Source organism: Streptomyces sp. NPDC050564 (assembly GCF_044457265.1).
In the GTDB taxonomy this organism is placed as follows: Bacteria; Actinomycetota; Actinomycetes; order Streptomycetales; family Streptomycetaceae; genus Streptomyces.
In genome coordinates, this window is sequence record NZ_JBITGS010000010.1 from 243997 (window position 1) to 299056 (window position 55060).

At 70.8% G+C, this 55060-nt stretch carries 45 protein-coding genes, 3 tRNA genes and 3 pseudogenes (1 of these 51 cut by a window edge); 27 read left to right on the top strand and 24 right to left on the bottom strand.

Annotated elements, in window-relative coordinates:
* The 4 genes and pseudogenes from ACIBK0_RS18445 to ACIBK0_RS18460 form a co-directional block, all read left to right on the top strand.
* A pseudogene (locus ACIBK0_RS18445) lies at nucleotides 1–36 on the top strand (ATP-binding cassette domain-containing protein) (its annotated part extends 186 nt beyond the left edge of the window); the annotation flags it as partial.
* 246 nt (nucleotides 37–282) lie between these two features.
* Nucleotides 283–1062: an HAD-IIA family hydrolase gene (locus tag ACIBK0_RS18450; protein WP_399080840.1), complete on the top strand. Its 780-nt coding sequence runs from the start codon at nucleotides 283–285 to the stop codon at nucleotides 1060–1062.
* A 151-nt stretch (nucleotides 1063–1213) separates the two neighbouring features.
* A complete protein-coding gene (locus ACIBK0_RS18455; protein ID WP_399080842.1) occupies nucleotides 1214–1753 on the top strand; it encodes a hypothetical protein in 540 nt (179 codons plus the stop codon).
* Nucleotide 1754: 1 nt separating this feature from the next.
* Nucleotides 1755–2420, top strand: a complete 666-nt coding sequence (locus ACIBK0_RS18460) for a class F sortase (RefSeq protein ID WP_399080844.1) — start codon at nucleotides 1755–1757, stop codon at nucleotides 2418–2420.
* Between the two features lie 469 nt (nucleotides 2421–2889).
* Here ACIBK0_RS18460 and ACIBK0_RS18465 read toward each other — a convergent pair whose 3' ends face one another.
* Complete coding sequence (locus tag ACIBK0_RS18465) at nucleotides 2890–3657, bottom strand: GAF and ANTAR domain-containing protein (RefSeq protein ID WP_399080846.1); 768 nt, start codon at nucleotides 3655–3657, stop codon at nucleotides 2890–2892.
* A 165-nt stretch (nucleotides 3658–3822) separates the two neighbouring features.
* On the opposite strand from ACIBK0_RS18465, the gene ACIBK0_RS18470 reads away from it, so the two are divergent.
* Nucleotides 3823–4842, top strand: coding sequence for a glycoside hydrolase family 6 protein (locus tag ACIBK0_RS18470; protein WP_399080955.1), 1020 nt, complete (start codon nucleotides 3823–3825; stop codon nucleotides 4840–4842).
* A gap of 111 nt (nucleotides 4843–4953) precedes the next feature.
* Here ACIBK0_RS18470 and ACIBK0_RS18475 read toward each other — a convergent pair.
* From ACIBK0_RS18475 to ACIBK0_RS18485, 3 genes and pseudogenes are all read right to left on the bottom strand, one after another.
* Nucleotides 4954–6855 (bottom strand): annotated as a pseudogene (locus ACIBK0_RS18475) (galactose oxidase-like domain-containing protein); the annotation flags it as partial.
* Nucleotides 6852–8798, bottom strand: a complete 1947-nt coding sequence (locus tag ACIBK0_RS18480; protein ID WP_399080848.1) for a glycosyltransferase family 2 protein — start codon at nucleotides 8796–8798, stop codon at nucleotides 6852–6854. The gene ACIBK0_RS18480 and the pseudogene ACIBK0_RS18475, both read right to left, overlap by 4 nt.
* A 405-nt stretch (nucleotides 8799–9203) precedes the next feature.
* Nucleotides 9204–9277 (bottom strand) — tRNA-Lys (locus ACIBK0_RS18485).
* A 187-nt stretch (nucleotides 9278–9464) separates the two neighbouring features.
* Between ACIBK0_RS18485 and ACIBK0_RS18490 the strand changes: the two genes are divergently transcribed.
* The 8 genes and pseudogenes from ACIBK0_RS18490 to ACIBK0_RS18525 form a co-directional block, all read left to right on the top strand.
* Nucleotides 9465–10823, top strand: a complete 1359-nt coding sequence (locus ACIBK0_RS18490) for a peptidoglycan-binding protein (RefSeq protein WP_399080850.1) — start codon at nucleotides 9465–9467, stop codon at nucleotides 10821–10823.
* A 143-nt stretch (nucleotides 10824–10966) separates the two neighbouring features.
* The gene (locus tag ACIBK0_RS18495) at nucleotides 10967–12193 is read left to right on the top strand and encodes an SPFH domain-containing protein (RefSeq protein WP_399080852.1); all 1227 of its coding nucleotides are present in this window, start codon (nucleotides 10967–10969) and stop codon (nucleotides 12191–12193) included.
* A gap of 109 nt (nucleotides 12194–12302) precedes the next feature.
* On the top strand, nucleotides 12303–12911 hold the full coding sequence (locus ACIBK0_RS18500; protein ID WP_399080854.1) for a lytic polysaccharide monooxygenase: 609 nt from the start codon (nucleotides 12303–12305) through the stop codon (nucleotides 12909–12911).
* Nucleotides 12912–13046: 135 nt separating this feature from the next.
* Nucleotides 13047–13517: a DUF3592 domain-containing protein gene (locus ACIBK0_RS18505; RefSeq protein WP_399080857.1), complete on the top strand. Its 471-nt coding sequence runs from the start codon at nucleotides 13047–13049 to the stop codon at nucleotides 13515–13517.
* A gap of 70 nt (nucleotides 13518–13587) precedes the next feature.
* A complete protein-coding gene (locus ACIBK0_RS18510; protein WP_399080859.1) occupies nucleotides 13588–15354 on the top strand; it encodes an AMP-binding protein in 1767 nt (588 codons plus the stop codon).
* Between the two features lie 75 nt (nucleotides 15355–15429).
* Nucleotides 15430–16794 carry a sensor domain-containing protein gene (locus ACIBK0_RS18515; RefSeq protein ID WP_399080861.1) on the top strand — a complete coding sequence of 455 codons (1365 nt, stop codon included), beginning with the start codon at nucleotides 15430–15432 and terminating at the stop codon, nucleotides 16792–16794.
* Between the two features lie 5 nt (nucleotides 16795–16799).
* The gene (locus tag ACIBK0_RS18520; RefSeq protein ID WP_399080957.1) at nucleotides 16800–17432 is read left to right on the top strand and encodes a response regulator; all 633 of its coding nucleotides are present in this window, start codon (nucleotides 16800–16802) and stop codon (nucleotides 17430–17432) included.
* Between the two features lie 24 nt (nucleotides 17433–17456).
* Nucleotides 17457–17771, top strand: a pseudogene (locus ACIBK0_RS18525) (MFS transporter); the annotation flags it as partial.
* Between the two features lie 236 nt (nucleotides 17772–18007).
* Here ACIBK0_RS18525 and ACIBK0_RS18530 read toward each other — a convergent pair.
* From ACIBK0_RS18530 to ehuB, 6 genes are all read right to left on the bottom strand, one after another.
* Nucleotides 18008–18081 (bottom strand) — tRNA-Lys (locus ACIBK0_RS18530).
* A 95-nt stretch (nucleotides 18082–18176) separates the two neighbouring features.
* Nucleotides 18177–18935: an IclR family transcriptional regulator gene (locus ACIBK0_RS18535; protein WP_399080863.1), complete on the bottom strand. Its 759-nt coding sequence runs from the start codon at nucleotides 18933–18935 to the stop codon at nucleotides 18177–18179.
* Nucleotides 18936–19176: 241 nt separating this feature from the next.
* Entirely contained in the window at nucleotides 19177–19974 is a 798-nt protein-coding gene (gene ehuA / locus ACIBK0_RS18540; RefSeq protein WP_399080865.1) for an ectoine/hydroxyectoine ABC transporter ATP-binding protein EhuA, read from the bottom strand.
* A complete protein-coding gene (ehuD, locus tag ACIBK0_RS18545) occupies nucleotides 19964–20614 on the bottom strand; it encodes an ectoine/hydroxyectoine ABC transporter permease subunit EhuD (RefSeq protein ID WP_399080867.1) in 651 nt (216 codons plus the stop codon). The genes ehuA and ehuD overlap by 11 nt, the downstream gene beginning before the upstream one ends.
* Before the next feature lie 37 nt (nucleotides 20615–20651).
* Nucleotides 20652–21380: an ectoine/hydroxyectoine ABC transporter permease subunit EhuC gene (gene ehuC, locus ACIBK0_RS18550; protein WP_399080869.1), complete on the bottom strand. Its 729-nt coding sequence runs from the start codon at nucleotides 21378–21380 to the stop codon at nucleotides 20652–20654.
* Nucleotides 21377–22288, bottom strand: coding sequence for an ectoine/hydroxyectoine ABC transporter substrate-binding protein EhuB (ehuB, locus tag ACIBK0_RS18555; RefSeq protein WP_399080871.1), 912 nt, complete (start codon nucleotides 22286–22288; stop codon nucleotides 21377–21379). The genes ehuC and ehuB overlap by 4 nt, the downstream gene beginning before the upstream one ends.
* A gap of 97 nt (nucleotides 22289–22385) precedes the next feature.
* Here ehuB and ACIBK0_RS18560 point away from each other — a divergent pair, with 97 nt between their 5' ends.
* Entirely contained in the window at nucleotides 22386–22880 is a 495-nt protein-coding gene (locus tag ACIBK0_RS18560) for a DUF3830 family protein (RefSeq protein WP_399080874.1), read from the top strand.
* Here the strand turns inward: ACIBK0_RS18560 and ACIBK0_RS18565 are convergent.
* Nucleotides 22861–24282 carry an amidase gene (locus ACIBK0_RS18565; RefSeq protein ID WP_399080877.1) on the bottom strand — a complete coding sequence of 474 codons (1422 nt, stop codon included), beginning with the start codon at nucleotides 24280–24282 and terminating at the stop codon, nucleotides 22861–22863. The two genes, ACIBK0_RS18560 and ACIBK0_RS18565, sit on opposite strands and share 20 nt — an antisense overlap.
* A 19-nt stretch (nucleotides 24283–24301) precedes the next feature.
* Nucleotides 24302–25243: a D-2-hydroxyacid dehydrogenase gene (locus ACIBK0_RS18570; protein WP_399080879.1), complete on the bottom strand. Its 942-nt coding sequence runs from the start codon at nucleotides 25241–25243 to the stop codon at nucleotides 24302–24304.
* Between the two features lie 254 nt (nucleotides 25244–25497).
* On the opposite strand from ACIBK0_RS18570, the gene ACIBK0_RS18575 reads away from it, so the two are divergent.
* The 3 genes from ACIBK0_RS18575 (at nucleotide 25498) to ACIBK0_RS18585 (ending at nucleotide 28365) form a co-directional block, all read left to right on the top strand.
* A complete protein-coding gene (locus ACIBK0_RS18575) occupies nucleotides 25498–26295 on the top strand; it encodes a decarboxylase (RefSeq protein ID WP_399080881.1) in 798 nt (265 codons plus the stop codon).
* Nucleotides 26292–27023, top strand: a complete 732-nt coding sequence (locus ACIBK0_RS18580; protein ID WP_399080883.1) for a decarboxylase — start codon at nucleotides 26292–26294, stop codon at nucleotides 27021–27023. The genes ACIBK0_RS18575 and ACIBK0_RS18580 overlap by 4 nt, the downstream gene beginning before the upstream one ends.
* Before the next feature lie 247 nt (nucleotides 27024–27270).
* Nucleotides 27271–28365 (top strand): LLM class flavin-dependent oxidoreductase, encoded by a 1095-nt coding sequence (locus tag ACIBK0_RS18585; protein WP_399080885.1) that lies wholly within the window; start codon nucleotides 27271–27273, stop codon nucleotides 28363–28365.
* Between the two features lie 71 nt (nucleotides 28366–28436).
* On the opposite strand, the gene ACIBK0_RS18590 is transcribed toward ACIBK0_RS18585, so the two are convergent.
* Nucleotides 28437–30356 (bottom strand): putative bifunctional diguanylate cyclase/phosphodiesterase, encoded by a 1920-nt coding sequence (locus tag ACIBK0_RS18590; RefSeq protein WP_399080887.1) that lies wholly within the window; start codon nucleotides 30354–30356, stop codon nucleotides 28437–28439.
* Nucleotides 30357–30711: 355 nt separating this feature from the next.
* Here ACIBK0_RS18590 and ACIBK0_RS18595 point away from each other — a divergent pair, with 355 nt between their 5' ends.
* Nucleotides 30712–32307 (top strand): M6 family metalloprotease domain-containing protein, encoded by a 1596-nt coding sequence (locus ACIBK0_RS18595; RefSeq protein WP_399080889.1) that lies wholly within the window; start codon nucleotides 30712–30714, stop codon nucleotides 32305–32307.
* A gap of 154 nt (nucleotides 32308–32461) precedes the next feature.
* On the opposite strand, the gene ACIBK0_RS18600 is transcribed toward ACIBK0_RS18595, so the two are convergent.
* The 3 genes from ACIBK0_RS18600 to ACIBK0_RS18610 all read right to left on the bottom strand — a co-directional run bounded on the left by ACIBK0_RS18600 (nucleotide 32462) and on the right by ACIBK0_RS18610 (nucleotide 34987).
* Nucleotides 32462–32535, bottom strand: a tRNA-Lys gene (locus ACIBK0_RS18600).
* Nucleotides 32526–33215 (bottom strand): bifunctional DNA primase/polymerase, encoded by a 690-nt coding sequence (locus ACIBK0_RS18605; protein WP_399080891.1) that lies wholly within the window; start codon nucleotides 33213–33215, stop codon nucleotides 32526–32528. Before ACIBK0_RS18605 ends, ACIBK0_RS18600 begins: the two co-directional genes overlap by 10 nt.
* 629 nt (nucleotides 33216–33844) lie before the next feature.
* Nucleotides 33845–34987: an alkene reductase gene (locus ACIBK0_RS18610; protein WP_399080893.1), complete on the bottom strand. Its 1143-nt coding sequence runs from the start codon at nucleotides 34985–34987 to the stop codon at nucleotides 33845–33847.
* A 66-nt stretch (nucleotides 34988–35053) separates the two neighbouring features.
* Between ACIBK0_RS18610 and ACIBK0_RS18615 the strand changes: the two genes are divergently transcribed.
* Complete coding sequence (locus ACIBK0_RS18615) at nucleotides 35054–35410, top strand: MerR family transcriptional regulator (protein ID WP_399080895.1); 357 nt, start codon at nucleotides 35054–35056, stop codon at nucleotides 35408–35410.
* Between the two features lie 162 nt (nucleotides 35411–35572).
* Here the strand turns inward: ACIBK0_RS18615 and ACIBK0_RS18620 are convergent, their stop codons facing one another.
* From ACIBK0_RS18620 to ACIBK0_RS18640, 5 genes are all read right to left on the bottom strand, one after another.
* The gene (locus ACIBK0_RS18620) at nucleotides 35573–35950 is read right to left on the bottom strand and encodes a hypothetical protein (RefSeq protein ID WP_399080897.1); all 378 of its coding nucleotides are present in this window, start codon (nucleotides 35948–35950) and stop codon (nucleotides 35573–35575) included.
* Nucleotides 35951–36091: 141 nt separating this feature from the next.
* Entirely contained in the window at nucleotides 36092–37462 is a 1371-nt protein-coding gene (locus ACIBK0_RS18625; RefSeq protein ID WP_399080899.1) for an AAA domain-containing protein, read from the bottom strand.
* Nucleotides 37463–37568: 106 nt separating this feature from the next.
* Nucleotides 37569–39173, bottom strand: a complete 1605-nt coding sequence (locus ACIBK0_RS18630; protein WP_399080901.1) for a hypothetical protein — start codon at nucleotides 39171–39173, stop codon at nucleotides 37569–37571.
* Nucleotides 39164–40468, bottom strand: coding sequence for a hypothetical protein (locus ACIBK0_RS18635; RefSeq protein ID WP_399080903.1), 1305 nt, complete (start codon nucleotides 40466–40468; stop codon nucleotides 39164–39166). Before ACIBK0_RS18635 ends, ACIBK0_RS18630 begins: the two co-directional genes overlap by 10 nt.
* Complete coding sequence (locus ACIBK0_RS18640; RefSeq protein ID WP_399080905.1) at nucleotides 40419–41423, bottom strand: phosphatase PAP2 family protein; 1005 nt, start codon at nucleotides 41421–41423, stop codon at nucleotides 40419–40421. The genes ACIBK0_RS18635 and ACIBK0_RS18640 overlap by 50 nt, the downstream gene beginning before the upstream one ends.
* A gap of 239 nt (nucleotides 41424–41662) precedes the next feature.
* On the opposite strand from ACIBK0_RS18640, the gene ACIBK0_RS18645 reads away from it, so the two are divergent.
* The gene (locus tag ACIBK0_RS18645) at nucleotides 41663–42259 is read left to right on the top strand and encodes a histidine phosphatase family protein (RefSeq protein WP_399080907.1); all 597 of its coding nucleotides are present in this window, start codon (nucleotides 41663–41665) and stop codon (nucleotides 42257–42259) included.
* A 149-nt stretch (nucleotides 42260–42408) separates the two neighbouring features.
* On the opposite strand, the gene ACIBK0_RS18650 is transcribed toward ACIBK0_RS18645, so the two are convergent.
* Complete coding sequence (locus ACIBK0_RS18650; RefSeq protein ID WP_399080909.1) at nucleotides 42409–44028, bottom strand: hypothetical protein; 1620 nt, start codon at nucleotides 44026–44028, stop codon at nucleotides 42409–42411.
* Nucleotides 44029–44326: 298 nt separating this feature from the next.
* On the opposite strand from ACIBK0_RS18650, the gene ACIBK0_RS18655 reads away from it, so the two are divergent.
* Both ACIBK0_RS18655 and ACIBK0_RS18660 read left to right on the top strand, forming a co-directional pair.
* Complete coding sequence (locus ACIBK0_RS18655; protein WP_399080911.1) at nucleotides 44327–44764, top strand: hypothetical protein; 438 nt, start codon at nucleotides 44327–44329, stop codon at nucleotides 44762–44764.
* A gap of 53 nt (nucleotides 44765–44817) precedes the next feature.
* A complete protein-coding gene (locus ACIBK0_RS18660; protein WP_399080913.1) occupies nucleotides 44818–45723 on the top strand; it encodes a spermidine synthase in 906 nt (301 codons plus the stop codon).
* A gap of 156 nt (nucleotides 45724–45879) precedes the next feature.
* Here ACIBK0_RS18660 and ACIBK0_RS18665 read toward each other — a convergent pair whose 3' ends face one another.
* Nucleotides 45880–46395: a hypothetical protein gene (locus ACIBK0_RS18665; protein WP_399080915.1), complete on the bottom strand. Its 516-nt coding sequence runs from the start codon at nucleotides 46393–46395 to the stop codon at nucleotides 45880–45882.
* Nucleotides 46396–46527: 132 nt separating this feature from the next.
* Between ACIBK0_RS18665 and ACIBK0_RS18670 the strand changes: the two genes are divergently transcribed.
* From ACIBK0_RS18670 to ACIBK0_RS18685, 4 genes are all read left to right on the top strand, one after another.
* Entirely contained in the window at nucleotides 46528–47217 is a 690-nt protein-coding gene (locus ACIBK0_RS18670; RefSeq protein WP_399080917.1) for a response regulator transcription factor, read from the top strand.
* Between the two features lie 28 nt (nucleotides 47218–47245).
* Nucleotides 47246–48625: an ATP-binding protein gene (locus ACIBK0_RS18675; protein WP_399080919.1), complete on the top strand. Its 1380-nt coding sequence runs from the start codon at nucleotides 47246–47248 to the stop codon at nucleotides 48623–48625.
* 551 nt (nucleotides 48626–49176) lie between these two features.
* Nucleotides 49177–50652 carry a cellulose binding domain-containing protein gene (locus ACIBK0_RS18680; protein ID WP_399080921.1) on the top strand — a complete coding sequence of 492 codons (1476 nt, stop codon included), beginning with the start codon at nucleotides 49177–49179 and terminating at the stop codon, nucleotides 50650–50652.
* A 185-nt stretch (nucleotides 50653–50837) separates the two neighbouring features.
* Nucleotides 50838–51422: a TetR/AcrR family transcriptional regulator gene (locus ACIBK0_RS18685; RefSeq protein WP_399080923.1), complete on the top strand. Its 585-nt coding sequence runs from the start codon at nucleotides 50838–50840 to the stop codon at nucleotides 51420–51422.
* Nucleotides 51423–51552: 130 nt separating this feature from the next.
* Here ACIBK0_RS18685 and ACIBK0_RS18690 read toward each other — a convergent pair whose 3' ends face one another.
* A complete protein-coding gene (locus tag ACIBK0_RS18690) occupies nucleotides 51553–53739 on the bottom strand; it encodes an MMPL family transporter (RefSeq protein ID WP_399080925.1) in 2187 nt (728 codons plus the stop codon).
* Between the two features lie 394 nt (nucleotides 53740–54133).
* On the opposite strand from ACIBK0_RS18690, the gene ACIBK0_RS18695 reads away from it, so the two are divergent.
* A complete protein-coding gene (locus ACIBK0_RS18695; RefSeq protein ID WP_399080927.1) occupies nucleotides 54134–54784 on the top strand; it encodes a TetR/AcrR family transcriptional regulator in 651 nt (216 codons plus the stop codon).
* Nucleotides 54785–55060: the final 276 nt, after the last annotated feature.

Here is a 55060-nt window from a genome sequence, read left to right on the forward strand (position 1 = left end):
CTCGGCGACCGCGACGTGACCGATCTGCCGCCGTACGAGGACTGGAAGCCGGCCACCGGCAGTTGACCTCTCGCGCACAGCGCTTCACCCGGCAACGCCCCTGGAACCACCGGGGGCGTTGCCATGCCCGCCACGGCGGGGTGCTGGACGGAGTCGCGATCGAGCGGGCCTGACCAGGATGGGCCCGTAGGGTCCTGACTAGGCTGGGGGCGTCGGCACAGCGTCGTTCCGGCGCCCCGGATCGTGTGCGTACGTACGCCAGGACGGCAGGAGACTCAGCACATGTCAGAGCGCAAGCCCATTGAATCGTGGCTCACCGACATGGACGGTGTGCTCATCCACGAGGGTGTGCCGATCCCCGGCGCCGACGCCTTCATAAAGAGGCTGCGGGAGTCCGGCAGGCCTTTCCTGGTGCTCACCAACAACTCGATCTACACCGCCCGGGACCTGCACGCCCGGCTCCAGCGGATGGGCCTGGACGTCCCGGTCGAGAACATCTGGACGTCCGCGCTGGCCACCGCCAAGTTCCTGGAGGACCAGCGTCCCGGCGGCACGGCGTACGTCATCGGCGAGGCGGGCCTGACCACGGCGCTGCACGACATCGGGTACGTCCTGACCGACCACGAGCCGGACTATGTGGTGCTCGGCGAGACCCGTACGTACTCCTTCGAGGCCATGACCAAGGCGGTCCGGCTGATCAAGGGCGGCGCCCGGTTCATCGCCACCAACCCCGACGAGACGGGCCCGTCCACGGAGGGCCCGCTGCCCGCCACCGGCGCGGTCGCCGCGCTGATCACCAAGGCGACCGGCAAGCAGCCGTACTTCGCGGGCAAGCCGAACCCGCTGATGATGCGGACCGGCCTGAACGCCATCGGGGCGCACTCCGAGACCAGCGCGATGATCGGCGACCGCATGGACACGGACGTCCTGGCCGGTCTGGAGGCCGGGATGGAGACGTTCCTGGTGCTCACGGGGCTGACCACGCCCGCGGAGATCGAACAGTACCCGTACCGGCCGTCGAAGATCGTGGACTCGATCGCGGACCTGGTCGACCGGGTCTAAGCGCACACCGGGCGGGATCCGGAGCGCGCGGCCGAACCCCTCCGGCTCGGCCGCGGCTAAACCAATCACAACCCGTACGGAGCAGTCGCGCCCCTCTGAAGATGCGCCCCGCCGCCCCGAGGGGGAGTCTCCAGGTATCTGGAGGTTCACGATGTGCTCAATGCGACTCACTCTCTGTGCCGGGGCGGTGGTCGCGGCCGCGTGCACACCCCTCGCGTACGCGGCCGGCGCGGGCGTCTCCGTGGCGCCGTCGTCCCCGGCCCCCGGCAGCGACATCCAGCTGCGCGCGACGGGCTGCACGGGCCAGGCGGGTACCGCGAAGTCGGCTGCCTTCGTGGCGGACGCGCAGCTCACCGGCCAGGGCGGCGGTGCGCTCCTCGGCGAGACACGCGTGCCCACCTCGCTCCCGCCCGGCACGTACGAGATCAAGGTCAGCTGCGACGGTGACGACCGCAAGGTCAGCGGCACGGTCGTCGTCGTACCGCAAGGCGGTTCGAACCCGGCCGCGCCCGCCTCCCCGGTCGCGCCCGTGCACGCGGGCGGCGGCGGCACCGCGCACTTCGCCGCCGAGGACGCCAAGGCGACCGGACCCGGAACCAAGCAGGCGGTGATCGGCCTCGTCCTCGCGAGCGTCGCCGCGGTGGCCGTGGCGGTGCGCAGCGCACGCCGGGGCCACGACAGCCGCGACTGACATGTCCGAACGAGAGCGTTCCGCCGGCACCGCGCGGCTGATCACCGGTGTCGCCTGGGTCGTGCTGCTGCTCGGGCTGTGGCTGTGGGGCCGCGAGGTGACGGACGTGCGCCAAGGGATATCGGCGCCGACCACGGGAGACATCGCGGCCGTCGGACGGCCGCCGGAGGTGCAGCTGCCGCCCGCGGTGAAGCCGCTGGGGAGCGCGCGACCGCAGCGCATCGACATTCCGTCGATGGGGGTGCAGGCACCCGTCGTGGCCCGCGGGCTCGACACCCGCGGCGCGATCGATCCGCCGCCGTTCGACCAGCCGGGCGTGGTCGGCTGGTACGCGGCCGGGGCGACACCGGGGGCCGCCGGGACCGCGCTGTTCGTGGGACACGTGGACACCGAGACCCGGCCCGCGGTCTTCTACAAGCTCAGCACGGTACGGCCGGGCGAGAGCGTCCGGGTGATCCGCGACGACGGTACGGTCGCCGAGTTCACCGTGGACGACGTCCAGGTCCTGCCGCGTGACGACTTCGACGCCCAACAGGCCTACGGCGTACGCACGTCGGGGCGGGCCGAGCTGCGGCTCATCACCTGCGGCGGCACGTTCGACCGGGCGAGCCGAACCTATACGGCGAACGTGATCGTGTCGGCGTACCTCACGGGAACGGGCCTCTGACTCCCACCGGAAGCCGACGGCAGCCGGATGCGACCCGGATGCGAGCCGGATGCCATGGCGATGAGGGTCCTGCGGGAGCCGTACCGGGCCCGGTCGACGGCCCGCTCCCCCGAAGCCGCCGACCGGGCTGGTCCTCGACCGCGCGCGCACGGGCTGCGGGAGTAACCCGGCGACCGGCGCGGGAGGTGCTGGGAGCCGTCTGCGAGGGGTGGGCGGACGGCGCAACTGGCCAGGGGCTGGGGCCGTTTGAGGCAACCGTAGACCGGATGAGCGTTTCGGCCTAGAGGTTGTTCGACGCCAAGTCGACCATCGGTGGCTGTGTGTCATCCGCGCAGGCCGAAGATGCTCCATCCAAGCTTGCACGAACGCCACGGCAGGCTTTCACGCACGCCGCGGAAGGCTGCCGCGAAGACCGCGGAAGGCTGATGCGAGTGCCGCGGAAGGCTGATGCGAGTGCCGCGGCAGGCTCCTATGGCGACCGCGGCGGCCCGCCCTCCAGATCGCCGCGGTCCACCGAGCCGTCGATCACCCCTGTCGCGATCTCGTCCAGCGGCAGCCGATGCCGGCGCGCGTACTGGCGCAGCGTCCTGAAGACCTGATCGGCCCCCGTGCCCCAGCGCTCCGCGAGCATGCCCTTCGCCTGTTCGATGCGTACACGGCTGGAGAGAGCCATCTGTAACTGCTCGGCCAGGGTGCGGTACTGGGCGTACACCCGGTGGTTCTGCAGCCCGACGGCCGCCGCGTCGGCGAGGACCTGGGCCAGCCGTACGCTTCCGTCCTCCTCGGGCGGTGGGTCGTGCTCGGGGAGGGTGGGCACGAAGACGTTCAGCGCGCCGAGCAGCGTCTCGCGGCGGCGCAGCGGGACCGCGAAGGTCGCGGCGATGTCGTGGCGCAGTGCCCGCTCGGTGAAGTCGGGCCAGCGGGACGCGGCATGGGCCACGCTGATCGAGACCGGCGGTACGGGCCGTCCCGTGCCGTAGCTGTCGAGGCAGGGGCCGCCGTGGTGCTGGACGGCCAACAGGTCCAGGGCGACCTCCTGTTGGCGACTGCTCACCGCGAGCGACACCTCCTCGCCGCCCTCGATCAGCATGATCCCGGCGGCTCGTGCGCCGAGGATCTCCACGCAGTGATCGGACAGGCGTTGCAGATAGCGCTCGGCGTCGAACGCGTCGGACAGCGTGTCCGAGGCCTCCAGCAGGGCCGACGCCAGCAGCATTTCCCGGCTGCCGTGGTGCATGTCCCGTACCCCGATTCTTTTGTCCCCCGTCCGCCTCGCTCAGCTGCGCCTACCCGGAGGGTCAGGGCTGTAACAGCTCTCCGACAAGGGTCGGGCGACCTCGTGGGCGGCGCGGGACGTATGTCAGGATTGAGACTTAGGACGGTGCACCCAAGGGGGAGTTGGATGTACGGCACGAGGAGGGCCGGGGCACGGGCGTCCGTTGCGGTGGCGGGGGCGGCACTGCTGCTCGCGGGGTGTTTCTCCTCCGGGGGCGACAGCGACAAGGGCGACGGTTCCGGTTCCAAGGTCACACAACAGCCCAAGAATTCGGACCCGTTCTGGGTCAATCCGGATGGGAACGCGGCCGAGCAGGTCGCCACGTATGTGAAGGCGGGCAAGAAGGACGCCGCCGAGCAGATCCGCAAGATCGCCGAGCAGCCGACCGGCGAGTGGATCGGGCCGGAGAACCCGGAGCAGGAGGCGCGCGGCTTCACCGAGGCCGCCGAGAAGGCCGACCGCGCCGCGATCCTGGTCCTCTACAACATCCCGCATCGCGACTGCGGTCAGTTCTCGCAAGGAGGCGCCGCGGACGGCAATGCCTACCGGGCCTGGATCGACGGGGTCGCCAAGGGCATCGAGGACCGGCCGGCCACGGTGATCCTGGAGCCGGACGCGATCCTGCACCTGGTCAACCAGTGCACTCCGGACGAGTACCACGAGGAGCGCTACGACCTCCTCAAGGGCGCCATCGCCAAACTCAAGGCCCTGAAGAACACCAAGGTGTACCTGGACGCGGGCAACGTGGGCTGGGGACACCCCGACCAGATCTTCCAGCCGCTCCAGTGGGCGGGCATCGACCAGGCCGACGGCTTCTCCGTCAACGTCTCCAACTTCTACTCGACCCAGGACTCCATCGCGTACGGCAAGCAGCTGTCCGCGAAGGTGGGGGGCAAGCACTTCGTCATCGACACCAGCCGCAACGGCAACGGCCCGTACACGGACGGCAAGGCGGACGAGAACTGGTGCAACCCGCCGGGCCGAGCGCTGGGCGAGAGCCCGACGACCAAGACCGCCGATCCGCTCGTCGACGCGTACCTGTGGATCAAGCGGCCCGGTGAGTCGGACGGCACCTGCAAGGGCGGGCCGAAGGCGGGCCAGTGGTGGGCGGACTACGCGCTGAAGCTCGCGAAGGCTTCCCGATAGCGGCCCGCACATGACTGGGGGCGCCCCCCCCCCCCCGGGGGGGGGGGGCCCCCCCTCACCAGTAGCGCGGAGAGATCCCGGCCCCGATTGCCCACGGGGCGTGGGGCGGTGACCCCAGTCCTGCCGCACACACAGAGAATTACAGCCGGATTCGACGAGGTTGTGGTTCTTCGGCACGGTCACCGTGATCCCGTTCTTCGTCTTCTGGAAGTCCAGCGCGATGGACCGCTGGTCGACGTCGGTGACGTGGGTGGACGCGCTCGGCCGGATCAGCCGGGCCGTCTTGATGGACGACGCGTGCTGCGAGGTGAACGTCGCCGACGCGCCGCGGGCGATCGTCTTCGGACCGCCGGAGAGCGAGGGCCGAGAGTCGCGGAAGAGGTACGGCGGCGTGTAGATCTCGATGCGCTGCTCGAACGTGGCGGGCTTGGTGTTGGCCTTGTCCGCGTAGAGCGAGTTGGAGCCGAAGAACATCACGCGGCCGTCGGGCAGCAGGATCGAGCCCGAGTGGTAGTTGCGGCCCACCAGCGGGTCCGCGACCCGGTCGAAGGTGTTCGACGTGGGGTTGTAGATCCGCGCCTGGAGGACGTTGGAGTCGCCGCGCCCGCGGTAGTCCTCGGAGCCGCCGGACACCAGCACGGTGTCGTCGGGCAGGATCGAGGACTGCGGATAGCGGGTGCCCTTCTCCAGCTCGGGCCCGTCGACGAACTTCGGGTTCTTGGCCTTGAGGTCGATGAGCCGGGTCTTCTTGCTGGACAGCTTGGACTCGCCGACCCCGCCGCCGCCGATCACCATGTACTTCTCGTCCTGCGCGGGCGGCAGCAGCACCGTGCCGGAGGTCTCCATCATGTTCGGGTCGCTCAGCCCGGGCAGCTTGGTGAACTTGTTGCCGGCCAGGTCCCAGACGCCGGGGTCGCGGCCCACGTCGTCGGGGCCGTAGCCCGCGTTCGAGCCCGAGTAGAAGAGCTTGCCGTTCTGCATCAGGGAGATCGCCGGGTAGGTCGGGAACTGCCGGATGCCCTTGGTGTAGGTCCACTTCTTGGTCTTCGGGTCGAAGACCTCGTTCTTGCCCGGGACCAGCTGCCCGATCTCGTCGAGGCCGGAGAGGCTGAGCACCTTGCCGTCCGACAGGGTGGTCAGCGTCGGGTACCAGCGGGCCTCGTTCATCGGGTCGACCTTGATGTACCGCTCGGCGACCGGATCGAACTCGTACGCGTCCCGGATCCCCTGGAAGTCCTTCTTGTCCAGGGCGAGCTTCTGCGCGATGCCGTACGTGTTGCGGGCGTCCGTGCCCGTCAGGCCCTGGATGCGGTAGTTGTCCTGGGTCCCCGTCTCGTACTTCTGGCCGCTCTTCTGCGCCTCGACGTAGATGCGGCCGAGGCCCGGGTCGTTGCGCAGGAACTTGCCGGTCGCCTTGTCGAAGACCTTCTTGGCGCGCGGTACGAGCACCGGGTCCTTGGAGACGAACGTCTTGCCGTTCTTCTTGCCGGTGAACTTGGTGCCCGCGGGCAGCGTGATCGGCTTGTCCGGGTTCTCGTTGTGGACCACCATCAGGCCGCCGGCCTTGGTGACGTCACCCTTCAGCGTCTCGTACCGCTTGGTGCCGCCGGCGATCAGCAGATTGCCGTTGGCGAGCTGGGTGTGTCCCGTGCAGAACAGGTCCGCCGGCGTCGGGATCTTCTTGATGGTGCCCTTGACCGGGTCCCAGATCCGCGTGTCGAACTTCTTCGCGTCGAAGTTGTCCTGATTGTTGCCCGAGCCCGCGATCAGCAGGATCTTGCCGGTGTGCAGCAGGGCCGCGTGGATCGTGTTCAACCGGTACTGCTGGGGGAAATTGATGATGTCCCAGTGACCGTTGTCGGCTTTGTACTCCGGCTTGTTGATCGTGTACTGGTGGTACTTGTCCGTCCCGAAGCGATACAGCCACGGCCCGTTCATCCCGGCCAGCGCGAGCACCACCACCCCGGTTATCCCGAGGCGGCGGGCGCGGCGGCGGCGGGCACCGTCTTTCATTTCTTACTTCCCCCAAGGGTGATCTGCATCGTCTGGTCGTTCCCGCCGGTCGCGGCCCAAGTGGGCTTGTGCTGCGGCGAATGCGGGGCGTGTTGTTCCTGCTGCGGCACGGAGGCCTGGGGGGGAACGGTTGCGGCTTCGGGCGGCGCCGGGGGCTTCTTCCGCTCCTGGCGCATCGCCCAGCGCCAGGCGAAGATCGGCGACGCGGTGATCAGCAGGGCGAAGGTGGCCCAGGTGATCATCGCGGGGTGGGAGTGCCCGAGCATGACACCGGCGACGATGGAGCCGGCGAAGACCAGAATGAAGAACAGGTGGATCCGGAAGGTCCCGAACAGCGTGTCGGGGCTTGCCGAATCGCCCTTGGGCGTCACCACGAACTTGCTCTTGCGGCGCAGCACGGCGTCCATCAGGGACCGGGCGTAGATGGGCGCGGAGAGCGCCGACATCACCATGCCCGCCACGCCGCCCGAGCCCTCGGGCTCGTGCGGGGAGACATTGTGGCGGCGGTTCCAGATGTACAGGCCGATCTGCAGCGCGGACGCGTTGCCGTACAGCATCAGCCAGACCGTCGGGTCGATGTTCACGCCCGAGGCGCCCAGGCCCAGGAACAGCGCGCAACTCAACGCCGCGAGAATCCAGTTGAGGGCCGACATCGGGTAGAAGATGATCATCATCGTGTAGTTGAAGAGCTTGCTCGGCGGCAGCGAGTAGAAGCCCTTCCAGTACTGCTTGAGGATCGTCTCGTAGGTGCCCCTGGACCAGCGCAGCTGCTGGGTGAAGAAGTCCGTCCAGGCGTTGGGGCCCTCGCCGACCGCGAGCACGTCCGGGGTGTAGACCGAGCGCCACTTCTTGCCCGTGGCGGGGTTCTTGTGGCGGTGGATCTCGAAGCCGGTCGCCATGTCCTCGGTGATCGAGTCGTACAGACCGCCGATCTGCTTCAGCGCCTTGATGCGTACGGCGTTGGAGGTGCCCACGAACATCGGCGCGCCGTAGGCGTTGCCGGCCCGCTGGATCAGCGCGTGGAAGAGGAACTGCTGCGACTCGGCGGCCTTGGTGATGGGGTTGTCGTAGTTGCCGTACACCTGCGGGCCGATGACGAAGCCGATGTCCGGGTCGCGGAAGAAGCCGAGCATCCGCTCCAGATAGTTGGGCAGCGGCACGTGGTCGGTGTCGACCGAGGCGAAGTAGTCGTAGTCGTCGCCGTGGGCTTCCAGCCAGGCGTTGTAGTTGCCGTGCTTGGTCTTGGCGCGGTGCGGGCCCTTGGCCTGGTTCCACTTCGCGACGCCCTTGCGGGAGAAGTGGTGCACGCCCAGGCGCGCGCACACCTCCTTCACCTCGGGGTCGTCGCCCTCGTCGAGGAGCCAGACGTGCAGAAGGCCCCGGTGGCGCAGCTTGACGGCCGCCTCCAGGGTCTTCGTCACCATGGCGAGTGGCTCCTTGCCGGGCACGAAGGAGGTGAGGAAGGCGACTCTGGTGCCGGTCTCGGGCACCACCGGGATGGGGTCGCGGGCGACCAGGGTGGCGTGCGCGTTCGACAGCACGTTCATGCAGCGGAAGAACTCGATCAGGCCGATCGAGACCAGCATCACTATGTCGAGGGCCGGCAGGAAGTCGTAGGCCGGGTAGTCGCGTTCGGTCCAGTGCTCGGGCTGGAGCAGCCAGCCGAGCAGGATCAGCGAGAGCAGCGGCGCGGCGCCCAGCATGAGCGCGGCCCTGATGCGGTGCGGCTCCTGCGACAGCAGCGAGCGGTACTGCACCTTGTACGGCTTGTTCGGGTCGGGCTGTGTGAGGGGTCCCGCCAGCCGGCTGTAGTGCTCGTAGTCGTATCTCGGAAGCGACTTCTTGATCCTGCGGAAGCCGCCCGTCCGGTGCGATGGCACCCTGAGCTGGGTCGTCTCTGACGGGTCGAAGTTTTGCCGGGCGCCCGTCGGCGTCGACGTCATGAGTCATCCCCCCGCACGCACGGTCAGGTGCGTGTTCGTCGGTTCCTGTCGTCTGCTCGGGTCCCCCTCGACCGTCACAGACGCATCACTGGCAGGCCAGCGTCACCACATCATCCACACCCTATAGACATGGAACGACGACCTTCCGGTTGCATGATGCCCCCCTCGGCATCTGTTCATGAACGAGGCCCCCAACCCCCCACGCCCGCAACCGGCCAAGCCCCCAACCGTCATGTATCGACAGTCCCTTGAAGCCCAGGGTTCTACGCCGTCCATCATGATCGCAAGATGCGAAACGCGGTGTTAACCGGTCATACGCGCTCATTGGGATGCGTGTACGAGGCTGAGGTCGGCGTACGCGTACGACGATGGGGCCCTCGCAGCTGCGAGGGCCCCATCGGTCGGTGCGCCGCCAGGGACTCGAACCCCGGACCCGCTGATTAAGAGTCAGCTGCTCTAACCAACTGAGCTAGCGGCGCCTGCTGACCCGAGAACTCTACCCGACAGAGTGGGGTGCTCCGGACTGCCGGGGGGAGGGCTCCGGACCAGGTCGGAGGGGTCCTGTACATCGTTCGGACCGTCAACATGCGACACCGGAGGACAGTTGAGAAACTGACGAATGTGCAGAACTGCGGACATTTCCACCTGGAGTGTGAGGGGATTCGCATGGCGGCTCCGGTATTCGAGGAATTCGATCCCGCGAGCGACTGCGACTGCCCCGGATGCGTTCACTGGCGGCGCGTCATGCCGTGTTCCTCGCCTTCGGGGCCCTTGGGCCATCCGGCGGCGCGCAAGGCGCTCGTCCTCGCCGCCGCGGCGGGCACCGTCCTCGGCGTGGGCCAGCAGGTGCCGGCCGTCGCGGTCGCGCACGGACCCGCCCGGCCGGGCATTCCCACAGGTGACGAGCCCGACACTCCGCAGGGCGGCAAGGCCCCGCTGCACGGGCCCGCCGGCAAACCGGCGAGTCCTGGAAAACCCTCGAACGTGGCCAAGGTGCCCACGACCACCCGGGCCGAGATCATCAACCGGGCCAAGAAGTGGGTCGCCGCGCAGGTGCCGTACGACATGTACGTGTACTGGCCGGACGGGTACCGACAGGACTGCTCCGGCTTTGTCTCGATGGTCTGGGGCCTGCCGGGAAACGAATGGACGGGCACCCTGAGCACCCTCGGCGAGCGGATTTCCCGCGACCAGCTGCAGCCCGGCGACATTCTTCTCTTCCACAATCCCGACGATCCCGAGAAGGGATCGCACGTCGTCCTCTTCGGCGGCTGGACGGACTACACGCACAGCTATTACCTCGCCTACGAGCAGACCCGCCCGCACACCCGGAAACAGGCCACCCCGTACGCGTACTGGAGCAACTCCGACCGCTATGTGGCCTATCGCTACAAGGGGCTGACCGAGGGCGGCGGCGCGAGCGCGTTCTCGTCGGACGCGAAGAGCACCGGCTATCCGGGAGACGCGTACTTCGGTCCCGGCGCGAACAACGCATACGTCACCCAGCTGGGCCGCCTCCTGGCGGAGCGGGGCGCGGGCCGCTTCTACGCCACGGGCCCGGGACCGCGCTGGTCGGACGCGGACCGGCAGGCCACCCGGGCGTTCCAGCGGGCGCAGGGCTGGGCCGGAGCGGACGCGGACGGGATGCCGGGGGCCGAGACGTGGTCGTACCTGGTGGGCAGGAAAGGCAAGGACGTTCCGGGTGCGGTGACGGGTGACTCCGGGGTCGAGGGGCCTCCCGGGGCGAAGGGTTCCACGGATACTTCGGGCGCCTCCTCGCACGGGGTGGCCGGCTATCCGGGGCGCGCGATGTTCCGGCCGGGCGCGCACAACGAGTACGTCACCCGGCTCGGGAAGCAGCTGGTCAAGAAGGGGTTCGGCAAGTACTACACAACGGCTCCCGGACCGCGCTGGGGCGAGGCGGACCGGCGCAACGTCGAGGCGTTCCAGCGCTCCCAGGGCTGGCGCGGCGGCGCGGCGGACGGTTGTCCGGGACCGGAGACATGGCGGCGGCTCTTCTCCTGAGCACCCATTCGAGTGCGTACGACATCCCGGGTTCCGGGCGACATCCCGAACCCGGGCGAGATTCCGAAGCCGGGTGACATCGCACAGTCGGGCGACATCCGAGTTCTTACGAAACTTCCAGGCGCGGAGGCATGGAGGCACGTATGAGTACGACGACTTCACACAACCCGGAGTCCGAAGGGGCAGAGGCGGGCTCGGGCGCATCGGCATCGGCTCCTGTTTCGGCAGTGGCACCGGTATCGGCGCCGGTATCGGCATCGGAGGGCGGTGGTACGCGGTCCGCGCGGCTCATCCAGAACGAGGCGACCACCGAGATCCCCGTTCACCTGCTCTTCCGTGACGACCCCGAGCCGGTCTCGGTGCCCCTCGCGCCGGCCGTCGTGGGCCGGCGGCGCGGCACCGGCGAGCAGCCGCGGATCCGGCGGCCCGCACCCGGCAGGGCCCCACACCCGGTCCCGGAGGTCGACCCCGAACTGGTCGAGCGCCCGGCACGGGTGCTGCCCGGAGCGGCGGGAGTGCTGGCCGGGGCCTGTGGTGTGGCCGGATGTGTGCTCACCTCGTGGTGGGCGGGCGCGCTGCCGCCGCCCGTCCTCGAGGCGCTGGAGCTTCCGGGGCGTGCGGGCGCCGGGCTCGGGCCCGCGCAGTGGGCCGCGTATGCAGGGGCCGGGGCGCTCGGCCTGTTCGGCTTCGGCGGGCTCGCCCGGGGCCGGACCGGACGGGCCTGGGTGCTCGGTCTCTTCGGGCGCTACCGCGGCACGGTCCGGCGCACCGGACTGATGTGGGTGAACCCGCTGGTGCTGCGCCGTCGTGTCGACGTCCGGCTGCGGCACTGGCGCAGTGAGCCGATGTCCGTGGTCGACGTGAACGGGGTCGCGCTTCGGGTGGTCGTGCTCGTCGTCTGGCGCGTCAAGGACACCGCGCGCGCCACGCTCGGCGTCGAGGACCACCAGAGGTATCTGCGCGAGTGCGTGGAGGCTGCGCTCTCCCGGGTGCTCTCCCAACTTCCGGCCGAGGTGCCGCCGGCCGTCGTCAAGGACGTGACCCTGCGCAACACGGACGCGGTCGGCGAGGCGCTGACCCGGCTGATCGCCGCCGACACGGCGCCCGTCGGGCTCCAGGTGTTCTCGGCCCAGCCGACCCGGATCGAGTACGCGCCCGAGGTGGCCGCCGTGATGCAGCGCCGCCGGATCGCGGCGCTGGACGCCCAGCACCGCGACTCCGTGCTCACCTCCGTCGTCGACTCGGTCGAGGACACGGTGACCCGGCTGACCATGCGGGGGCTGGTCGAACTCGACGACTACGAGCGCAAGGCGTTGGTGAAGGACCTGACGGTGGCGTTCTACACGGGGCGCAGGGAAAGCTCACCGTGATTGGTATGGACATGTTCAACTACCGGCAATAATCTGGAACTTGGTCTAGACCTGAACATCGCGCGCACAGCTCACGAGAACTTCCCCCACGTCCTCCAGGAGCGGCAGCATGCGCAAAGCCAAGTTCTACGCGGCCGCGCTCGGCCTCGTCACCGCGGGCACCTTCGTGCTCTCGACCGGCGGCGCCAGCGCCCATGGCTACACCGACCAGCCCCTCAGCCGGCAGAAGATGTGCGCCGCCAACGGCGGCACCGTCGCCAACTGCGGTGACATCCAGTGGGAGCCCCAGAGCGTCGAGGGCCCGAAGGGCTTCCCCGCGGCCGGTCCCGCCGACGGCCGGATCTGTTCCGCCAACCACACCAACTTCAGTCAGCTCGATCAGCCCAAGACCCCCGCGGGCACGGCCTGGCCGACGACCAGGGTCACCAGCGGCCAGAGCTACAGCTTTCGCTGGCAGTTCACGGCCGTGCACGCCACGACCGACTTCAAGTACTTCATCACCAAGACCGGCTGGAACCAGAACCACGCGCTGACCCGCGCCGACCTGGAGACCACCCCGTTCCTGACGGTCCCCTACAACGGACAGCGCCCCCCGTCCACGTTCTCGCACACCGGCTCGCTGCCGACCGGCAAGAGCGGGCACCACATCATCCTCGGCGTGTGGACGATCGCGGACACCGCGAACGCCTTCTACTCGTGCGCGGACGTCACGTTCTGACGGCGCCCGATTTCTGAGGATCTCTTGAGGCGCGGCCGCGCTACCCGCGGGTATGTTCCCTGCACGCCGACATGACCATGACGGCGTGCAGGGAACTGCAGCGAACGCGCGCGTGCGCGAACACGGGGGAATGTCATGGACGTCTTCTTCTACGCCATACCCGGACTGATCATGGCCGTGGTGCTCCTCGCGGCGGCCAAAGTGGTCCGCCGCTCGCTGGAGCTCAGGAGTGCCTGGAACAGCGGACTGACCGCCGAGGCGCGCTGCCTGCGCTCGTACACGACGACCAGCGGCGGCGGTGGCGACACCTCCGTGACCACGACCCTGCACCACGTCTACGAGTTCATGACGCGCGAGGGCCGTACGGTCCGCTTCGAGGAGGCGAACGGCCCCTCGACCGTCGTCGAGGGCGACATCGTCACCGTGCACTACGCGGCCGAGCGCCCCGAGAAGGCCACGGCCCAGGCGCCCAGCCCGGTCAAGGCGGCCGTCGGCACGGTCGGCATGCTGGTGTTCTTCGGCGTGATCGTCGCCTTCTGCGTCGGCTTCATGGTCACGTACCACCACATGTCGGCGGAGAGCGACGGGTTCTTCGGCGGGATGTAGGCCCTACGGAGGGCATGGATGCTGTTGTGCCCCTCCCCATCTGACGGGGCGTCAATTATGGTGCGCCCTCATGGGGTCCATGAGGCGTACCGTCGCGGAGCTCGTGCGGGAACGATGGGGCGACCACCGCCCGGGGCTGTGGTTCGAGGGGCGGGTCCTGAGCCACCACCGGGTGGCGGCGGGCGCGGCGGCTCGGGCGGCGCTGCTCGCCGATCTGCTGCCGCCCGGCGCCGAACCGCATCTCGGGGTGCTGCTCGACAACACCCCCGAGTATCCGATGTGGTTGAGCGCGGCCGCCCTCGCCGGAGCCGCCGTCGCCGGGATCAATCCGACCCGGCGCGGCCCCGAACTGGCCCGCGACATCCTGCACACCGAGTGCCGCGTCCTGATCACCGAGCGGGCCCACCTGCCCCTGCTGGACGGCCTCGAACTCCCCGGCGTACGCGTGCTGGTGACCGACACCGACGCGTACGCCGACCTCCTCGCCTCCTACGACGGTGCGAAGCCGGACGCTTCGGGGGCGACCCCCGACGACCGTCTCCTCCTCTACTTCACCTCCGGCTCGACCGGTGCTCCCAAGGCCGCGATCTGCACCCAGGGCAGACTCGCCGCCGCCGGGCAGTCGCTCGTCGACCACTTCGGGGTGCGCCCGGACGACACGCACTACATCTGCATGCCGATGTTCCACGGCAACGCGGTGATCGCCGACTGGGCGCCCGCGCTGGCGGCGGGCGCGACGGTCGCGCTGCGGCGACGGTTCTCGGCGTCGGGGTTCCTCGCCGATGTACGGGCCTGCGGGGCCACGTACTTCACCTATGTGGGCCGAGCCGTGCAGTACCTGCTGGCCACGCCCGCCCGCCCCGACGACCGCGACAATCCGCTGCGGATGGGCTTCGGCACGGAGGCCGGCGCGGTCGACGCGGCCGCCTTCGAGGAGCGCTTCGGGGTGCGCCTCGTGGAGGGGTACGGCTCCTCGGAGGGCGGCGCGGCCATCCAGTGGGTGCCCGGCACCCCGGTCGGGGCGATCGGGCGGGCGGCACCCGGCGACGACCTCGCGGTGGTCGACCCTCAGACCCGGCGGGAGTGTCCGCCCGCCGCCTTCGCCGAGGACGGTCGGCTCCTCAACGGAGCTGATTCGATAGGGGAGCTGGTGAACCGCGGCCCCAACCCCTTCGAGGGCTACTGGCGCAACCCGGCCGCGGACGCCGCCCGGCGGCGACGGGGGTCCCCCCGCTCATGGGGGTCCCCCCGCGCGAGCGAAGTCGAGAGTGGGGGAGAAGTCGAGAGTGGGCGAGGAGCCGAGAGTGGGGGAGGAGCCGAGACCGAGCGAGGCTGGTACTGGACCGGCGACCTCTTCTACCGCGACGCCGACGGATTCCTCTACTTCGCCGGACGCACCGACGACCGCCTCCGCGTCGACAGCGAGAACCTCGCGGCCGCGATGATCGAGAACATCCTCGCCCGGTACGCCGACGCTGCCGCCGTGGCGGTGTACGCGGTGCCGGATCCCGTGGCCGGGGACCAGGTGATGGTGACGGTGGCCCTCAGGGCGGGTGTCTCCTTCGATCCGCTGAACTTCGGTGAATTCCTGCTCTCCCAGCCGGACTTGGGCACCAAGATGGCGCCCCGCTTCGTGCGGATCGTGGAGCGGATGCCCGTCACGGCCACCAACAAGATTCATCGGGTGGGGCTGCGGCGGGAGGGCTTCCGATGCGCGGATCCGGTGTGGTGGCGGCCGCCGGGGGAGTGCGCGTACCGGAGGCTGGCGGAAGCGGACGTCGAGCGGCTGATGGCCGAGTACCGGGCGCGGGGTCGCGAGGAGTTGCTGACCCGCTAGGTGGGGCTGGGTCCACCCCTGGTACACCCGCTGCTCGTATGGTCCGTGCCGCGGGGAGCCGCCTACCGTGGCCGCATGATCCGCAGGAATCCGGTACGCCCGGTGGCGTATCTCGTCAGCGGCGTACTCGTCGGTGTCCCGCTGCTTGTCGGGCTGCTGGTGCTCGCGGTCGTCGGCGTCGCGCTGACACCCGTGCTCGTCGGGCTGCCACTGCTGGCGCTGCTCGGGCTGACGGGCGTGCCCGTGGGGCTGGTCGAGCGATGGCGGCTGCGGCTCGTGGTCCCGGCGCCGGGGACCGGCCTTTCCCGAGGGCCGGGGAGTCTTCGACTCAACGGTCGGGGGAAACCTCGGCCGGAGATTCCACATCCGGAGAATCCGCAGCTGGAGAGTCCGCAGCTGGAGAGTCCGCATCCGGGGGGTCCGCATCCGGGAAGTCCGTCTCCGGGCAATCCCCATCGCACTCCGGAAGAGCCGGGACTCGCCGCCTGGGCCAGGCTCCGGTTCACCGAGCAGGCGACCTGGCGCGAGCTCGCGTACGCGGTCCTGCTGGCGTTCGTGCTGTGGCCGCTGGACCTGCTGGTGCTGGCGGGGGTGCTGGCCGTGCCGGGTGCGATGCTGGGGGCACCCGTGCAGCTGGCCGTCTCCGGCGGTGACACCCGGATCGCCAAGCTGTGGCTGATCGACACGTACGGGCAGGCGTTCCTGTGCGCGGCCGGCGGGCTCGTCCTGCTCCTCGCCCTCCTGTGGCCGCTCGCCCTGTACGCCCGTGCCCGCGCCGCACTCGCCCGGCTGCTCCTCGCCCCGCGCGATCCCGAACAGCGGCTCGCCGAGGTGACCAAGTCCCGGGCCCGTCTGGTGGCCGCCTTCGAGGCCGAGCGGCGGCGGATCGAGCGCGATCTGCACGACGGGGCGCAGCAGCGGCTGGTGGCGCTGAGCATGACGTTGGGGCTCGCGCGTCTGGACGCGCCGCCCGAACTGGCGGAGCGGCTGGCGGCCGCGCACCAGGAGGCGGACCAAGTCCTGGGCGAGCTACGCGAGTTGATCCACGGCATCCATCCGCAGGTGCTCGCCGACTACGGCCTCGGGGACGCGATCGCCGACGCCGCCGACCGGTCCGCCGTACCCGTGGAGATGGACCGGACCCTGAGCGAGCTGCCGCGGTTCGCCGAAGCCGTCGAGTCCGCCGCGTACTTCGCGGTGCGGGAGGCGCTCGCGAACGTGGGCAGGCACAGCGGGGCGGGGCGGGCGTGGATCAGCGGGCGGTACGGCGGGGACCGGCTGCGGATCGAGGTGCGGGACGACGGGAGCGGGGGAGCCGACCCGGGGCGGGGGTCGGGGCTCACCGGTCTCGCCGACCGGCTGGCGGTCCTCGATGGGACACTGAGCGTCGACAGCCCGCCCGGCGGTCCGACCGTGCTGCGTATGGAGATCCCTTGCTGAGAGTCGTGCTCGCCGAGGACAGTGTGCTGCTGCGGGAGGGACTGGTGGGGCTGCTGGCCCGGTTCGGGCACGAGGTCGTGGCGGCCGTCGGCGACGCGACGGCGCTCACGGAAGCCGTGGCCGCGCACGCGCCCGACCTGGTCGTCACCGACGTACGGATGCCGCCCGGCTTCCAGGACGAGGGACTGCGTGCGGCTCTCGCCCTGCGGGCCGCGGATCCGCGCCTGCCGGTACTCGTCCTCAGCCAGTACGTCCAGCGTGCATACGCGGCCGAACTCCTCGACACCGGGGACGGCACCGGCGTCGGCTATCTCCTCAAGGACCGCGTCGGACAGGTCGAGCAGTTCGCGGAGGCGGTGCAGCGGGTGGCCGCGGGCGGAACGGTCGTGGACCCCGAGGTCGTACGGCAGTTGCTGCGCCGTCGGCGCGATCCGCTGGAGGCGCTGACGCCGCGCGAGCGCGAGGTCCTCGGTCTGGTCGCGGAGGGAAAGTCCAACGGCGCGATCGCCCGCCGACTCGTCGTCACCGAGGCGGCCGTCGGCAAGCACATCGGCAACATTCTGGGCAAACTGGACCTGCCTCCGGCCGAGGACACCCACCGGCGGGTGCTGGCCGTACTGGCTTACCTGCGGAGCTAGTGCCCCCAGTAGGCAACGTTCGCCGCGGGAGCGGCGGACGGGCTCACCGAGGTGTCGTACACCTCGCATCTGCAGACCCTGCCGGAGACCCTGCGCGGCCATGCCTTCGGCCTGTCCGCCACCCTCGAGAACCTCGGCTTCGGGCTCGGCATGATCGCGGTGTCGGCGGCCCTCGAATCGTTCTCGGCGCTCACCGTCGTGGCCTGGTCCCACGGGATCGCCATCGTGGTCGCGGGGGTCTACCCGCTCAGGTTGTACGCCGTCCGAGGAGCTGGCGCGGAGGGGGCGAGCGGTGCGTACAGCGATCGTCGGGACGGCGCCGAGGTTTCCGGGAGCTGACTCGCCCTCCCCGACCTGGCCCGTGCTGGGGCACGAACCCGTTATCGACCGGGCGACCGCAGACGAGCGGGCCGGAGACCGGACTACGCCATCCTGCTCGGCACCGCCCTGCGGGTGCGCGGTCTGCCCTCGCTTCCGCTGCGTCTGCTGCACACGACTCCGGCGGTGCGCGCCCTGTCGGACGTACTGGGACATGCGTGAAGGCCCCCCACTGCTGTGGAGGGCCTTCACCAAGGTGCGCCGCCAGGGACTCGAACCCCGGACCCGCTGATTAAGAGTCAGCTGCTCTAACCAACTGAGCTAGCGGCGCATGACTCCCGCCTCCCGCTTTCGCGGTCGGCGACAAAAGAAATACTACCTGGTCCGCAGGGGTGCTTCTGACCACCCGGCTCGGGTACGGGCGGCCTAGATCGCCAGAGACAGCAGGACCGGGGTCGCCCCCCGGTTCAGCGACTCCGCGGCCTGCCGGAGCCGGTGGGCGTGCTCGACCGGCAGGGACAGGGCGAGGCAGCCGACGGAGGAGCCCGCCGTGATGGGGACGGCGGCGCAGACCGTGCCGACCGCGTACTCCTGGAGGTCGAGCACCGGCACTGTGGGCGGCTGGGCCTCCAGACGGGACAGCAGGAGCCGCTCGCTGGTGATGGTGCGCGAGGTGAGGCGGGCCATCTTGTGGCGGGCCAGGTGGTCGCGCCGGCCGTTGTGGTCGAGCTGGCCGAGCAGGCTCTTGCCGACCGCGCTGGCGTGGGCGGAGGAGCGGAAGTCGACCCACTCGTTGACCGCGGGGGTCGAGGGGCTCGTGGCGCACTGGGTGACGTGCACCTCGCCGTCGATGTAGCGGCTGATGTAGATCGCGGCGCCGACCGAGTCGCGCAGCCGGTCGATGGTCTGCTGCAGCTTCTCGCGCAGCGCCTGGTCGCGGCCGTGGGCGGAACCGAGCCGGCTCAGGGCGGCACCGGCGACATACGCGCCGTCGGCGATCTGCTCGACATACCCCTCCCGACGCAGCATCCGCAGCAGTGCGGTCAGCCGCTCGGTGCCGAGACGGGTCTGGCGGGCGAGTTCGGCGTCGGTGACACCGGTCGAGTGCCGCGACACCGTCTCCAGGACGCGCAGTGCGTCCTGGGCCGAGTGGTACGGCGCGGTCGGCTCGTGCATCAGCGCCACGGTTTCCCCCTGCGCTTCATGGACCCGGCTCGAACAAGACACAGCCCGGACGACCGGGCTCCCTCCACGATAACCATCAAAGAGCTTGCTGTGAGCGTGTGTTGACGAGATTCATGGCGCGCTCCACCTCTCTCAACAGGAGCGCGCCACTCTGGCATATGCCAACGTCAAGGCACGTAAGGCATGCCCCACGTGCCGGACCTCGCGGCTTGCCGCGCCCGTCCGCATTCACTCCTCGTAGTCACAGAACCGCGCTGAGAAATTCCCGGGTCCTGTCGTGCTCCGGATCGCCGAAGATCTTCTCCGGCGAACCGGCCTCGATGACGCGGCCGGAATCGAACATCAGGACCTGGTCCGAGATGTCCCTGGCGAAATTCATCTCGTGGGTCACACAGAGCATCGTGATGTCGGTGGTGTGGGCGATGTCGCGGAGGACGTCGAGGACACCCGCGACCAGCTCGGGGTCGAGCGCGGACGTCACCTCGTCCAGGAGCAGCACCTGCGGACGCATCGCCAGCGCCCGGGCGATCGCCACGCGCTGCTGCTGGCCGCCGGACAGCCGGCTCGGCCGCTCGTCGCACTTGTCGGCGAGACCCACCAGCTCGAGCAGCTCGCGGGCCCGCGCCTCGGCCTCGTCCTTGGACAGGCCGAGGACGGTGACCGGCGCCTCGGTGATGTTCCTCAGCACGCTCATGTTCGGGAACAGGTTGAACTGCTGGAAGACCATCCCGATCTTCTTGCGCACCTCACGGATCTGCTTCTCGCCCGCCGGGAAGAGCTGCTCCCCGGCGACCGTGATCGTGCCCTCGTCCGGCTTGGCCAGGGTCATCAGCAGCCGCAGGATCGTCGTCTTGCCCGAGCCGGACGGGCCGATCAGGGTGACGTGCTTGCCGGAGTCGACGCGGAAGTCGAGCCCGTCCAGGACGGTGTTGCTCCCGAACCGCTTGGTGACCTTGTCGAAACTGATCAGCTCGGCGCCGTCCACCGGGGGATTGGCGTGCGCGTCGGGGTCTTTGATCAGGGGGGTGTCAGCGGACAAGACGTCGCTCCAGGGCTCGCAGGAGGAGGGAAGCCGGATAGGAAATGAGGATGAAGGCCACGCCGATGACCGTGAGCGGCTCGGTGAACTGGAAGTGCTGCTGCGAATACAGCCGCGCCTCCCCGAGCATGTCCAGCACGGTGATCGCCATCAGCAGCGGTGTGTCCTTGAGCATCGAGATGACGTAGTTGCCCAGCGCGGGCACCACGCGGCGGATCGCCTGCGGCAGGATCACCGCGGTCCAGGTGCGCCGCACGGGCAGGCTGAGCGCCGTGGCCGCTTCCCATTGGCCGGGCGGCACGCCCTCGATACCGGCCCGGTAGACCTGCATCGTGTACGTCGAGTAGTGCAGCCCGATCGCGACGACACCGGTCGTCAGCGCGGAGAACGTGATGTTCCACTCGGGCAGCACATAGAAGAGGAAGAAGAGCTGCACCAGGAGCGGCGTGTTCCTGATGAACTCGGTGACGACCCCGACCGGCCAGCGCACCCATCGTGTCGGCGTGCGCATCAGCAGCGCCCACACCAGTCCGAGGGCGAACGAGATCAGTGAACCGAGGGCCAGCGCCTGCAGGGTGACCAGCAGTCCGTCCCAGAAGTGCGGCATGAAGTCGCCGACCGCGCTCCAGTCCCATTTCATGCGGCACCTCCGTTCGTCGGCATGGAAGCCATGAGGTTCATGCGGCACCTCCGCTGGCCGCGCCCACACCGGTGGTCTCGGCGCGACGCAGTTCGCGACGGGACACCCCGCGCTCCGGCTCCTTGCCGATCCCGGCCTTCAGCCGCTTCTCCAGGCCGCGCATCATTCGGGTGAGCAGGAAGGCGATGACGAAGTAGATCAGCAGGACGTACGAGTAGATCTCCGCGCTCTGCTGCAGTGCCAGACGCACCAGGTTGCCGCTGAAGGCCAGATCGCCCATCCCCATGATGGAGACCAGGGCCGTGCCCTTGAGCAGCTCGATCAGCAGGTTGCAGAAGGAGGGGATCATCTCCGGCACCGCCTGCGGCAGCAGGACCAGCCGCATCCGCTGCCAGGGCGTGAAGCTGAGCGCGATACCGCCCTCGCGCTGCGCGGGGTCGACCGCGTTCAGGGCGCCGCGCACGATCTCCGCCCCGTACGCCCCGTACGTCAGCCCCAGCGCCAGCGTGCCCGCCCACATCGGGACGAGCTGCCAGCCGAAGGCGAGCGGCAGCACGAAGTACACCCAGAAGATCATGATCAGTGCGGAGGTGCCGCGGAACACCTCGGTGTAGAAGCCCGCGAGGAAGCGGACGATCCACCGCCGCGAGGTGCGCGCGATCCCGACCGCGAAGGAGACGGCACCGGCCAACAGAGCGCTGAAGAACAGCAGTTGGACGGTGATCCAGATCCCTTCGAGTACGAGTTTCCAGAGTCCCGAGGTCATCCGCCGCAGAGCTCCTTCGCGGTCATGTCGGTCATCTCGGCCTTGGTGAAACCGAACGGCCGGAGAATGCGGAACAGTTCGCCGCTGTCCTTCATCTTCTTCAGCTCCACGTTGAAGGCGTCCCGCAGCTTCGTCTCGGCCGACCGGAACGCGAAGCCGCCGCCGTCGACGTGCGGCTTGCCCTTCACCAGGGGGGCGAAGGGCTTTGTGCTCTCCGCCTTGCGGGACTTCTTGACGACTTCCCGTGTGGTCAGCGCGGTTCCGGCGAAGACGTCGACGCGCCCCGCCTCGACCGCGTTCAGCCCGGCCACCTGATCCGGCACGATCAGGATGTCGCTCTCCTTGTATCCGGCCTCGACCGCGTACTGGATCTCCGCATACCCGGTGCCCGTCGCGAACTTGGCCTTCTTCGCGACGATGTCCTTGTAGTCGTGCAACCCCTTCGGGTTGCCCTTGCGCACGATGAACGCGTCGAGCATCTGGTAGTCCGGGTCGGCGAAGATGACCTGCTGGCAGCGCTCGGGGTTGATGTACATCCCGGCGGACACGACGTCGAACTGCTGCGAGTTGAGCCCGGGAATGAGCGAGCCGAACTCGGTCGGGACCGGCTGGACGCGATCGACCCCCAGCCGCTTGAACACGGCCTTCGCGAGTTCGGGCGCCTCGCCGGTCAGTTCGCCGTTCTTGTCGATGTAGCCGAAGGGGATCTCCCCCGCGATGCCGAGTCGTACGACACCCTGAGCCTTCAGCCGGTCGAGGAGATCACCGCCGTTGCCGGCCGCCGTGGCGACCCGGGTGCAGCCGGCGGCGCCCAGCGCGCCGACGGCACCGACCGCGGAGGCGCCGGCGAGCAGCGACCGCCGGCTCAGCCCTCGTTTCTCTGTGTCATTCCCAAGTGGTGGAGCCATGGCCGCGCGGCTACCCGGGACGATGCGAAGTATTCGGATCGGTTTGAGCCCCGTCCGTCGCCGAGGCCACCTTGACCGCCGCGGGACCATGGAATGCATGGCCGACCGCATTATTGAAATCTCCCTGGTCAAGCGGGGAGTCCACTGCACGGCGAAGCTCCTCGACGACCGGGCGCCGATCACCTGCGCGGCGGTGTGGGACGCGCTCCCGCTGGGCGGCGACGTCTACCACGCGAAATACGCGCGCAATGAGATCTACGCTCTTTTCCCGCCTTTCGCGAAATCGGAGCCACCCCTGGAAAATCCGACAGTTACCCCTATCCCCGGAGACCTCTGCTATTTCGCCTTCGCGGGCACGGAACTGGGCACCAAGGCCTACGGCTACGACAGCGACGTACGCCCCGGCACCACCGTCGTCGACCTCGCCCTCTTCTACGAGCGCAACAACCTGCTCCTCAACGGCGATGTGGGCTGGGTGCCCGGCATCGTCTGGGGCCAGGTGGTCGACGGCCTCGACGCGATGGCCGAGGCCTGCAACGACCTGTGGCGCTCGGGCGCGCTGGGCGAGACGCTCAGCTTCCGGCGGGCTTAGGGAACCGGGGCGCGGGAGCCACCCCCGCGGCTCCCGCCTCGTACAGGGTGTGCGCCGTCCGCAGGACGAGGTCGTCCCGATGCCGGGCGGCCACGATCTGCAGGCCCACCGGGAGGCCGTCCGCGTCCACCCCGACGGGGACCGTCGCGGCGGGCTGCTGCGTCATGTTGAAGGGGTACGTGAACGGGGTCCAACCCGTCCATCGACGCTGCCCGGAGCCCTTGGGGACCTCGGCGCCCGCCTCGAAGGCCGTCAGCGGCAGGGTGGGCGTCACCAGGACGTCGTGCGACGCGTGGAAGCGTCCCATCCGCCGCCCGAGCTCCATGCGCACGTCCACCGCGGCGAGATAGTCCAGCGCGCCGAAGCGGGCGCCGAGGCCGCAGATCTCGCGGAGGCCGGGGTCGAGCAACTCCCGCTGGTGTGGTCCGAAGTGCTGGGTCACACGGGCCGCGCCGCTGAACCACAGTGTGTGGAAGGCGTTCACCGGGTCGGTGAAGTCGGGGTCGGCCTCGGTGACGTACGCACCGAGACCCGCGAGCCGCTCCACCGCCCGCCGAACCGCCGCCGCGACGGCGGGACGGACCGCGACCTGCCCGCCCAGCGAGGGCGAATAGGCGACCCGCAGCCCCCGCACCCCGCCCTCCAGCGCGTCCACGAAGGACCCGCCGGCCGGCCCCAGTGCCGACCAGTCCCGCGCATCGGGCCCGCTGATCACGTCCAGCAGCAGCGCGGCGTCGGCGGCGTCCCGGGCCATCGGCCCCACGTGCGAGAGCGTCCCGAAGGCGCTCGCGGGATACAGCGGCACTCGCCCGTACGTCGGCTTCAACCCGAAGACCCCGCAGAAGGCGGCCGGGATGCGGACACTGCCGCCGCCGTCCGTGCCGAGCGACAGCGGGCCCGCGCCCAGTGCCACGGCCGCCGCGCTGCCGCCGCTGGAGCCGCCCGCCGTGCGCGAGACGTCGTACGGATTGCGCGTCACCCCCGACAGCGGCGAGTCCGTGACGCCCTTCCAGCCGAACTCGGGCGTCGTCGTCTTGCCGAGGAAGACCGCGCCGTGCTCGCGCAGCCGGGCCACGGACGGCGCGTCCTCGTCCCAGCGCCCGTGCGGATCAATGGTCCGGGAGCCGCGCAGGGTCGGTGCGCCGCGCATGAGCAGGATGTCCTTGACGGTGACCGGGACGCCGTCCAGCAGGCCCACGGGCTCCCCGCGCCGCCAGCGCTCCGCCGACTCCCCCGCTCGGGTGAGGGCCTCGTCCGCGTCGAGGCGTACGAAGGCATTCACGGCGGGCTGGACGCGATCGGCACGTTCCAGGGTCGCGCGTGTCGCGTCCACGGGGCTGAATTCGCCCTTGCGGTAACCATCGACGAGTTGTACGGCGGTCAGCTCGGTGAGTTCCGACATCGGCCCCTCCAAAGGGAGATCACTGTCCCGGCACGTACCCACGTTTCTTGTCGACGACGTTCGGCAGCGGCTTTCCCGCCGCCCAGCGTTCGTACAACTCCATGAACTGCGTACCCAGTTCGTCCCGCCAGCCGGCCGTGTCCCCGCTCATGTGCGGTGACACGATCAGCCCGGGCACCTGCCACAACGGGCTGTCGGGGCCGAGCGGTTCGTGCGCGAAGACATCGAGGGCCGCGCCCGCGATCCACCGCTTCGACAGCGCCTCGGCCAGCGCGTCCTCGACGACGAGCTGCCCGCGTCCGACGTTGATGAAGCGCGCCGACGGCTGCATCACCCCGAAGCGCCGCGCGTCGAACATGCCGCGCGTGGCCTCGGTGAGCGGCGCCGCGCACACCACCCAGTCGGCGCGTGCCATCAGCCGGTCCAGCTCCTCCGGGCCGTGCACACCGCGGCTCGCGGCGCGCCCCACCAGCGCGGTCGTGACGTCAAGTGCCTTGAGCGTCCCGACGATCGCCCGCCCGATCGGCCCGGAGCCGACCACGCACGCACGGGTCCCCGCCACCCGCTGCGACTCGCGGTGCCGCCACTCCCGCTGCCGCTGCAGGTCCCAGGTCCGCGGCAGATCCTTCGCCATGGCCAGCACCAGCGCGGCGACGTACTCCGCGATCGGCTGGTCGAAGACCCCGCGCGCGTTGGTCACCACCGTGTCGGACGCGGCGAGCTCGGGGCACATCAGATGGTCCACGCCCGCACTCGCCGTGTGCACCCAGCGCGGCCGCGGACCCTCCCCGGGCCAGGCACGGCGTACGGCGTGCGAGGTGAAGTCCCAGACCAGCAGGACGTCCGCGTACGGCAGCCGTTCGGCCAGCGTGGACTCGTCGGCGTGCTCGATCCGCACCCGACCGGTGAGCCTGCCGAGGCGGGGGAGGGGGTCGGCGTCGAGGACGAGGAGGGTGGTCATCGGGGCAACCGTTTCGCAGGGCGGGTCCGCTTTTCCGGGGCGGCGTGGACCGCGCGGGCGGTGAGGGTTCAGATCCGCTTTCGAGGGTTTTCCGGAGAATGAAGGGTATCTGGGTAGATGTGAGAAGAAAGGTGTGCGCGAACCGTCTGAGATGCGCGGATTGACCACGCTCGCACCCGAACCTACCTTCGTCAACACGGGCCCGCGTACGGTCCGTTGCCCACCCGTTTCTGTTCGTGAGGCCGGTGCCTGCCATGGATGTCTCCTTTCTGGGTGGCCCCCGCCCGCAGCGCGGCATCGGCGTCGTCGCCCCCTTCGACTTCGCCCTCGACCGGGAGCTGTGGCGCTGGGTGCCGGACGACGTCTCCCTGCACCTCACCCGCACCCCGTTCGTGCCGGTCGAGGTCAGCCTGGACCTGGCCCGCCTGGTCTCCGAACACGAGACGCTCGGCGACGCGGTGCGTGCCCTGAACGCGGTCGCGCCCGAGGTCGTCGCGTACGCCTGCACCTCCGGCAGCTTCGTGGGAGGCGTGGCCGGGGAGCGCGCGATGTGCGAGGCGATGACGCGGGCGGGCGGGGTTTGCTCGGTCACCACGTCCGGCGCTCTCCTGCGCGCGCTGGAGGAGCTGGGCGCCCGCCGGATCGCGCTGGTGACCCCGTACACGGTCTCGGTGACCCAGTCCCTGGAGGAGTACGTGGCCGAGGCGGGCATCGCGGTGACGGGCCGTGCCTACATGGGCCTGACCAGGCACATCTGGAAGGTCCCGTACCGCGATGTGGTGGAAATGGCCCACCGGGCGGTACGGGGTGAGGTGGACGCCCTGTTCATCAGCTGCACCAACCTTCCGACGTACGACGTCATCCCCCAGTTGGAGGCTGAACTGCGCATCCCGGTTCTCTCGGCCAACCAGGTGACGATGTGGGCGGCGCTGCGTCAGCTGGGTACCCGGGCCGTGGGTCCCTATCAGGCTCTGCTCGACGAGTCCGCTCGTCGGGGGCCCGCACTGCCGGAAGGGCCGGTACTGCCGGAAGAACAGGAAGGTTGGGCATGACCGCACTCGGATTCCTCTACCCAGGTCACTCGGGCGAGGACGACTACCCGCGCATGGAGCAGTTGCTCGGCAGCGATATCCGGCTTCCCCTGGTCCACACGGACATCGGCGAGGACGCGCACCGGGTGGACGCGCTCCTCGAGATGGGCTCGGCGGCACGGCTCGCGGCGGGCGTGGAGGAACTGCGCCTGTCCGGTGCCGAAGCGATCGTGTGGGCCTGCACCAGCGGCAGCTTCGTGTACGGCTGGCAGGGCGCCCATGAGCAGGTCCGCGCCCTCGCCCGGACCGCAGGTCTGCCCGCCTCCTCCACGTCCTTCGCCTTCGCGCACGCGGTGGCGGAGATCGGTGCCCGGCGGGTCGCGGTCGCGGCGACCTATCCGGAGGATGTGGCCGCGCTCTTCGCCGCGTTCCTGAAGGACGCGGGGGTGGAGGTGGTCGCCGTGCGCGGAGCCGGTGTCATCACCGCCGCGGAGGTCGCCACCTGGGGGGTCGAGCAGGTCCTCGCCCTCGCCCGCGAGGCCGACCATCCCGACGCGGACGCGATCCTCCTCCCCGACACGGCCCTCCATACGGCATCCCACATCACGGCCCTGGAGGCCGCTCTCGGCAAACCGGTCCTCACCGCGAACCAGGTCACCGTCTGGGAGGGCCTGCGCCTGGCGGACCGCCGGGTGAACGCCCCCGAGCTGGGAACGCTGTTCACGAGGGAGCCGATCGTGCAGGTGTGAGGGGATTTTCGCCCCCGCCGCCCCTAGCCGTTCCCGTACCTGGGGGGCTGCGCCCCCAGACCCCCTCGGCTGTCACTTGGCCGCGGGTGGGTGGGGGCTGGTCGCGCAGTTCCCCGCGCCCCTAAAAGGGCGCGGGGAACTGGAGACCAAACAAACCCCCAGTCCCGCGCCCGCGCGGGAATAACCGGAGACCGCCTCCTGTTTGCACCCGGCGGACAGCATCGCGCACGTATCAGGAGGCACCCCGGTGGACGAGACGGACGAGATCCGAGGCACGGCGACGGGCACCGCCCCCGTACCCCTGTCGGTCCTGGACCTGGTCACCGTAGGAGCGGGCCGTACCGCGACCGACGCCCTGGGTACCAGCGTCGAGCTCTCCCGCCTCGCGGAGTCCCGCGGCTTCCACCGCTACTGGGTCGCCGAACACCACTCGATGCCGGGCGTGGCATCGTCCTCGCCCGCGGTGATCCTGGCCCACCTGGCGGCCCACACGACCCGCATCCGTCTCGGCTCGGGCGGCGTCATGCTCCCGAACCACGCCCCCCTGGTCATCGCGGAACAGTTCGGCACGCTGGAGGCGATGGCCCCGGGCCGTGTCGACCTGGGCCTCGGCCGGGCCCCCGGCACGGACGGCGCGACCGCGGCGGCCCTCCGCCGCACGGACCTCCTCAACGAAGGCGCCGACGACTTCCCCCAGCAACTCGCCGAGCTCACCCGCTTCCTGGACGACGACTTCCCCGACGGCCACTCCTACGCCCGCATCCACGCGGTCCCCGGCCCCGTCCAGTCGACATCCCCCGGCGGCGTGCAGTCCCCGCATCGTCCTCCGATCTGGCTCCTTGGCTCCTCCGGCTTCAGCGCCCGCCTCGCCGGAGTCCTGGGTCTGCCCTTCGCCTTCGCCCACCACTTCTCGGCACAGAACACGATCCCGGCGCTGGACCTCTACCGCGAGTCCTTCCAGCCGTCAGCGGTCCTGTCCTCCCCCTACGCCCTCATCGGCGTCGCCGCCCTCGCCACGGACGACGAGAAGGAGGCCCGCCGTCAGGTCCTGGCCGCCGCCCTGAACATGGTCCGCCTGCGCACCGGCCGCCCGGGTCTGGTCCCGACGCCCGAGGAGGCGGAGGCGTACGAATTCAGCCCCATGGAGCGGGAGTTCATCACCAGCTGGAACGCCAACGTCATTCACGGCACCGCCGACGAGGTCCGCTCCGGCCTCGACGACCTGCAAAAGCGCACCGGCGCCGACGAGTTGATGATCACGGGCAATGCCCACAGCGGCGAGGTACGCCTGCGCTCGTACGAACTCATCGCGGACGCGTACGGGTTGCCGAAGCCTCAGTAGCCCGAGGCTCGAGCGTGTCTCAGGCCTGAGCGTGTCTCAGGCCTGAGGGGCGTTCGATGCCTGAGCGGGGCTCAGGCCTGAGGGCAGTCGGTCGCCGTCAATAGTGCGGAGATACGATCCGGCGCCACCGGCCGCGAGTACAGCCAGCCCTGGCCGGTGTCGCAGCCGATGCCGCGCAGCCGGGAGGCCTGCGAGGCGGTCTCCACGCACTCGGCGGTGACCGTCAGGCCCAGCCGGTGGGCGAGTTGGATGAGGGCCTCGACGATGACCTCGTCGGCGGGATTGGGGTGAGCCCCCGTGTCCTCGTACTGGAAGCCGCGCACGAAGGAGCCGTCCAGTTTCAGGACGGAGACCGGGAGACGGCTGAGGTAGGCCAGGTTCGAGTAACCGGTGCCGAAGTCGTCGATGGCGATGCGGACGCCCATGTCGCTGAGGGCCTGCAGGGCCTGGAGGGGCCGGCCGGCGGACCCCATCACCGCCGACTCCGTCAGCTCCAGCTGGAGGAGATGCGGGGCGAGGCCGGTCTCCGCGAGGATGGCGGCCACGTCGGCGACCAGGTCGGAGTCCCAGACCTGGCGCACCGCCACGTTCACGCTGACGAAGATCGGCGGCGCGTCCGGGTGGTCCAGCTGCCAGCGGCGGGCCTGGCGGCAGGCGGTGGCGAGCACCCAGCGGCCGAGTTGCACGATCGAACCGTCTTCCTCGGCCAATCCGATGAACCGATTCGGCGTCAGCGTTCCGAACTGCGGGTGGTTCCAGCGAACCAGGGCCTCGACACCGCGTACGCCGCCGTCCTCCATGCCCACCAACGGCTGGTACTCCAGGGCGAATTCACCCCGCTCGACGGCCGCGCGGAGGGTGGAGGACAGGGCCTGGCGGGTCATCCGGTGGGCGTTGCGCTCCGGGTCGAAGAGGGTCCAGCGGCCCTTGCCGTCGGCCTTCGCCCAGTACAGCGTCGTGTCCGCGGCCTGCATCAGACCGGTCGCGCTGGTTCCCGCGGCGCGCCGCTCGACGACACCGATCGACGCGGAGAGGGACAGCCGCTGACCCGAGAGGTCGAACGGCGCCTGGAGCGCCTTCAGGACGGATTCGGCGAGGTCGGCCAACTGGTCCGTTCCGGTGGAGTCTTCGACCAGGAGCGCGAACTCGTCGCCGCCCAGTCTCGCCACCAGAGGCGTGGCCGCTCTCGTGTAACCGGCCTCGTCGGCGCAGCGCGTCAGACGTTCGGCGACGGCCGCGAGCAGCCGGTCCCCGACGCGGTGGCCGAGCGTGTCGTTGACCGCCTTGAACCCATCGAGGTCCAGGTAACAGAGTCCGATCCGGCCGGTGCCGCCCTCCTCGTACGCCTCCGCCTCCAGGGCCGCCGAGAGTCGCTCGAAGAACAGGGTGCGGTTCGGCAGCCGGGTCACCGGGTCGTGCATCTGCAAGTGGCGCAGTCGCGCCTGGAGTTCACGCCGGGCGCTGATGTCGGAGACGGACAGCAGCACGGCCTGCTCCTGCGGGGGCAGCGGCGCGATCGTCACCTGGACCCAGAGGGAGTGTCCGTCGGGGTGCTTGAGGCGCCGGGTGCAGCGCAGCCGGGCCTGCCGGCCGCGCAGCACCTCCCGGTACGAGTGCCAGGTGCGGGCGTCGGACGCCAGGTCCACGAGATCGGCGGCGATCCGCCCGATGAGCGCGTCCGTACCGCCACCGAGCAGCGTGCCCAGTGACTCGTTGGCGGTGACGACCAGGCCCTCGCGGTCGACGACGGCCATGGCGAGGGGGGCGGTGGCGAAGGCCGCCCGGAAAGTACGGGGTGACGTTCCGTCGGGTACGGGCGTGTCGGGAGGCGTCCCGGCAGAGGCGTACGGGTCAGGAGGTGACCCGGGGGAGACAGATGCGCCGGGAGACGACCCCGCGCACATACGAGGAGATGTGCCGATGTGACGCTCTGTGACGGCCGGCCGGACGAGGTCTGCCGAGGGCGCCGGCCCTTCGGAGGTTCCGCTCACCGCTCGCTCCCGCAGTGCACTCGTTCTTCGTATGGGTCTCTCGGGGTGGTCGGCCGGTGCTGGACGGCCGAACAAGCCGTGTCCGTGCAGGAAAGTGTGCCGATCATAGAGGGTGGCCTCGGGGAGTTGCAGCCACTGTCCAGTGTCCCGGAACAACTGCCGGTTCTGACAGATCGTTTCTGCCTCCATCTGGGCGGGTTCCTTCCCTGGCCGATCGCCTGTGACGTTCCGTGAGTGTTCGGGGTGTCGGCCTCGTACGGCTCCTCACCCTTCTGGTGCAGACAAAAAGGGCGAAGTAATACAAATTCACCGAGGCTGGGTGCGGTGTCCCGAAAGTCCGCATCCGGAGGTGGACGTGCCGCGTCAGCTCCCCCTGAGAGGTCTCACCCGTGAGGCTCAGCAGGGTTTCACCCGTGAGGCCCTGCGGGGCCTCACCCGTGACGGGACGCCACGCTGGCGCAGCACCGCGGCCGTGTTCACCTCGATGACCGCGCTCGCCGCGACCTCCCTGATGCCGGGCCCCGCACTCGCCGAACCCCGTTCGGCCCCCTGCGCCCTGGAACGGACCGAGGCGCACCACTCGGAGGGCGTCGACACCTGGAACTCCGCGTATGTGCGCCCCACCCACCCGCTCGACGCGGTGATGGTCTTCCTGTCCTTCCCCGACTCCACGCCACGGACCACACCCGCCGAACTGACCGCCGACTACTTCCCGGCCACCAGCGACTTCTTCGAGCGCGCCTCGTACGGCAAGTTCACGGTGCGGCCGTATTCCCTGCGCGACTGGATCCGGATGCCGCACACCTCCAAGTCGTACGCCATACAGCGTGACTGGAGCTCCGCGCACCGTGCCGCGTATCTGCGTGACGCGCTCGCCGCGGCCGACCAGCAGGTGGACTTCTCGCGCTACGACATCGTCTACTTCGTGGCCGACCCGGACGCGCCGGGCGTCGACTCGGACGCCACGAAGGTCGTCAACCTCGACACGCCCCTGCAGGCCGACGGCAAGGAGATCCGCCGCGTCGTCACGGTCTTCGAGAAGCACCCACCGGACCGCCTCGTCCTCGCCCACGAGACCGGCCACGTCTTCGACCTGCCCGACCTCTACCACCGCCCCTCCGACGGCAAAGGTGACTGGGACACCTATGTCGGCGACTGGGACCTCATGGGCAGCCAGTTCGGCCTCGCGCCCGACCTGTTCGGCTGGCACAAGTGGAAGCTGGGCTGGCTGGAACCACGCCAGGTGGCGTGCGTGCGGGGCACCGGCAGTACGGTGCTGACGCTGGAGCCGCTGGAGGCGGAGCCTGAGGCGGTGGGGGCGGCCGGGGCCGGCGCGTCGGGTTCGTCGACGATCCTGAGGTATCCGTCCCGGGTCTTGGGGTCGTCGCCGGCATTGGGTCCGCCGGGGTCCTTGGCTTCGTCGGGGTCTGTGGCTTCGTCGGGGTCCGTGGCTTCGTCCGGGTCTGTGGCTTCGTCCGGGTCCTTGGCTTCGGCGAGGTCCTTCGGGCCGCCCGGCCCCGTGGATCCGGTCGGACAGTGGGCTTCGTCCGGGTCCTCGGTGTCGCCGGGGGTGTCGGGTTCGTCGGGTGTGCCGGGGCCGCACGTCTTCGGTTCCGGCCGGGGCACCAAGCTGGCGGTGGTTCCGACCGGCGCCGACAGCGCGCTCGCCCTCGAGGTGCGCGGCTCGGAGGGCAACGACGGCGCGACGTGCACGCAGGGCGTGCTCGTCTACCGCGTCCGCGGCGAGACCGAGTCGGGCGGTGGCCCGATCGAGGTCCTGGACGCGCACCCCCACACCGAGTCCTGCTGGGAGGACTCGGTCTACCCACCGCTCGCGGACGCGCCGGTGGCGCTGGGGGAGAGCTACACCGTGCCCGGCGAAAAGGTCCGGATCGAGGTCGAGGGCCGAACCCTTTCGGGCGAGTGGACGGTGAAGATCACGCCAGGGTGAGCCGGCCCTCGCGATTCCGGTCACTGGGGCGATCTCGCGGGGGGTGGGGGTGGCGGAGCCTCGGAGCCTCCCACAACGCGCGGCGAAGTCCGGCGAAAACAACGATGGCGAGGCCCGTTCGCGTTTCCGCGAACATGCCTCGCCATCGCTAGCGTGCGCCGCCAGGGACTCGAACCCCGGACCCGCTGATTAAGAGTCAGCTGCTCTAACCAACTGAGCTAGCGGCGCCTGCTGACGTCGTAGACCTTAGCATCCTGATCGGCGGGAGGAAAAATCGATATCCGCACCGCGGCGGAGGCGGCCATGCGGGCCGTCCGGACGGCCGCCCAGAGCAGGATCTCGGGGCCGGGAAGCCAGGGATGCCGGGTGTCGGGGGCGACGAGCCAGTGGGATTCCAGACGGGCGGCGGCGCTCGCTCCGCAGCCGTCGATGCTCAGCGCGGGGACGGTGACCGCGTCTCCCGTGCCGTGGCAGAGCAGCGGCGGCACCGCGCCGCACCGCCCCGCGTGCCCGGCGTCCTCCTGGCCCCCGGCACCGCGAGAACCCCACTCCTCCCACTCCATGAGTGAGGGCAGCCGCTGAGCCGTACCGGGCGCGGCGAACAGCAGCATCCGCCCGCGGTACGCCGCCACGGGGCCGGAGCCGGGCCCGTCGTCCCACAACCGGTCGAGCATCCGCCGCCCGAAGATCGCCGGAGCGTTGACCACGTCGAAGGTGCTGCCGCAGGGCAGGACGACCGGGGCGCCAGGCCGTTCCGCCCACAGGGCGAGCGTGCTGCGCGGGTACGTTCCTGCAGAGGCGAGCCAGGCGGCGCCCTCGGAGGTGACGCCCGCGATGTCGAACCGGTCGGGCAACGGTGCGCCGGGGCCGTGGGGGGAAGTGCTTGCCGGGTTCCGTGTGCTGCTCATGCCGATTACATCTACCGGGGGTAAGCGGTCCGTCTCGAAGGGTTGCCGGAAATCGGGACAGGAGGGGGTGGGGTGGAGTATCTTGCCCCGCTGGCATATGCCAGAAAATCTTGTGATGCCCGGCGGGTGCCGCCGCCGCCCGGCGGGCGACTGGTGTCCTGGTCGGCTCGGATGGCCGGTCGTGGCTCCGGGCGGCTCGGGACGGCCGGTCGTCGCTTCGGTCGGCTCCGCATGGCCTGTCCGTTCCCCGGTCGGCACCGGTGGTCCGCCGACTACCCGATCGGCACTGGATGGCCGGTCGTCGCTCCGGGCGGCTCGCGGCGGCCGGTCGTCGCTTCGGTCGGCTCCGCATGGCCTGTCCGTTCCCCGGTCGGCACCGGTGGTCCGCCGACTACCCGATCGGCGCCGGATGGCCGGTCGTCGCTCCGGGCGGCTCGCGGCGGCCGGTCGTCGCTTCGGTCGGCTCCGCATGGCCTGTCCGTTCCCCGGTCGGCACCGGTGGTCCGCCGACTACCCGATCGGCGCCGGATGGCCGGTCGTCGCTCCGGGCGGCTCGCGGCGGCCGGTCGTCGCTACGGTCGGCTCCGCATGGCCTGTCCGTTCCCCGGTCGGCACCGGTGGTCCGCCGACTACCCGATCGGCACCGGATGGCCCGCCGACACCTCGGTCAGCGCGGGATAGTCGGTGTACCCCGCCTCCCCGCCCACGTACATGAGCCCCTCGTCCCGCACCGGATTGAGCGGCGCTCCGAGGCGCAGCCGGGCGACCAGGTCGGGGTTGGCCAGGAACGGCCGCCCGAACGCGATCAGATCCGCCCCGGCGGCCAGCAGCCGCCCGCCCCGGCGCGTGACGTCGTCCGTCGTGACTCCGGGCAGGCCGGGATTGGCGATGAGCGCGCCCGGCCAGGCCTCCCGGAGCGTCCGGAAGAGGGGCTGGTCCGGATCGGCATAGACGATGTGCAGATAGGCGAGCCCGGCCCCGGCCAGTGCGTCGATGAGCGCCGCGTAGACGCTGTTCGTCTCGGTCTCGCCACCCTCGTCGATGCCGTTGACGGTGAGGCCGGGGGAGATGCGCAGGCCCACCCGCTCCGCGTCGATTGCGTCGGCGACGGCCCGGACCACCTCGACCACGAACCGGATCCGGCCGGCTGCCGAGCCGCCGTACGCGTCGGTACGCCGGTTGGTGCCCTTGGCCAGGAACTGGTGCAGGAGATAGCCATTGGCGCCGTGCACCTCCACGCCCTCGAATCCCGCGTCGACGGCTCGGCGGGCCGCGGCGGCGAAGTCGGCCACGGTGGAGCGGATCTCGGCGGGGGTCATCTCGCGCGGGGTGACGGACGGTTGATGACCACCGGGGGTGAAGATCATGCCCGGCAGCGGTACGGCCGAGGGGGCGACCGGGGTGAGTCCGCTGGTGTCGGGATGCCCGATCCGGCCCCCGTGCTGCACCTGGACGAACATCCGCCCGCCCGCGGCCCGCACCGCGTCCGTGACCTGGCGCCATCCGGCCACGTGCGCGTCGCTGTGGAGTGCGGTGATGTTCGGGTACGTCTGGCCCACGGGGTTCGGTGTGGAGGCCTCGGCGATGATCAGTCCGGCGGAGGCGCGCTGTGCGTAGTAGGTGGCCATGACCGGCTGCGGGGTGCCGTCGGCCGCGGCGCGATTGCGGGTCATCGGGGCCATCACGAGGCGGTTGGGGAGGGGTAGGGGGCCGAGGCGGGCGGGCTCGAAGAGCCGCGGGCCACTTGCCGTATCTCCTGCTGTGTTCGTCATGCGGGTACGGTAGAAGTTGACATCAGTGTCAGATTCAAGTCCCTCTGTCGGCAGGCGAGGTGGAACATGCGAATCGGTGAGCTGGCCCGGCGGACCGGGGTGAGCGAGCGGTCGTTGCGCTACTACGAGACGCAGGAGCTGTTGCGGGCCGAGCGGACGCCGGGTGGTCATCGCGACTACGGCGACTGGGCCGTGGACCGGGTCATCCGTATCCAGGCGCTCTACGCGGCGGGGCTGACCAGCAAGAAGATCGCCCAGCTCCTGCCCTGTATGCGTGACACCGACGGTGGTCCCTCCGCCATCGCCACGCCCCGGCTGGTCGCCGACCTCGCCGCCGAGCGCGAGCGCATCGACCGCACGATCGCGGACCTGGAGCGGTCGCGGGAGGTACTGGACGAGGTGATCGACGCGGCGACGGGGTGAGGGGGATTCTTCGCCCCGGACCCCCTTCGCAAAGTTCCCCGCGCCTCTGGAAAGGGGCGCGGGGAACTGCGCATTCTTTTGTCGGGGGTCTGGGGGCGCAGCCCCCAGGGGACGGGAATGGGCACGGGCGGAGGGGCGAAAAAACCAGGCGTGTACCCGAGGTCAGGCGTGGTCGCTCACCCCGTGGCCATGACCGTTGCCCTCCACCCCCCGCAACAGATCACGCCCGAACTCCACCATCTTCTTCGCGTAGTCCTCGGTCCACTCGGCCCGCTCACCGATGGCAGCCGGCGTAAGTCGGTCGAACCGCCGAGGATCGGCAAGCTGCGCCGCGGCGATCGCCTGGAACTCCACAGCCCGGTCCGCCGCGGCGCGAAACGCCTGCGTCAGCTCCGTGGCCCGGTCCAACAGCGCACGCGGATCATCGATCGATTCCAGACCGAAGAAATGCTCCGGATCCCCGGCGGCCTCCGCGGGCTCGAAGAGCAGGGGCGCGGGGCGTAGCCGCGGTTCGTTCCGACGCGGCGTGGGCTCCGCCATGTCTTCTCCTCCTCGTACGCTTCAGGGACCCGCCCCCTCGTGGGTGGGCCACCCTCTATTGTCCCCCGCCCGCGCAAGTGGGACCGGGGGACGGGGCCGGGCAGGGATCCGCAGGGTCCACCGGGCATGGATCCCCAGGATCTATGGCCGCCAAGCCACCCGATGCTCCCCCAGATGGGACAGCACCGCGTGATTCGCCTCCCACCCATCAGGAAACTTCACCGTGACCCCGAGCTGCACCGGTTCCGTCGACGGATGGTCGTCCAGCAGCTCCGTCACCCCCGCCCGGCACACCACGATGCACGCGTGCCGGTGCCGGGAGGCGAGCACGCACAACCGCCCGGTCTCCAGATGGAACGCGGTCGCGTCCGGCCGTCCCGACAGTGGATGCAGCACGACCGTCACATCGAACTCCCGCCCCTGAAGCCGGTTCGCCGTGTCGACGGTGACGTCCGCGACTCCGAGGTCCGTCAGCGCGGCCCGCACGGCCGCGGCCTGGTCCCGATGTGCCGTACCGACGGCGATCCGGTCGGCCGTCAGCGGCACCGGATCGTCCGCCCGCTCCGACGTGGCCGCGCCACCCCGGTCCAGCAGCCGGCGTACGACCAGCGCCACGGCCCGCACCGCCTCGGGATCCGTACGAGGCGTGTGCCGGGCCGGCAGCTCCAGCAGCCCCCAACCCGCCTCCGCCGCCTCGTCGATGACCCGGTCGGGCCCCGAACCGTCCGACGGGACGCTGAAGTTCAGCCGCCGGTCGCCGTGCCCCGTCCCGCTGCGGAACGGCGTGTACGGATAGAACGCGTCCGAGACCAGCGGCGCCGCCGACGCGGGCAGCCGCCACGAGACCGGCAGCCGATGCTGCGGCAGTTCCGGATTGTGCGCGAGCAGCGTCGTCACCGCGGACGCCGACGGGTCGTACGACAGGCCGGCCCACTGCTCGGAGCCGACGATCGCGAACGGGTCCAGCTGGCCGGGATCGCCCACGAACAGTGCCCGTTCGAAGAGCCCGGCCACGGCGAGCAGCGCGTCCGACCGCATCTGGTACGCCTCGTCGACGATCGCGTGCCGCCACGGTTCGACGGCCTTGACGTGGGCCCACTTGGCGGCGGTCGAGATGACGACGTCGAGGCCCGCCAGGTCGGCCGCCTTGGTGGACTTGCGCACGTTCTCCAGGCTGTCGAGCGCCTTGTCGTACGGGTCGGAGTCGCTGCTGTGCAGTCGTCCGACCGGCAGTTCGGGAGCCTTCTCGGCGAGCCGCAGTACCAGGTCGTCGACCTGGGCGTTGGTCTGCGCGATGACCATCAACGGGCGTCCCGCGGCGGCCAGTTCCAGCGCCGCGCGTACGACGAGGGTCGACTTACCGGCGCCGGGCGGGGAGTCGACCACGACCCCGCGGTGCGAGCCGTGCAGCGTGTCGCGCAGGATCGCCTCGGTGGCGCGCGTGGCTTCGGCGCCGGGGTCGAACGCCGCGACGGACTTCACGGGGACGTCCTCTTCGGTCACGTGGCTCACCGGACGTCCTCCTCGGCGGCGCGGCCGCACCGGACGTCCTCCTCGGTCGCAGGGCCGCACGGGACGTCGGTCCCAGGGCACAGGATGTCCACCTCGGTCGCGGGCCTCACAGGACGTCCTCCTCGGTCACCGGGTCGGGGCCCGGAACGGTCGCCTCACCCGGCGGCCCCCCGTGCGTCCACGGTGTCTCCTCCGGGTCGGGCAGTTTCGCGCCGCCCCGCTGCTCGTGCTCGAAGAGCGTGAAGCAGACGAGGTCCCCCTTCTCCGGCACGGACCCGGCCTCGGGCTCCTTGCCGCGGCCCATCTTGTCGACGATCCGCAGCACCACAGTGGCACCCCCGGAAGCCTCGAAACCCTCGTATCCCACGAACTCCGCGGCCTGCGGCTTTCCTCCCAGCGACCGGTACACCTTGGCCCGGTCCCCCAGATGCGGCTGGTCCTCCGTACGGACCGTCACCAGCGGGCGCGGGCTGGGCCGCTTGCCCTCGCTGTACGCCATCACGACATCCGTGACCTCGCCGGCGAACGCCTCTCCGGCGAGCCGTCGCCCGGCCATGACCAGCGGGTCGTCCAGGGCCTCCTGGGCTTCCAGGCGGGCCTGTTCACGCTCGCGCGTGGCGAGCTTGTTCGCCGCGGTGACCGCGTCGTCGCGGCGGGGCTGCGGAGGTTCGCCCGCGGTGATCCGGTCCCGGTGGCCGGTGAACGACCAGCGGTCGCGGGTCCAGCGGTCGGCGGCGTGCGCGCCCTCGGGGAGCGCGCGCAGCAGGTCGAGTCCGTGCCACACCGCGTCCCAGGTGGGCCGGGTGACGCTCTCGACGAGGGCCCGGATCTCCCGCTCGGCGGCGGTGAGCGCGCCGAGCCGGTCGTCCGCCTCCATGCCGTCCTCGGCGGCGGCGAGTGCCGTACGCGCGCGGTCGTAGCGCTCGATGGCGGGGGCGAGCAGTGTGTTGTCGAAGGCGGGGTCGGTGGCCGGACCCGCCGGCGGGCAGACGAGCTGACCCTGGGGGTCCCGCCGAAGCTCGGCCCGCAGGGCGGCCTCCGCGCCCGACTCGCCCTCCGGCGGGTCGATCCAGGCGAGCAGCGCGCCCAGGTGCTGGTCCTCCAGGCTGCTCTGTCCGGTGGCCCAGTGCCGGGACAGCACATCGGTGAGGGCGAGGAGGAGCGAGGAACCCGGCACCCGGGACCGCTCCCCGTAGTGCGTCAGCCACCGCCCGAGCAACGGAACCCGGGGCGGCGCCGGATGGGGCGTCTCGGGATCCTGCTCGGCGGTCCGCCTGAAGCGCATGGAGCGCCCGAGCAGCCGTACGAACTCGATGCCCGCCCGGCTCGGCATGATCAACTGCGGGGCGTCCGCGCACAGTTCTACCTCGACCTTGACCCGCTTCCCGGTCTCCGGATCGGTCTCGTTGCGCTCGGCCGCCTCGACCACGTCCGCGTACGCGTCGATGTACGGCAGCACGACGTCAGCGAGTTCCGCGAGAAACGCGAACCGCAGATCCCGGTCGCGGGGCTGCGGCACGACGAGCAGCCGGGGCGCGTCCCGCTCGGTCCCGACCAGTGCTCCGAGCGGAGCCCCGGCCTCACCGGCGGTGATCAGCGGCACGAACACCAGCGGCCGCTCGGTGACATGCCGGTGCCGCACGGTCGCGGCGGCCTGGGCCCGCCCGCTCTCGACGGCCTCCAGCCGGGCGAGGGTGGCGATCAGCGACATACGACCCCCTCCTGCGCTGCCGATGCCCGGGCTCCCAGCGCCTCGGCCCGCAGCCGAGCCGCTCTCCTCAGCGCCGCGACCGCCGGGTCGTCCGGATCCCCGGTTTCACCGTGGGCCGCCGCCAGCACCTCCTTCACCGTCGTCAGCCCGCCCAGCTCCGCGCGCAGTGAGCGACCCAAGGACGTCACCGCGCCCTCGGCGCGGGAGTGGTCGCGGCAGTGGAAGGCCAGTTCGCAGGCGGAGAGGCACTCGGGGGCGTAGGTCGCCGGGACGGATTCGACGGCGGTCGTCAGGTCGGCGGCGGGCAGGTCGGGGGAGAAGCAGGTGCCCTCGGGGAGGGCGGCGGCGATGTCCTCGACGCGGGTGAGGCGGGCGAGCTGGCGGCGGGTGACCGCGCGCTGCTTGCGGATGTCGAGGGCGGACGCGGTCGGGAGGTTGGAGAAGTCCTTGGGGCAGACCAGGAGGATCCGGTGGCGGACCTCGGGGACGGGAGCGCTGTCCGAGGTGCTCCGCCTCCGGGGCGCCTCAGCAGGTGTCGAGGGGACGACCGTGCTCGGCCCTTCGGCCCTCCGCGCTCCCGCGCTCTCGGCTTCGCTCGAGCGGAGGGACCCCCATGTCCCCTCGACACCGGCGCGCCCCTCCTGCTTTGCGCCGAGGTGCGCGGCGACCTCCTCCAGGGCGAGGACGTACACCGCGGACTGGCGCGCGGCCGCGCCGACCTTCGCCGGGTCCGCCGAACCGTCCAGCATCGGGAAGGACTTGATCTCGACGACCGTCCAGACGCCGTCGGGGTGCACGACCACGGCGTCCGGCTCCAGGAAGGCGGGGGAGCCGGCGACGTCGAGCGCGAGCATGGGGTGGTCGAGCAGCGTCCAGACACCGGCCGTGGTCGCTTCGCGCAGCGCCAACGCCGTACGGGCCGCGCGTCCCTCGGGGCCGACGGCGCTCAGGTCGGGGACGACACCGGCCGTCGGCGGCTCGGCGCCGGGGTCCAGCTTCTCGTGCACGAGTCGCAGCAGCTCCGCGCCGCCGTCGGCCTTGACCCGTGCCTCGAACGCGTTGCCCCGCATGAAGGCGAACTGCGACTGCCCGAAGGCGGACGGCGAGCCCAGCGCACCCGCCAGCTCCGCCTTGTCCACGCCCGCGCCGTCCAGCAGAGCGCGCCGGTCACACCCGGGGTTCGCGGCGAGTGCCGCGAGGGCGCGGGCGTCGAGCGCCTTGGGCGGTACGGCCGGGCCGCGCAGCTCAGCGAGCTGCTGCCGCAGCGCCGTCCCCCGCGTCCGTGGGAGAGGCACCCGGCTCCGCTGCTCCTGGCCCGGTTCGGGACTCGCGCTGTCGGGGAATTCGCTCACCCGTCGAAGTCTGGCACCCCGCACTGACAATTGAGGAACCTGCGCCCCGCGATGCACCCGAGACCCTCGGGAAACGGGCGCCCAGCCCCGTCCTCAGCCGGTCCGCGAGCCGCATCACGAACGGGGTGAGCAGCAGCCCGACGCCCATCACACAGGCCCCCGCGGCGGCGTCGAGGAAGTAGTGGTTCGCCGTGCCCATCACGACGATCGTGGTGAGCAGCGGATACGCGACACCCGCGACCTTCGCGGCAGGCGTGCGGCCGTACCGCCACAGCATCACTCCGCACCACAGCGCCCAGCCCACGTGCAGGCTCGGCATCGCCGCGTACTGGTTCGTCATGCCGCCCAGTCCCCGTGGCGCGCTCGCCTCGCCGCCCCACCAGCCGTACGAGCTGTACTGCGCCATCGTGTCGACGAAGCCGTGGCCGGGAGAGAGCAGCCGGGGCGGGCAGGTCGGCAGCAGCGTGAAGCCGATCAGGCCGATGAACGTGGACGTCATCAGCCAGGTGCGGGCCGCGCGGTAGCGCACGGTCCGGGAGCGGAAGAGCCAGATCAGGATCGCGGGCGTCACCAGGTAGTGCAGGGACGCGTACCAGAAGTCGGCGGGCACGCCCAGCCAGGCCTCGCGGGTGAACAGCCGGTTCAACGGGTGCTCGGCGTTGAGGTGGAAGAACTTCTCGATGCGCAGGATTTCCAGGCCGTGGTGGACGGCGCTGGAGGTGTCGCCGCGGGCGAGCAGCCGGCCCGCCGAGTACGACGCGTACACCAGCAGGATCAGCGGCAGCTCGGTCCACCAGCGGAGCCGGGCGTGCGGAGCCGCGGAGTTGCGCAGGTCCGTCCACCGGCCGAGCCGGGCGCGAGGTGCCGCCTCGGTGCGCGGTGCATCGGTCTGCGGCATCCGATCGCCCTCCCCCATCTGCTTGCGGTGACCCGCCGGTCTGCTCAGTCTGCTGAGGACGATCCGTGGCCACATGCGATTTTACGGTGTATGTGAACGCCCCGAAGGGGCGCCCCCGGTCCTCAAAGACGCGGAGATCGCCCGGCGGGTTGCCCGATGTCCCGGTGAGCGATGATGGAGTGACCCACTTCGCACTCGCGCCCGTGGTTCCGTCTCCCGCTTCGGAAAGGCATCTCTTCATGGCACCGCGCATCCTGCTGGCCCGGCACGGACAGACGGAATGGTCGCTGTCCGGCAAGCACACCGGCAGGACCGACGTCCCGCTCCTGGAGGAGGGTCGGCGCGGCGCCAAGTTGCTGGGGGAGCGGTTGCACCGGGCACCCTTCGAGGGCCTCGCCGGGGTCGAGGTGCGCACCAGTCCGCTGGCACGCGCGCGTGAGACGTGCGAACTCGCCGGGTTCGGGGAGCGTGCGACCGCCTGGGACACGCTCATGGAGTGGGACTACGGCGCGTACGAGGGCATGACCCCGGCCGAGATCCAGGGAGTACGGCCGGGCTGGTTCATCTGGCGCGACGGCGTCCCCGAGGGCGAGACCCTGGAGCAGGTCTCCGCGCGCGCGGACGAGGTCGTCGCCTGGGCCCGCGCCGCCGACCGTGACGTCCTGGTCTTCGCCCACGGGCACATCCTGCGCTCCATAGGCGCCCGCTGGCTCGGCCTTCCCCTCGACTTCGCGGCCCGCATCCGGCTCAACCCGACGTCGCTGTCGGTGCTCGGGTGGGCGTACGGGGAGCCCGCGATCGAGACGTGGAACGACTGCGGACATCTGGCGGGGTAGCCGCTCCGGGGTGGGACGTTGCTTTCGCGGCGCCCAGCGCTTGTGCCGGGCTCGGGGTGGGCTGCCCAACCCGGCGCTCACGGAGGGTTGCTGTGCCCGCCAGTGCCGCCCCTGGGGGCACGCAGGCCCACCGCTGAGACGGTTGTCTCTCACGCCGTGCGCGGCAGGCTCGCGTGGCGTTCCAGAAATGCGGAGACGCCCGATGCCCTGCGGTGCGGGAGCAGTACGCGGGCCGTTCCCGCCAGCATGGTCTGGATGCGGGACGACTGGACCTCGCCCAGGAGGTCCAGGACGCGCAGGCCGGCGAGGGCCGCCTCGTCGGGGCGGCCGCCGAGGGCGAGGTCGTCGGCGAGTTCGGCGGTGTAGAGGGCGATGTTGCGGGTGAAGTGCGGGTCCTGGAGCTCGGCGGCGCGGCGCGCGTGGCGGGCCGCGCGGGGCCAGTCGCCCAGCATCGACCAGCACTGCGCCTCCAGGCCCTCCAGTTCGGCCTCTCCGTAGAAGGTCATCCACTCGGGATCCGTCTGCGAAGGGCCCCGTTCGTAGAGTGCCTGCGCGCGTGCCAGCGCCTGTTCGCATCCAGCGCGGTCGGCGAGCCCCGCCCAGCCGCCCGCCTCGCGCAGCGCGAGCAGGGAGAGCAGGCGCGGTGAGCCGAGGGGGCGCGCGGCGCGCTGCGCCGCCTGCGCCGCGCGCACGGCTTCGCGCGGGCGTCCCGCGTCACGCGCCAGGAACGCCGTGTTGCAGAAGGCATGCGCCTCCAGGCCCGGGTCGCCCGACATCCGGGCGGTCGCGAGGGCCTCCGCGTAGTGCGAGCGCGCGTCGTCGAAACGCCCGGAGTCGTGCGCCAACCAACCTACCGAGATGGCCAGTTCGCCCGCCCCGGCGTACAGCCGGTCGGCGGTCGACTGCCGGGTGGTGCCCGCGTCGAGAAGCGCGTACGCCGTCCGCAGCGGTGCCGCCGCGCGCCGATAGAGGCCGTCGGCCCCGTGCCGGTCGTCGAGCAGCCGGATCTTGCGTACGGCCTCTTCGAGGGCGCCTGCCTCGGACGTGCCCGCCCGGTGGACGCGCCGTTCCGCGGCCGCGGCGGTGGAGTTCGACGCGACCGCGAAGGGCCCCAGTGAGGCCGCCGCCATGGTGGCGGTGCCTCCGGTCATAAATGCGCGACGTTGCACGTCGCTCTCCTCGTGGTTCTGATCGTGGTCCTGGTACGGGTCGTACGGGTCATGCGGGTCATGCGGGTCGTACGGGATCTGGGTGTGGTGCGGGTCGTGCGGGATGTGGAGGTGGTGCGGGTCGTGCGGGTCGTACGGGAAGTGGAGGTGCTGCGGGTCGTACGGGATCTGGATGTGGTGCAGGTCGCGCGGGATGTGGAGGTGCTGGTCCGGCGTCTCATACGTCGCATACACCCCCTCCGTCTCATGCGAGGCGTGCGAGAGGCTCGTGGAGTGCGGAGGGGGCGCAGTGTCCATGTCGCGCGCCCCGCGCCCGCGTACCGACGAGCGGGGCGCGAACCCCATGTCGGTCAGCGTGCGGCCGGGGAACATGTGGAGGAACACCCGCTCGTACGCGTAGTTGGGACAGCGGATCTCGCCCGCCTCGACGCGCCCGATGTAGCGCGCGTCGCAGCTGACCCGCTCGCCGATCTCGCGCGCGGCCCGCCGCACCGCCGCGGCGAACTCGCCCGGCGAGCGCTGCCCACGCAGCCGCCGGAAGGCGAGATTCGGCCGCGGTGGCCGGGGGGACTGGGACGAGGTCACCGTTGACGACGCCATGGCCGGGCCCTCTCTTGCGAACCGTCGAACCATGCCGGATTCAAGGCGAGTTACCCGGGGTGTGCCTTATGGGTGCCCTGCTTCCGGCGGGGCAAGAACGTACCTGCTGTGACGACGTCACCACGTTGGGTTTGGCTACAAACCGGATATCTCATCCACGATCTGCCATGAACTGCCATCCTTTGCAGCGGTGTTCCGCCGTAGCCGTTGACGTCCTGGCGCGTTGAACTCTGCGGACCGGGAGCCGCCCGAACTCCCGACCCACTCGTCATGAGGAGGGGTTCCGTTGGAGGCCGGGATGGAGACCAGGCAGAGCACCGAGTTCCGTACACCGCTGTCGACCGCGCAGCACAGGCCGTCCCCGGAGTGCAGCGCCCCACCGCAGCCGGTCGCCGAATGCGACCTGGTGACCGTTCCCGCGCGACAGGGCCTGGAGGCGGTCGACATCCTGCGGCGCGGCTCCTGCGACGCCGTCGGGCCCGTGCTCCACGACGACGGCTGCGACACCCTCGGCTTCCTGGTGCCGCCCGGCACCGCCGACGCCTGGGACGTGCCGGGCAGTACCTGTACGCAGACCAACGGCCGCGGCCTCAGCCTGGCCCCGGAACCTCCGGTCGAGGGCTCGGACTGGCTGCTGCCGCCCGGTGAGGCGGACCTCGCGACCGACCCGGTCGTGCTGCGGGCCGCGCTGGGGGAGGCGGCCCGGCTCATCGAGGCGGCGGACAACTGCCGGTGACCCCGCTGGGCCGCCGCTGAGCCGACCCGCCCGTACGCCCCGATAATGGCGGGATGGCAAGGGCGAGGAACAAGCGGTCGGACGACGGGCGCGAGGCGGGGCGGAGCGCGCGGCGCGGGCAGGCGTCCGCCGAAGCCGTCGTCGAACCGGTCGACGGCGGGCTCGCCCAGCTGATTCCCGACCGGGACCGGGCGCGTGCCTGGACCCTGCTCATCGACGGCGCCCCGCAGTCGCACGTCGACCTCGACGACCCCGCGTACCTGAGCTTCGAGTACCAGCGCCGCCTCGGGCATGTCATCGACCTCGTCGCCCCGCCCGGCAAGCCCGTGCACGCGGTGCACCTCGGAGGTGGCGCCTTCACCCTCGCCCGCTACATCGCAGCGACCCGCCCCCGCTCCACCCAGCAGGTCGTCGAACGTGACGCGGCCCTCGTCCAACTGGTCCGCCGCGAGCTGCCCTTGGACCCGAACGCTCGCATCCGGGTGCGCTCCATGGACGCCCGCGAAGGGCTCGCCAAGGTGCCCGACGGCTGGGCGGACCTGGTGATCGCGGATGTGTTCAGCGGGGCACGGACGCCGGCGCATCTGACGTCCGTCGAGTTCGTCACGGAGGTCCGCAGGGTGGTGAAGGCCGGCGGTGTCTACGCCGCGAACCTCGCCGACGGGCCCCCGCTCGCCCACCTTCGCGGCCAGATCGCCACGGTGGCGGCCGCCTTCCCCGAACTCGCCCTGGTCGCCGACCCGACGGTGCTGCGCGGCAAGCGCTTCGGAAACGCGGTCCTCGTGGCCTGCGACCACCCGCTGCCGATCGCCGAACTCACCCGCCGCGCGGCCTCCGACCCGCACCCCGGACGGGTCGAACACGGCAAGCAGCTCGCCGACTTCACCGGAGGCGCGACCCCGGTCACGGACGCGGCCGCGGTGGCGTCACCGGCGCCGCCCCCGTCGGTCTTCCGCTGACCGGTGGCCCCAGGCGGGCCGGTTTTCCGATGACCGGCAGGCCGGGACAGACGCTCTTCGGCCAGTCGGCAGGCCGGGACAAAGGACAGATGCTCTTCCGCCGGCCGGCAGGCCGGGACAGAGGACAGACGGTCTTCCGCCCGTCGGCAGGCCGGCTCAGTACGTCCCGATCTCCACGTGCGGCGGCCCGTCGTGCCAGGTGCAGAACACCGACACCCGGTCCGCGCCCGAGGCGAACTCCACGCGGATCCAGGTCTCCGTCTTCCACACCTGCATCGACCACCCGGCGCCCGGCGTCGCGGACACCAGCGTCGCGGAGGTCTTCTGGAGGTCGAAGACCGCCCGGCCGCCGTCGGTGTCGTAGCTCTTGATCTGCCCGGACGACGTAGGGGAGGGGGAGACGGTCGGGGGCGTCGACCTGGAGGGTGTCGGGCTCGGCTTCCGGCTCGCGGGCGGCTTGCTCGACGGGCTCTTCGACGGCTCGGGCCGCCGCGTAGAGGAAGCGAGCGGCTTGGACTCCTGCGTCGTCGCGTCGCCCGCCGTGATGGGCAGGGCACGCGGCGGGTCGTACGCCGTTCCCGTCATCACCGTGTGGACACCCCACCACGACAGCGTGACCGCCGCGCCCGTGGCGAGCGACCAAGCGAGTACGTGTACGAGTCCTCTGCGCATCGCGGCCATACTGCACCACGAGCCCCACGAATGTCTCAGGGCTGCGTCACAGTCCGGGTTGTCCACATCCTGGTGATCCGAGTTGTCCACAGGGCCCCGAGCGGCTCGTTCCGATGGCGTACGGTGCCGCCCATGGCAAGTGTGCTCGTCGTCGAGGACGACCAGTTCGTACGCTCGGCCCTCATCCGGCATCTGACCGATGCCGCGCACACCGTGCGCAGCGTCGGCACCGCCCTCGAGGCGCTGCGCGAGGTCGCCCATTTCCGTTTCGACGTCGTCATCCTCGACCTCGGTCTGCCCGATCTGGACGGGTCCGAGGCGCTGAAGATGCTGCGTGGAATCACCGACGTCCCGGTGATCATCGCCACCGCCCGGGACGACGAGACGGAGATCGTCCGCCTGCTGAACGACGGAGCGGACGACTACCTGACCAAGCCGTTCTCGGTCGAGCACCTGTCGGCGCGGATGGCGGCGGTGCTGCGCCGCTCGCGCACGAGTACGGGGGACGCGCCGCCGTCGACGGTCATCCGGGTCGGCGGTCTCGCCATCGACCCGCTGCGGCGTCAGGCCGAGTTGGACGGCGTACGGCTGGACCTCACACGGCGCGAGTTCGACCTGCTCGCCTTCCTGGCCGGGCGGCCCGGCGTCGTCGTACCGCGCAAGGAGCTGCTCGCCGAGGTGTGGCAGCAGGCATACGGAGACGATCAGACCATCGACGTCCATCTGTCGTGGCTACGGCGGAAATTGGGCGAAACGGCGGCGCGACCGCGCTATCTGCACACCCTGCGCGGGGTCGGCGTGAAGCTGGAGCCGCCGCTATGAGGTGGGCACCGGGCGAGGGGTGGGCGTCATGAGGTGGGCGCTGGTCAAGGTGTGCGTGGCGGTGACCACGATGGTCGTGGTCGCCTTCGCGGTCCCGCTGGGTCTGGTGATCAAGGAGATGGCGCGGGACCGGGCGTTCTCGAACGCCGAGCGGGAAGCCGCGGCCATCGCGCCCGCGCTCTCCATCACCACCGACCGGGACCAGTTGGAGCGGGTCGTCGCCTCCGCGGGTTCCGACTCGGGGATGGCCGTGCACATACCCGCGGCCGACGGCGCGGCCGCGGTCGAGATCGGCAAGCAGCGCGCCATCGGCAAGGACATCACCACGACCCGGAAGCTCGGCCGCGCCTCCACCACGGAGGTCGCCGGCGGCTCCACGCTGCTCCAGCCCGTCGCGCTGAGCTCCGGCGAGATCGCGGTCGTCGAGGTGTACGTCCCCGAGTCGGAGGTCAGCAACGGCGTCGGCACGGCCTGGGCGGTGCTCGCCGCGGTCGGCGTCGCGCTCATCATCGGCTCGGTCGCGGTCGCCGACCGGCTGGGCGTACGGATGGTGCAGCCCGCGCAGCGCCTGGTCGAGAGCGCGCACGAGCTGGGGGAGGGGAAGCTGGGAAAGCGGGTGCCCGAGGAGGGGCCCACGGAACTGCGGCTGGCGGCGGTCGCATTCAACTCGATGGCCGATCAGGTCGTACAACTGCTGGCGAATGAGCGGGAGCTGGCGGCGGACCTCTCCCATCGCCTGCGTACGCCACTGACGGTGCTGCGGCTCAACACGGCCTCCCTCGGCGACGGACCCGCCGCCGAGCAGACCCGGGCCGCCGTCGCGCAGCTTGAGCGCGAGGTCGACACGATCATCAGGACCGCCCGGGAGGCCAAACCGCAGACCGCGGCGATAGGTGTCGGCGCCGGGTGCGACGCGTCCGAAGTCGTGCGCGAGCGAATGGACTTCTGGTCGGCGCTCGCGGAGGACGAGGGCCGCAAGGTCCGGGTGGCCGGGATCGACCGGCCGGTCCGCATACCCGTCGCCCGCGCCGACCTGGTGGCCGCACTCGACGCGCTCCTCGGCAATGTCTTCCGGCACACCCCGGAAGGCACGGCCTTCGCGGTCGATGTGCACAACGGCGAGGACGCCGTGATCGTGCTGGTGTCGGACGCGGGCCCGGGGATCGTGGATCCCGAGGCGGCCATGGCGCGCGGCCGCGGCTCCGGGAGCGACGGGTCGACGGGGCTCGGCCTCGACATCGTGCGGCGGCTCGCGGAGGCGACGGGCGGGGACGTGCGCATCGGTTCGTCCGTGCTGGGCGGGACCGAGGTGCGGATCTGGATCCAACTCGACGGGCGGGCGACCCCCCTCCGGCGAGGGCACCGAGGGACCGTGCGCCGCCGTCGCCGCGGGGCTGGCGTGAGCTGACGTCTCGCTGCGCCGGCCTCGGTCGGCGTCTGCGTTTCGGTGCGTGGGGGCTTGGTCGGCGTACTGCGTTTCGGTGCGTGGGGGCTTGGTCGGCGTCTGCGTTTCGGTGCGCGGGAGCTTTGACCGGCGTCTGCCTTCCGCTGCGCGGGCTTTCCTCTTCGCCGCCCCGCAGCGTTGCTCTTCGCCGCCCCGCAGCGTTGCTCTTCGCCGCCCCGGAGTGTTTCTCTTCGCAACCTCGCGGCGTCCCTCTTTGCCGCCCCGCGGCGTTTCTTCTTCGCGGCTTCGCGGCTTCGCGGCTTCGTGGCAGGGTTCCCGCCCGCCCTTTTCGCCTGCTCCGCAGGCCCGGACTCCCGTCGCTCCGCGGCGGCTTCGGGGCGCCCCAATTGGTCTCTACCTTTAACCGCCCCCGATGCCTTCCTTAAGCGCACCCTAAGATCCTCAACCTCCGCCCGGATGAAGCGGTTTGTCCGATTCCGGATCGCTAGCGTGCTGCCGCACCCACCCATGGGAATCCCTGTGAACCCCCGTGAAACCGCGAAGGCAGGCACGCGATGAGTAGCACGCACCGGCGCAAGGTCAGTGGCAGGAACAAGGCGATAGGCGGCATCGTCGCCGCGGCCGTGGTCGGCGGTGGCGCCATCCTGTTCACCGGGACCGCGCAGGCGGCCGGCGTCGGCGCCGCGTACACCAAGACCAGTGACTGGTCGACGGGTTACACCGCGCAGTACGTCATCACGAACGACAGCAGCCAGGTGAAGGGGGACTGGACGCTGGAGTTCGACCTGCCGTCCGGCGCCAAGCTCAGCTCGCTGTGGAACGGCGAGTCGAGCGTGAGCGGGCAGCACGTCACCGTGAAGCCCCCGTCCTGGGACAAGGACGGCCTGAAGGCCGGCGAGACCGTCACCGTCGGCTTCGTCGTGAACGGCACCGCGGACCCGACGGGTTGTCTCATCGACAGCGCCAAGTGCTCGGTGGACGACGGCGCGACGCCCGAGCCGAGCGGCCGCCCCACGGACTCCGCGACCCCGACCCCGAAGCCCACCCCGACCGCCACCGCTTCTCAGAGCGCGACGCCCACGCCGACCGCGACGGCGACCCCCTCTCCCTCGCAGAGCTCCGGCAGCGGCAGCACGACGTCCGCCGGCTTCGCGCCGTACGTCGACACCTCCCTCTACCCGGCCTTCGACCTGCTCGCGAGCGCCACGGCCACCGGCGTGAAGGACTACAACCTGGCATTCATCACGGACGGCGGTGGCTGCACCCCCAAGTGGGGTGGTGTGACCGACCTCGCCAGTGACGGGGTGGCGTCGCAGATCGGCGCGCTGCGCGCCAAGGGCGGCGACGTCCGGGTCTCCTTCGGCGGGGCCTCCGGTTCGGAGCTGGCGACGACCTGCTCCTCGGCGGACGCGCTGGCGGCGGCGTACGGGAAGGCCGTGGACGCCTACAAGCTCACGAAGGTCGACTTCGACATCGAGGGCGGCGCGCTGCCGAACACGGCCGCGAACACGAACCGCGCGAAGGCCATCGCCAAGCTCCAGCAGCAGCACCCGGACCTGGATGTCTCCTTCACCCTGCCGGTCATGCCGGAGGGCCTCACCCAGGACGGCGTGAACCTGCTCTCCAACGCCAAGTCGAACGGCGTGAAGATCAACGCCGTGAACATCATGGCGATGGACTACGGCCCCGCGTACAGCGGTGACATGGGCACCTATGCCGAGCAGGCCGCCACGGCCACGCAGGCGCAGGTGAAGAGCGTCCTCGGGCTGTCGGACAGTGCGGCGTGGAAGGCCGTCGCCGTCACCCCGATGATCGGCGTGAACGACGTGTCCTCCGAGATCTTCAAGGTCGACGACGCCTCGCAGCTGGTGTCCTTCGCCAAGTCCAAGGGCCTCGGCTGGCTGTCGATGTGGTCGGCCACCCGTGACAAGCAGTGCGCGGGCGGCGCCAAGAACTCCGCGGACGCGACCTGCAGTTCCATCGTCCAGGACGCGAGCGCCTTCTCGAAGGCCTTCGGCGCCTACAAGTAGCCGCCATCGGCCACCGGCGGCCCTGAGCGGCCGCCAGTAGCCGCCAGCGGGCTTGATCGGCCCCATGAAAGCCATCGTCGAACGGGGGTTGCGCGCCCCGGCCGGAATCTCCCCCCCACCCGGCCGGGGCGCACTTCACCTCCGAATATTGACCCACAGGTCCAATACCAATTACCGTTTCGATCATGGGCAGGCCCAGGCAGTTCGACGAGGAAGCCGCCGTGGAGAGCGCGATGCGCGTCTTCTGGCGGAAGGGGTACGGGGCGACCACGCCGCAGGACCTGGTCGACGAACTCGGCATCGGCAAGGGCAGTCTGTACAACGCCTTCGGCAGCAAGCGGGCGCTGTTCGAGCGCTCGCTCCGCCGTTACGGGGAGACACGGGCCGCGCGGCTGCCCGACATTCTCGAAGGGCCCGGCCCCGTCAAGGACCGCGTGCGCGCAGCGCTGGAGTTGCTCCTCGAAACGGACCTCGCCGATCCCGGCCGCCAGGGCTGCTTCGCTGTCAACACCGCTGCTGAGCTGGCGAGTTCGGACGCCGGGGCGAGGGACGAGGTGCGGCGGATGTTCGCCCGAACCGAGGGGGCGTTCCTCGCGGCGCTCGAAGAGGGTCAGCGGGCCGGGGAGATCGACGCCGCGCGTGATGTACGGGCCCTCGCGTCACTGTTGCTGAACACGGTGGTCGGCATGCGTGTACTGGCCAAGACGGCGGACGGGCGGGCCCAGCTGGAGCGCGTGGTGGACGCGATCCTGGATGCGCTTCAGGGCTGAGCGCCGGATTATTTCCTTGTTTTCTCGGCGGGCCGGCGCGGCCGGCACGATCACCCGAGCTGAAGGGACCAAGCCGCGGTAAGGCGACCTGGTCCCAGCCGGGGCGCGACCTCCAGGTGAGTGAGGGCCGTCAGACCTCGGCCGGCGAGCTCCCCTCTGTCAGGCCCAGCCTGCCGTGCACCGCGCGCAGTGGCTTCGGGGCGTACCAGGCCGTGCGGCCCAGGAGTCGCATGGCCGCCGGGACCAGCACACCGCGTACGGCCACCGCGTCGATCAGGATCGCCAGACCGCTGCCGAGGCCGAACATCTGGATGAAGCTGACGTGGGCCGTGCCGAAGGCGAAGAAGCTCACCGCCAGGAGGCCGGCTGCCATCGTGACGATCCGACCGGTGTGGGAGAGGCCGCTGGTGACGGCGGTCTCCGTGTCGGCGCCCGCGTCGTGGAGTTCCTTGATGCGGCTGGTGACGAAGACCTCGTAGTCCATGGACAGGCCGAAGGCGATGCAGAACATGAGCACCGTCATGGAGGTGTCCATGGGCTGCGGGGTGAAGCCGAGCAGCGAGGCCAGGTGGCCGTCCTGGAAGATCCACACCATGACGCCGATGGCCGCGGTGAGGCTGATGGCGTTGAGGACCAGCGCCCGCAGCGGCTGCACCACGCTGCCGGTGAAGAGGAAGAGGATCAGGAAGGTGGTGCCGGCGACGAGGCCGATGGCGTACGGGAGCCGGTCCGCGATCGACGCCTTGGAATCGACGAGGCGTGCGTCGGCGCCGCCGACGAGCGCCTCGGTTCCGCCGGGGGCGTCCACTGCCCGTACGGCCTTGACCAGGTCCTGCGCCTGGTCCGACTTGGGGGTCAGGCCGGTGACGACGCTGATCCGCTGGGCGTCGGGACGGCCGAGTGCGGCCGCGGCGGGGCCGGGCCGGTCGGGTCGGCCGTCGGTGTAGGTGCCGGCGGAGGTCTCGACCCGGGCCGCGCCGTCGAGCCGCGAAAGAGCGGTCGCGTACGTACGCAGGTCGGCCGGGGCGACCGGCCCGGTCGTGATGATCTGCACCGCCGACTCGTCGCTGCCGGTGAAGTCGTGCTGCACCGCGGTGGCGACCTGACGGCTCTGCGCGCTCTCGGGCAGCACCCGCTCGTCCGGCGTGCCGAAGGTGACGCCGAGCAGCGGACTCGCGGCGAGCAGCAGGACGGCCAGGACCGGCAGTGCGGTCAGTGCGGGCCTGCGCATGACCGTGCGGGACAGCCGGGCCCACAGCGGCGCCTCGGCGCTCCGTACCGTCTGCGCCCAGGGCAGTCGGCCGCTGTTGATCCGGTGGCCCAGCACGGCGAGCAGCGCCGGGATGACGAGCAGGGCACTGACGGCGGCGATGGCCACCACGCCGATGCCCGCGTAGGCGAAGGAGCGCAGGAAGAACTGCGGGAAGACCAGCAGTGCGGCGAGTGCCGCGGCGACGGTCGCGGCCGAGAAGGTGATGGTCCGCCCGGCCGTCCGTACCGTGTGCCGCAGTGCGTCGGGGACTTCGGCGCCCTCGGCGAGGTGCTCGCGGAACCGGCTGATCATGAGGAGCGCGTAGTCGATGCCGAGGCCCAGGCCGAGCGCGGTGGTGAGGTTGATCGAGAACACCGACACGTTGGTGAGGCTGCCCAGTACGTAGAGCTCGGCGAAGGTGCCGACGATCGCGATCAGCCCGATGACCAGGGGCAGCAGTGCCGCCACCACGCTACCGAAGGCGATCACCAGCAGGATCAGGATCAGCGGTACGGCGATCGACTCGGCCAGCGCCAGGTCCTCGGCGACCTGCGTGGGCACCTCGTCGCCGACCGCGGCCTCGCCGCCGGCCTCCACGGTCAGCCCGTTCCGGTCGCCGGTGTACTGCTTGATGATCACCGAGGCGTTGTCGCCCTGCTCGGTGTCGTCACCCTTCACGTGGGCCAGAACCAGCGCCTCCTTCCCGTCCCGGGAGGTCAGCGCGGAGCTGCCGGTGTCCCAGTACGAGATCACGTTCGCCAGTGTGGACTCGTCCTTGAGCTGCGAGGTGAAGGTGTGCCCCGCGCGCTCGACGGCGGGGGAGTCGATGCCGCCGCCGTTCTTGTCGGCCCGGACCAGCAGGACAAGGTTGCTCTCGCCGCCGAACTTGTCGTCGATGAGTTGCTGCGCGCGGGCCGAGGGCGCGCTCGGATCCTCGAAGCCGCCGCCGAGGAGCTTGCCGAACGCCCCGAAGCCAATGGCTCCCATGGCGACCACGGCCACCACGGTGAGTGTCAGTACGAGCCGGCTCCGGTGGAGGGCCAGCTCGGCGATGCGGTCGAACACGGTGATCGCCTCCGGATGAGTACGCCGTCATGTTTACGGCGTTAACATCGACAGTGGCACAGGATGTTAACGGCGTCAACATGGAAATGTTAATGGCGTCAACTTCGGGCAGGATGAGGTCATGGAACCCGGCAGGACAGTCGTGAGCCCAGATGGGCCGCGTCATGGAACCCGATGGGTGGGGGTTGTGGAACCCGGCCGGTCGAGGTCGTCGAACCCGATGGGCGGGGTCGTGAGCCCAGATGGGCCGGGGTCGTGGAACCCGATGGGTCAGGGTTGTGGAACCCGGCAGGTCAGGGTCGTGGAACCCGATGGGGGCGAGGTCATGGGGCCCGAGAGATCGGGTTCATGGATCCCGGAGGGACGGGGTCAGGATTCGGGCAGGATGGAGATCATGGAGTCGATCACGGGCGGCAAGCCCCGCTACCACCACGGCGACCTCCGCAACGCGCTGATCGAGGCCGCCGTCGAACTCGCGGCCGAAGGCGGTCCGGAGCGTGTCGTCCTGCGCGAGGCGGCCCGCAGCGTCGGCGTGTCACCCACCGCCGCGTACCGCCACTTCAACGGCCAGGGAGAACTCCTGGAAGCCGTGAAGATCCACGGCCAGCAGGCGCTCGCCGCCTCGATGTCCGAGGCTGTGCGCGTACTGCCTGGGCTCGACGACCCGGGCGAGGAGGCCGTGCGCAAGACCGAGGCGATCGGGCGCGGGTACGTCCGGTTCGCGATCGAGCACCCCGGGCTCTACCGCACCGCCTTCTGCCATACGTCCGCGGCGGAGGAGAGCGACTTCACCGGCCTCGAAGCCCCTGACGGCAGCGCGGAGTTCGCGGCGTTCAGGGAACTGTCGGACACACTCGACACGTTGGTGGCCACGGGCCGGATGCGGCCGGAGAGCCGCCCCGCGGCCGAGGTGGCCGCATGGTCGGTCGTCCACGGCCTCTCCCTGCTCATCCTCGACGGGCCGCTCGCCCTGCTCTCCGCCGACCAGCGCGACGCGGTGGTCGAACGCACCCTCACCACCATCGTGGCCGGCCTCACCCGCTGAGCGGGCCCAGGGGAGTGCCCGAACTTCCCCGGATGACGTAACAGTCGACGGCGCCCCCCAGCAGTCGATGTCCCGGGACCCGAAGCCGACGCCGGCGCACCCCGCCGGCCGGCCGGTGCGCCGACAACGTACTCCCTGGCCCCGGACGACACCGGGGCGGGGGGCCCCCCCCCCGCGGCCCCGCCCCCCACCCCGCCCCACCACCCCCTGGCCATCGGCCACGCCCGGGGCGCGCCGCCCGTCGCCAGCGCCGACCCCCGCGCCAACGCGTGCTAC

Bases quoted from the DNA above. Each gene is read 5' to 3' on its own strand.
- ACIBK0_RS18685 (WP_399080923.1), top strand. From the start codon at position 50,838: ATGGGCAGGCCCAGGCAGTTCGACGAGGAAGCCGCCGTGGAGAGCGCG.
- ACIBK0_RS18465 (WP_399080846.1), bottom strand. From the start codon at position 3,657: ATGCACCACGGCAGCCGGGAAATGCTGCTGGCGTCGGCCCTGCTGGAG.
- ACIBK0_RS18450 (WP_399080840.1), top strand. From the start codon at position 283: ATGTCAGAGCGCAAGCCCATTGAATCGTGGCTCACCGACATGGACGGT.
- ACIBK0_RS18505 (WP_399080857.1), top strand. From the start codon at position 13,047: ATGGACGTCTTCTTCTACGCCATACCCGGACTGATCATGGCCGTGGTG.
- ACIBK0_RS18570 (WP_399080879.1), bottom strand. From the start codon at position 25,243: ATGACCACCCTCCTCGTCCTCGACGCCGACCCCCTCCCCCGCCTCGGC.
- ehuB (WP_399080871.1), bottom strand. From the start codon at position 22,288: ATGGCTCCACCACTTGGGAATGACACAGAGAAACGAGGGCTGAGCCGG.
- ACIBK0_RS18640 (WP_399080905.1), bottom strand. From the start codon at position 41,423: ATGCCGCAGACCGATGCACCGCGCACCGAGGCGGCACCTCGCGCCCGG.
- ACIBK0_RS18660 (WP_399080913.1), top strand. From the start codon at position 44,818: ATGGCAAGGGCGAGGAACAAGCGGTCGGACGACGGGCGCGAGGCGGGG.
- ACIBK0_RS18565 (WP_399080877.1), bottom strand. From the start codon at position 24,282: ATGTCGGAACTCACCGAGCTGACCGCCGTACAACTCGTCGATGGTTAC.
- ACIBK0_RS18500 (WP_399080854.1), top strand. From the start codon at position 12,303: ATGCGCAAAGCCAAGTTCTACGCGGCCGCGCTCGGCCTCGTCACCGCG.
- ACIBK0_RS18470 (WP_399080955.1), top strand. From the start codon at position 3,823: ATGTACGGCACGAGGAGGGCCGGGGCACGGGCGTCCGTTGCGGTGGCG.
- ACIBK0_RS18460 (WP_399080844.1), top strand. From the start codon at position 1,755: ATGTCCGAACGAGAGCGTTCCGCCGGCACCGCGCGGCTGATCACCGGT.
- ehuC (WP_399080869.1), bottom strand. From the start codon at position 21,380: ATGACCTCGGGACTCTGGAAACTCGTACTCGAAGGGATCTGGATCACC.
- ACIBK0_RS18695 (WP_399080927.1), top strand. From the start codon at position 54,134: ATGGAGTCGATCACGGGCGGCAAGCCCCGCTACCACCACGGCGACCTC.
- ACIBK0_RS18665 (WP_399080915.1), bottom strand. From the start codon at position 46,395: ATGCGCAGAGGACTCGTACACGTACTCGCTTGGTCGCTCGCCACGGGC.
- ACIBK0_RS18615 (WP_399080895.1), top strand. From the start codon at position 35,054: ATGCGAATCGGTGAGCTGGCCCGGCGGACCGGGGTGAGCGAGCGGTCG.
- ACIBK0_RS18675 (WP_399080919.1), top strand. From the start codon at position 47,246: ATGAGGTGGGCGCTGGTCAAGGTGTGCGTGGCGGTGACCACGATGGTC.
- ACIBK0_RS18580 (WP_399080883.1), top strand. From the start codon at position 26,292: ATGACCGCACTCGGATTCCTCTACCCAGGTCACTCGGGCGAGGACGAC.
- ACIBK0_RS18495 (WP_399080852.1), top strand. From the start codon at position 10,967: ATGAGTACGACGACTTCACACAACCCGGAGTCCGAAGGGGCAGAGGCG.
- ACIBK0_RS18645 (WP_399080907.1), top strand. From the start codon at position 41,663: ATGGCACCGCGCATCCTGCTGGCCCGGCACGGACAGACGGAATGGTCG.
- ACIBK0_RS18515 (WP_399080861.1), top strand. From the start codon at position 15,430: ATGATCCGCAGGAATCCGGTACGCCCGGTGGCGTATCTCGTCAGCGGC.
- ehuD (WP_399080867.1), bottom strand. From the start codon at position 20,614: ATGAAATGGGACTGGAGCGCGGTCGGCGACTTCATGCCGCACTTCTGG.
- ACIBK0_RS18480 (WP_399080848.1), bottom strand. From the start codon at position 8,798: ATGACGTCGACGCCGACGGGCGCCCGGCAAAACTTCGACCCGTCAGAG.
- ACIBK0_RS18650 (WP_399080909.1), bottom strand. From the start codon at position 44,028: ATGGCGTCGTCAACGGTGACCTCGTCCCAGTCCCCCCGGCCACCGCGG.
- ACIBK0_RS18490 (WP_399080850.1), top strand. From the start codon at position 9,465: ATGGCGGCTCCGGTATTCGAGGAATTCGATCCCGCGAGCGACTGCGAC.
- ACIBK0_RS18655 (WP_399080911.1), top strand. From the start codon at position 44,327: ATGGAGACCAGGCAGAGCACCGAGTTCCGTACACCGCTGTCGACCGCG.
- ACIBK0_RS18605 (WP_399080891.1), bottom strand. From the start codon at position 33,215: ATGAGCAGCACACGGAACCCGGCAAGCACTTCCCCCCACGGCCCCGGC.
- ACIBK0_RS18670 (WP_399080917.1), top strand. From the start codon at position 46,528: ATGGCAAGTGTGCTCGTCGTCGAGGACGACCAGTTCGTACGCTCGGCC.
- ACIBK0_RS18510 (WP_399080859.1), top strand. From the start codon at position 13,588: ATGGGGTCCATGAGGCGTACCGTCGCGGAGCTCGTGCGGGAACGATGG.
- ACIBK0_RS18575 (WP_399080881.1), top strand. From the start codon at position 25,498: ATGGATGTCTCCTTTCTGGGTGGCCCCCGCCCGCAGCGCGGCATCGGC.
- ACIBK0_RS18560 (WP_399080874.1), top strand. From the start codon at position 22,386: ATGGCCGACCGCATTATTGAAATCTCCCTGGTCAAGCGGGGAGTCCAC.
- ACIBK0_RS18620 (WP_399080897.1), bottom strand. From the start codon at position 35,950: ATGGCGGAGCCCACGCCGCGTCGGAACGAACCGCGGCTACGCCCCGCG.
- ACIBK0_RS18680 (WP_399080921.1), top strand. From the start codon at position 49,177: ATGAGTAGCACGCACCGGCGCAAGGTCAGTGGCAGGAACAAGGCGATA.
- ACIBK0_RS18610 (WP_399080893.1), bottom strand. From the start codon at position 34,987: ATGACGAACACAGCAGGAGATACGGCAAGTGGCCCGCGGCTCTTCGAG.
- ACIBK0_RS18630 (WP_399080901.1), bottom strand. From the start codon at position 39,173: ATGTCGCTGATCGCCACCCTCGCCCGGCTGGAGGCCGTCGAGAGCGGG.
- ACIBK0_RS18455 (WP_399080842.1), top strand. From the start codon at position 1,214: ATGTGCTCAATGCGACTCACTCTCTGTGCCGGGGCGGTGGTCGCGGCC.